The 57,315-nt window shown below is 63.0% G+C and carries 53 protein-coding genes, 2 tRNA genes and 1 other RNA gene (2 of these 56 only partly in view); 34 read left to right on the top strand and 22 right to left on the bottom strand.

Annotated elements, in window-relative coordinates; translation table 11 throughout:
• Positions 1-72 carry the 3' end of a M23 family metallopeptidase gene (locus tag JW929_07505; GenBank protein ID MBN1439236.1) on the top strand. Its footprint begins 987 nt before the window's first position, so 72 of the gene's 1,059 nt are visible here — the last part of the coding sequence; its start codon lies beyond the left edge, outside the window; its stop codon occupies positions 70-72.
• Positions 73-267: 195 nt separating this feature from the next.
• Here the strand turns inward: JW929_07505 and JW929_07500 are convergent, their stop codons facing one another.
• From JW929_07500 to JW929_07480, 5 genes are all read right to left on the bottom strand, one after another.
• Entirely contained in the window at positions 268-1,896 is a 1,629-nt protein-coding gene (locus JW929_07500) for an NAD(P)H-hydrate dehydratase (GenBank protein MBN1439235.1), read from the bottom strand.
• A gap of 630 nt (positions 1,897-2,526) precedes the next feature.
• Positions 2,527-2,599, bottom strand: a tRNA-Arg gene (locus JW929_07495).
• A 374-nt stretch (positions 2,600-2,973) separates the two neighbouring features.
• On the bottom strand, positions 2,974-3,999 hold the full coding sequence (locus JW929_07490) for a hypothetical protein (GenBank protein ID MBN1439234.1): 1,026 nt from the start codon (positions 3,997-3,999) through the stop codon (positions 2,974-2,976).
• Positions 4,000-4,294: 295 nt separating this feature from the next.
• Positions 4,295-4,744, bottom strand: a complete 450-nt coding sequence (locus JW929_07485) for a hypothetical protein (protein MBN1439233.1) — start codon at positions 4,742-4,744, stop codon at positions 4,295-4,297.
• Entirely contained in the window at positions 4,726-6,315 is a 1,590-nt protein-coding gene (locus tag JW929_07480; GenBank protein MBN1439232.1) for a hypothetical protein, read from the bottom strand. Before JW929_07480 ends, JW929_07485 begins: the two co-directional genes overlap by 19 nt.
• Before the next feature lie 176 nt (positions 6,316-6,491).
• On the opposite strand from JW929_07480, the gene JW929_07475 reads away from it, so the two are divergent.
• The 5 genes from JW929_07475 (at position 6,492) to JW929_07455 (ending at position 10,732) form a co-directional block, all read left to right on the top strand.
• The gene (locus JW929_07475; protein MBN1439231.1) at positions 6,492-7,673 is read left to right on the top strand and encodes a hypothetical protein; all 1,182 of its coding nucleotides are present in this window, start codon (positions 6,492-6,494) and stop codon (positions 7,671-7,673) included.
• Between the two features lie 90 nt (positions 7,674-7,763).
• Positions 7,764-8,441, top strand: a complete 678-nt coding sequence (locus tag JW929_07470) for a helix-turn-helix domain-containing protein (GenBank protein MBN1439230.1) — start codon at positions 7,764-7,766, stop codon at positions 8,439-8,441.
• A 203-nt stretch (positions 8,442-8,644) separates the two neighbouring features.
• Positions 8,645-9,304, top strand: coding sequence for a GNAT family N-acetyltransferase (locus JW929_07465; GenBank protein MBN1439229.1), 660 nt, complete (start codon positions 8,645-8,647; stop codon positions 9,302-9,304).
• A gap of 110 nt (positions 9,305-9,414) precedes the next feature.
• Positions 9,415-10,095 (top strand): DsbA family protein, encoded by a 681-nt coding sequence (locus tag JW929_07460; protein ID MBN1439228.1) that lies wholly within the window; start codon positions 9,415-9,417, stop codon positions 10,093-10,095.
• 94 nt (positions 10,096-10,189) lie between these two features.
• The gene (locus JW929_07455; GenBank protein MBN1439227.1) at positions 10,190-10,732 is read left to right on the top strand and encodes a ComEA family DNA-binding protein; all 543 of its coding nucleotides are present in this window, start codon (positions 10,190-10,192) and stop codon (positions 10,730-10,732) included.
• 125 nt (positions 10,733-10,857) lie between these two features.
• On the opposite strand, the gene JW929_07450 is transcribed toward JW929_07455, so the two are convergent.
• From JW929_07450 to JW929_07440, 3 genes are read right to left on the bottom strand one after another with little or no spacing between them, the layout of a single operon-like run.
• Positions 10,858-11,412, bottom strand: a complete 555-nt coding sequence (locus JW929_07450) for a dCTP deaminase (GenBank protein MBN1439226.1) — start codon at positions 11,410-11,412, stop codon at positions 10,858-10,860.
• 16 nt (positions 11,413-11,428) lie between these two features.
• On the bottom strand, positions 11,429-12,223 hold the full coding sequence (locus tag JW929_07445; protein MBN1439225.1) for a fumarylacetoacetate hydrolase family protein: 795 nt from the start codon (positions 12,221-12,223) through the stop codon (positions 11,429-11,431).
• A gap of 2 nt (positions 12,224-12,225) precedes the next feature.
• Positions 12,226-13,938 carry a nucleoside kinase gene (locus JW929_07440; GenBank protein MBN1439224.1) on the bottom strand — a complete coding sequence of 571 codons (1,713 nt, stop codon included), beginning with the start codon at positions 13,936-13,938 and terminating at the stop codon, positions 12,226-12,228.
• Positions 13,939-13,990: 52 nt separating this feature from the next.
• Between JW929_07440 and JW929_07435 the strand changes: the two genes are divergently transcribed.
• Positions 13,991-14,063: transfer RNA gene (locus JW929_07435), tRNA-Asn, on the top strand.
• A 559-nt stretch (positions 14,064-14,622) separates the two neighbouring features.
• Here the strand turns inward: JW929_07435 and crtI are convergent.
• From crtI to rpmB, 9 genes are all read right to left on the bottom strand, one after another.
• Positions 14,623-16,107, bottom strand: a complete 1,485-nt coding sequence (crtI, locus tag JW929_07430; GenBank protein ID MBN1439223.1) for a phytoene desaturase — start codon at positions 16,105-16,107, stop codon at positions 14,623-14,625.
• Complete coding sequence (locus tag JW929_07425) at positions 16,104-17,057, bottom strand: squalene/phytoene synthase family protein (GenBank protein ID MBN1439222.1); 954 nt, start codon at positions 17,055-17,057, stop codon at positions 16,104-16,106. The genes crtI and JW929_07425 overlap by 4 nt, the downstream gene beginning before the upstream one ends.
• 525 nt (positions 17,058-17,582) lie before the next feature.
• A complete protein-coding gene (locus JW929_07420; protein ID MBN1439221.1) occupies positions 17,583-17,942 on the bottom strand; it encodes a hypothetical protein in 360 nt (119 codons plus the stop codon).
• Between the two features lie 162 nt (positions 17,943-18,104).
• Positions 18,105-19,301: an FHA domain-containing protein gene (locus JW929_07415; GenBank protein MBN1439220.1), complete on the bottom strand. Its 1,197-nt coding sequence runs from the start codon at positions 19,299-19,301 to the stop codon at positions 18,105-18,107.
• 51 nt (positions 19,302-19,352) lie between these two features.
• An RNA gene (gene rnpB, locus JW929_07410) (RNase P RNA component class A) lies at positions 19,353-19,737 on the bottom strand.
• A gap of 152 nt (positions 19,738-19,889) precedes the next feature.
• Complete coding sequence (locus JW929_07405; protein ID MBN1439219.1) at positions 19,890-21,473, bottom strand: LysM peptidoglycan-binding domain-containing protein; 1,584 nt, start codon at positions 21,471-21,473, stop codon at positions 19,890-19,892.
• A 34-nt stretch (positions 21,474-21,507) separates the two neighbouring features.
• Complete coding sequence (locus JW929_07400) at positions 21,508-23,064, bottom strand: LysM peptidoglycan-binding domain-containing protein (GenBank protein ID MBN1439218.1); 1,557 nt, start codon at positions 23,062-23,064, stop codon at positions 21,508-21,510.
• Positions 23,061-24,524 (bottom strand): LysM peptidoglycan-binding domain-containing protein, encoded by a 1,464-nt coding sequence (locus JW929_07395; GenBank protein ID MBN1439217.1) that lies wholly within the window; start codon positions 24,522-24,524, stop codon positions 23,061-23,063. Before JW929_07395 ends, JW929_07400 begins: the two co-directional genes overlap by 4 nt.
• Before the next feature lie 265 nt (positions 24,525-24,789).
• Entirely contained in the window at positions 24,790-24,972 is a 183-nt protein-coding gene (gene rpmB, locus JW929_07390; GenBank protein ID MBN1439216.1) for a 50S ribosomal protein L28, read from the bottom strand.
• A 130-nt stretch (positions 24,973-25,102) separates the two neighbouring features.
• On the opposite strand from rpmB, the gene JW929_07385 reads away from it, so the two are divergent.
• The 8 genes from JW929_07385 to JW929_07350 all read left to right on the top strand — a co-directional run bounded on the left by JW929_07385 (position 25,103) and on the right by JW929_07350 (position 33,282).
• Entirely contained in the window at positions 25,103-25,471 is a 369-nt protein-coding gene (locus JW929_07385) for an Asp23/Gls24 family envelope stress response protein (protein MBN1439215.1), read from the top strand.
• A 31-nt stretch (positions 25,472-25,502) separates the two neighbouring features.
• Entirely contained in the window at positions 25,503-27,191 is a 1,689-nt protein-coding gene (locus JW929_07380) for a DAK2 domain-containing protein (protein MBN1439214.1), read from the top strand.
• A gap of 83 nt (positions 27,192-27,274) precedes the next feature.
• Positions 27,275-28,150, top strand: coding sequence for a DegV family protein (locus JW929_07375; protein MBN1439213.1), 876 nt, complete (start codon positions 27,275-27,277; stop codon positions 28,148-28,150).
• An 11-nt stretch (positions 28,151-28,161) separates the two neighbouring features.
• Complete coding sequence (locus JW929_07370) at positions 28,162-29,031, top strand: DegV family protein (protein MBN1439212.1); 870 nt, start codon at positions 28,162-28,164, stop codon at positions 29,029-29,031.
• An 11-nt stretch (positions 29,032-29,042) separates the two neighbouring features.
• The gene (locus JW929_07365) at positions 29,043-29,603 is read left to right on the top strand and encodes a hypothetical protein (protein MBN1439211.1); all 561 of its coding nucleotides are present in this window, start codon (positions 29,043-29,045) and stop codon (positions 29,601-29,603) included.
• 56 nt (positions 29,604-29,659) lie between these two features.
• Positions 29,660-32,095: an ATP-dependent DNA helicase RecG gene (recG, locus tag JW929_07360; GenBank protein MBN1439210.1), complete on the top strand. Its 2,436-nt coding sequence runs from the start codon at positions 29,660-29,662 to the stop codon at positions 32,093-32,095.
• A gap of 79 nt (positions 32,096-32,174) precedes the next feature.
• Positions 32,175-32,702, top strand: a complete 528-nt coding sequence (gene coaD / locus JW929_07355) for a pantetheine-phosphate adenylyltransferase (protein MBN1439209.1) — start codon at positions 32,175-32,177, stop codon at positions 32,700-32,702.
• Between the two features lie 109 nt (positions 32,703-32,811).
• Complete coding sequence (locus JW929_07350) at positions 32,812-33,282, top strand: hypothetical protein (GenBank protein ID MBN1439208.1); 471 nt, start codon at positions 32,812-32,814, stop codon at positions 33,280-33,282.
• Between the two features lie 238 nt (positions 33,283-33,520).
• Here JW929_07350 and JW929_07345 read toward each other — a convergent pair whose 3' ends face one another.
• Positions 33,521-34,171 (bottom strand): TetR/AcrR family transcriptional regulator, encoded by a 651-nt coding sequence (locus JW929_07345; protein MBN1439207.1) that lies wholly within the window; start codon positions 34,169-34,171, stop codon positions 33,521-33,523.
• Between the two features lie 194 nt (positions 34,172-34,365).
• Between JW929_07345 and JW929_07340 the strand changes: the two genes are divergently transcribed.
• Together JW929_07340 and JW929_07335 are read left to right on the top strand one after the other, a co-directional pair.
• Positions 34,366-34,995 carry a hypothetical protein gene (locus tag JW929_07340; protein MBN1439206.1) on the top strand — a complete coding sequence of 210 codons (630 nt, stop codon included), beginning with the start codon at positions 34,366-34,368 and terminating at the stop codon, positions 34,993-34,995.
• Between the two features lie 30 nt (positions 34,996-35,025).
• Entirely contained in the window at positions 35,026-36,357 is a 1,332-nt protein-coding gene (locus tag JW929_07335; GenBank protein ID MBN1439205.1) for a radical SAM protein, read from the top strand.
• 15 nt (positions 36,358-36,372) lie between these two features.
• On the opposite strand, the gene mutL is transcribed toward JW929_07335, so the two are convergent.
• Positions 36,373-38,112 carry a DNA mismatch repair endonuclease MutL gene (gene mutL, locus JW929_07330; protein MBN1439204.1) on the bottom strand — a complete coding sequence of 580 codons (1,740 nt, stop codon included), beginning with the start codon at positions 38,110-38,112 and terminating at the stop codon, positions 36,373-36,375.
• Complete coding sequence (locus tag JW929_07325) at positions 38,109-38,867, bottom strand: segregation/condensation protein A (protein MBN1439203.1); 759 nt, start codon at positions 38,865-38,867, stop codon at positions 38,109-38,111. The genes mutL and JW929_07325 overlap by 4 nt, the downstream gene beginning before the upstream one ends.
• 148 nt (positions 38,868-39,015) lie before the next feature.
• Between JW929_07325 and JW929_07320 the strand changes: the two genes are divergently transcribed.
• The 12 genes from JW929_07320 to JW929_07265 all read left to right on the top strand — a co-directional run bounded on the left by JW929_07320 (position 39,016) and on the right by JW929_07265 (position 49,948).
• Positions 39,016-39,450, top strand: a complete 435-nt coding sequence (locus JW929_07320; protein ID MBN1439202.1) for an OsmC family protein — start codon at positions 39,016-39,018, stop codon at positions 39,448-39,450.
• Positions 39,447-39,878, top strand: a complete 432-nt coding sequence (locus JW929_07315) for an OsmC family protein (GenBank protein ID MBN1439201.1) — start codon at positions 39,447-39,449, stop codon at positions 39,876-39,878. The genes JW929_07320 and JW929_07315 overlap by 4 nt, the downstream gene beginning before the upstream one ends.
• Before the next feature lie 56 nt (positions 39,879-39,934).
• A complete protein-coding gene (trxA, locus tag JW929_07310; protein MBN1439200.1) occupies positions 39,935-40,306 on the top strand; it encodes a thioredoxin in 372 nt (123 codons plus the stop codon).
• A 109-nt stretch (positions 40,307-40,415) separates the two neighbouring features.
• Positions 40,416-42,293: a transcription termination/antitermination protein NusA gene (gene nusA, locus JW929_07305; protein MBN1439199.1), complete on the top strand. Its 1,878-nt coding sequence runs from the start codon at positions 40,416-40,418 to the stop codon at positions 42,291-42,293.
• Positions 42,294-42,342: 49 nt separating this feature from the next.
• Positions 42,343-42,675, top strand: a complete 333-nt coding sequence (locus tag JW929_07300) for a YlxR family protein (GenBank protein ID MBN1439198.1) — start codon at positions 42,343-42,345, stop codon at positions 42,673-42,675.
• A 68-nt stretch (positions 42,676-42,743) separates the two neighbouring features.
• Entirely contained in the window at positions 42,744-44,531 is a 1,788-nt protein-coding gene (gene infB / locus JW929_07295) for a translation initiation factor IF-2 (GenBank protein ID MBN1439197.1), read from the top strand.
• 4 nt (positions 44,532-44,535) lie between these two features.
• Positions 44,536-44,886 carry a 30S ribosome-binding factor RbfA gene (gene rbfA / locus JW929_07290; GenBank protein MBN1439196.1) on the top strand — a complete coding sequence of 117 codons (351 nt, stop codon included), beginning with the start codon at positions 44,536-44,538 and terminating at the stop codon, positions 44,884-44,886.
• 13 nt (positions 44,887-44,899) lie between these two features.
• Complete coding sequence (locus JW929_07285; GenBank protein ID MBN1439195.1) at positions 44,900-45,904, top strand: bifunctional oligoribonuclease/PAP phosphatase NrnA; 1,005 nt, start codon at positions 44,900-44,902, stop codon at positions 45,902-45,904.
• A gap of 130 nt (positions 45,905-46,034) precedes the next feature.
• Positions 46,035-46,916 carry a tRNA pseudouridine(55) synthase TruB gene (gene truB / locus JW929_07280; GenBank protein ID MBN1439194.1) on the top strand — a complete coding sequence of 294 codons (882 nt, stop codon included), beginning with the start codon at positions 46,035-46,037 and terminating at the stop codon, positions 46,914-46,916.
• A gap of 9 nt (positions 46,917-46,925) precedes the next feature.
• Positions 46,926-47,867: a riboflavin biosynthesis protein RibF gene (gene ribF, locus JW929_07275; protein MBN1439193.1), complete on the top strand. Its 942-nt coding sequence runs from the start codon at positions 46,926-46,928 to the stop codon at positions 47,865-47,867.
• The gene (locus JW929_07270) at positions 47,864-49,309 is read left to right on the top strand and encodes an FAD-dependent thymidylate synthase (GenBank protein MBN1439192.1); all 1,446 of its coding nucleotides are present in this window, start codon (positions 47,864-47,866) and stop codon (positions 49,307-49,309) included. Before ribF ends, JW929_07270 begins: the two co-directional genes overlap by 4 nt.
• A 159-nt stretch (positions 49,310-49,468) precedes the next feature.
• On the top strand, positions 49,469-49,948 hold the full coding sequence (locus tag JW929_07265; protein ID MBN1439191.1) for a peptidylprolyl isomerase: 480 nt from the start codon (positions 49,469-49,471) through the stop codon (positions 49,946-49,948).
• Between the two features lie 249 nt (positions 49,949-50,197).
• On the opposite strand, the gene acpP is transcribed toward JW929_07265, so the two are convergent.
• Positions 50,198-50,443, bottom strand: a complete 246-nt coding sequence (acpP, locus tag JW929_07260; GenBank protein MBN1439190.1) for an acyl carrier protein — start codon at positions 50,441-50,443, stop codon at positions 50,198-50,200.
• A gap of 165 nt (positions 50,444-50,608) precedes the next feature.
• On the opposite strand from acpP, the gene JW929_07255 reads away from it, so the two are divergent.
• Both JW929_07255 and JW929_07250 read left to right on the top strand, forming a co-directional pair.
• A complete protein-coding gene (locus tag JW929_07255; GenBank protein ID MBN1439189.1) occupies positions 50,609-51,637 on the top strand; it encodes a type 2 isopentenyl-diphosphate Delta-isomerase in 1,029 nt (342 codons plus the stop codon).
• The gene (locus tag JW929_07250; protein ID MBN1439188.1) at positions 51,634-52,635 is read left to right on the top strand and encodes a polyprenyl synthetase family protein; all 1,002 of its coding nucleotides are present in this window, start codon (positions 51,634-51,636) and stop codon (positions 52,633-52,635) included. The genes JW929_07255 and JW929_07250 overlap by 4 nt, the downstream gene beginning before the upstream one ends.
• 257 nt (positions 52,636-52,892) lie before the next feature.
• On the opposite strand, the gene hemW is transcribed toward JW929_07250, so the two are convergent.
• Positions 52,893-54,092: a radical SAM family heme chaperone HemW gene (hemW, locus tag JW929_07245; GenBank protein ID MBN1439187.1), complete on the bottom strand. Its 1,200-nt coding sequence runs from the start codon at positions 54,090-54,092 to the stop codon at positions 52,893-52,895.
• Positions 54,093-54,371: 279 nt separating this feature from the next.
• Here hemW and JW929_07240 point away from each other — a divergent pair, with 279 nt between their 5' ends.
• The 3 genes in view from JW929_07240 to JW929_07230 are tightly spaced (each overlapping or abutting the next) and all read left to right on the top strand, a layout consistent with a single transcriptional unit that may run on beyond the window.
• Entirely contained in the window at positions 54,372-56,831 is a 2,460-nt protein-coding gene (locus JW929_07240; protein ID MBN1439186.1) for a PAS domain S-box protein, read from the top strand.
• The gene (locus JW929_07235; GenBank protein MBN1439185.1) at positions 56,828-57,217 is read left to right on the top strand and encodes a response regulator; all 390 of its coding nucleotides are present in this window, start codon (positions 56,828-56,830) and stop codon (positions 57,215-57,217) included. Before JW929_07240 ends, JW929_07235 begins: the two co-directional genes overlap by 4 nt.
• Positions 57,214-57,315: the 5' end (the start) of a PAS domain S-box protein gene (locus JW929_07230; protein ID MBN1439184.1), read on the top strand. It continues 3,195 nt past the right edge of the window; 102 of the gene's 3,297 nt are visible here — the first part of the coding sequence; its start codon is at positions 57,214-57,216; its stop codon lies off the right edge, out of view. Before JW929_07235 ends, JW929_07230 begins: the two co-directional genes overlap by 4 nt.

Genomic DNA, 57,315 nt, shown 5'->3' with positions numbered 1-57,315 from the left:
CCCGGTCAAACGACTTTCGTCGTCATTCATTCCGGATTGGACCCGTTGATCAACCCGCCGTTGATAGGGTAGGAAAAGGGGCGGTATTCCCGCCGTTTTTTGACGATCTTGCGGGATGATTAATTCCCCGCGCCTATCCTGAGCGCCTGTCCCGAGTAAAGCGAGGGAAAGCGGGGGAATCGGGCAGCCTGCCCCCACAATGAGGGCAGGCTGCGCAGTTGTTGGGGGTTGCACACCGTGGCGCCGTGCGGCTTGCCACGCGGTTGTTCATTCGGCATGGCGCAATTCGGCGATGGATCGGGAGAGGTACAAAGCCGCGTCGCCTGCCATTACGGAATCCGACGCCCCGGCCTGTTCGGCCGCCAGTTCCCCCGCCCGGCCGTGCAAATAAGCGCCGAGCACCGCCGCCTGCCAGCGTTCCCTCCCCTGGGCTACCAATCCTCCGACCACGCCGGCCAGCACATCCCCCGTCCCGGCCTTGGCCAGGGCCGGTGTTGCGAACGGTTCGACCGCACACCGGCCGTCCGGAGCAGCCGCCACGGTGAACGCCCCCTTCAGAACGACCACCGCGTTCCACGCCTTCGCAAACCGCAATGCGATTTCCGTCCGGTCGCGTTGGATCGCTTCCACCGCCAGTCCGGTCAGGGCCGCCATTTCCCCGGGGTGCGGGGTCAGGATGGATCCCGGCGGAAGCATTTTCCACCATTCCGGAATCGTGGAAAGAACACGCAGGGCGTCGGCGTCCACAATCCACGGCGGACGGCGCACTTCGTCGCCGCCCACCGTTTTTTCCACGGCGCCGAACCCGATGTGCGCCTTTTTCCCCTGCCCCCGGCAAAGCATTTCCTTCAGGAACGCCGCCGTCTGTTTTTCCCTTCCCATCCCGGGTCCGAGGACCAAGGCCTCTGCCGCGGCGGCCTCAGGCAACAGGACTTCCGCCGCTCCCGCCGTGATGACTCCCATATCATCCGGCAGGACGATCCATGTCGCTTCAGGGACGATGGAAACTGCGGCCGGATGCACGGGAACGGGAACCGCCAGGGTGACCAATCCGGCGCCGGTGCGGTAAGCTCCTAAGCCTGCCAGGGCCGGGGCTCCGGGATAGTTGGCCGACCCTCCGACGATGATAACCCGCCCATATGTTCCCTTATGCGAATTTCGCGGACGCGGCGTCAGCCATCCGCCCACCAGACCGGAATCCGCCAATAGCGGTCCCGGCTCCTTGAAGATCTCCAAATCTCCGGGCAAACCGATATCAGCGACCACCAACCGGCCGAGTGATTCCGCCGCCGGAAAGGCTACTAACCCCGGTTTGGCGGCACCCAGGGTGACGGTGAGGTCGGCCGCGATGGCTTGCGGGGCGGTTTCCCCCGAATCGCAATCCACGCCCGAGGGGCAATCGACAGCGGTGATGAAAGGCCTGCGTCGTCTTTGTGCCAGGGCGGCGCCGACGGTTTCCATGAAGCGGAGGATCGGCGGCCTTAGCGGAAGCCGGAACCCGGTCCCCAGAACGGCGTCGATGAGAACATCCGCCTGCTTCACGGATTCCGCCAAAGCCGGATATCCGGCTTCCCTTGCGCACTCTTCCACGGAACAGCCCGCCGCCTGCGCCGCTTTGCGGCGCGGGTCGCCGCTCCGGCGCTCCACGGCGAGGAAAGTCCGCACGGCGGCTCCGGCTTGCGCGAAATGAACGGCAGCCACCAGACCGTCCCCGCCGTTGTTTCCTCCGCCGCAAAGGACCACCACCCGTTTGCCGGACGCCGGCCCGGATTGGCGGACCGTCCAATTGAAGACGGCTTCGCCGGCTCGGTCCATCATCCGATCATAACTTACCCCTTTGCGGTCAGCTTCGGATTCCAGCGCGCGCATCTGTTCGACGTTGACAATGTGGGCCACGTGCCCTCCTTCTCGCGGACGATCCGGATCGAATTATACGACCCTCTGCCGGTAGGTTCTCTTCGGTCTCCATCCGCCGCCGGCCGCCGAGCAATTCAATGAACCGCCGCATGGACCCGGTCTTTTCGCTTCCGCTTTCTAAAAGATCCCTTGTAACCGGTTTGAGGAATGTAATCAAGATGCAATGCTGGGGGGCGGGCATCCGAAGGACCGCCGTAATAGCCGGAATAGCCGGAATAGCCGGAATCGCGCGGCTGTGCGTGACGGTGGGTTGTGGATTTATTACGTGTTAATGGAAATCCGCACCAAGCGGGGATATAGTACGTTTACAAGCCGCCGACCGCCGGCATATGACGTCGAGAGTCAAACAATTCCAGCGGATCGGAGGGGTCTTTGGCAGAGCGGGAGCAAAGCTCACCGCCCCAGCCCCTAAAATGGACAACCGTGAACTCCGCACGCCGCCTCCGGGCGGCGGCTTGATTTTTATGACAAGGCGTTGCGCCGAACGGCGCCGATGCCGGTAAACTTCTTCATTCGGCCGGCGGGCTCCTGGCGCTCCTGACGGGAATCGCTTGCCCCGGCCGACCCTGCGATCCACCCTTCCGGGATCAAAGCGGAGATTAAATCGAGCGCCCCTGGCGGGATTCGAACCCACAACCACCGGATTAGAAGTCCGATGCTCTATCCGTTGAGCTACAGGGGCTTGGACAATATTCTAACAAATTCAGCGGAAGAATTCTCCCATCACCGGTATTGATCGAACTTCAGGATGTGATCGCTGATTACGTCGTTCCGTAATGCCTTGTTTTACGAAATGGATTTTTTCCTATGGATGATTGCCTCTTTTCCAGTGGTTTTTTCAACGCTGGGCTTTAGCCCCGTGGGGGAAGGGTTTCCAGCTATCTTGGAATGCTCCAAGCAACCATAAACCGCCGGTCAGGCCGAGCATCCGCAATCGCCGGGTGGCCATTCCGATGCCCCGTCTTTCGCCTTTTTAAGACGCCGGAGGTTTCGGATTACGTCTGCCGAGCCGTTTCCATGCGCAGGCCCTTGAGTCTTCCTTCGCGGGCCTCCGCTTTATGCGAAAGTCCACAAACTAAGTCTGTCCCCTTTAATGAAATCCACCGCCGTGAGGAATTTGCCGTCCCGGCTGAGATACGGCAAGGCCAGCAGCTTGGGTATGGAGTCAACGGTCCAGGACCGGCCGCCGTCGGTAGTACGGTAAACGGCCATTTGCGATTTGCCTCCGCCCGACAGGCTTGCCGCCACCAGTCCGTGATCCGGATCGGTGAACCGGACAGCGGCCACCCGCAACGGCGCATTAACCATGGAAATCATCGACTGCCCTTCCGACAAGACCAGTTCTTGACTGGTCCACGATGCTCCGGCATCGGCGGTTTGATATAAAAAGCCCTGAAAATCGAGCAGGCAGCCGTTTTCCCGGTCCAGGCAATTCATCGCCGCGATATTCGGCAAATTCTCCGGCAGGGAGAGTGGAACCCAATGCTCACCCCCGTCGGAGGTGGCAGCCAGCTGGGGATGGCTGGAAGCCACCCAACCCGTTTGCGCATCTACAAAACTAATATGGCAAGCCCAACCCGCCCCCCGGTTCGACGCTCCCGCGAAATGCAGCGGACCTTCGCCGTCCAACGGGCTTGTGTTGACCCAGGTCAGTCCGCCGTCGGTACTCACACTGACGGCATGCTTCCATCCGGTCGGAGTCGTGTGGCCGATGCCTTCCCCGGAAGGCGTCCCGCGCCCGCAATTCCACAGGATGTCGCGGTCTACGATATCCACGCCGAAACGGCAATAATCGTCTTCGGTGGTTCCGACGGTCAGCGTCTTTCCGCCGTCGGCGGTGACCCGGATGTCGCTTGTATTCCAAACCTTGTTTTCGGTCAACAACAATACGCCGAAATCTGCATCGTGGAAAGCGGCGAATTTCATGCCCTTGGGAGCGGTGAACTCGCGCACCTTGTTCCACCGCGGCGCGATTGTGGGGGTGCGGGAGGGTTTCGGAGCGGCGGTTTCGGCGGGGGTTGGGGTTTGCGTTATCGCCGGCCTGCACCCCGCCATGCCGCCCGCCGCCAGCGCGAGTTTCAAGAACGTTCTTCGAGTCAAACCCCGTGGATACGGGTTGCGGCAAGCCTGGCCGCATCCCTCGTCCCGCCCGCAGGCACCGCTGCAGGCAGAAGGTTCACTGCAATCTCCGCAATCCCCTGGATCGAACGAGTTTATTCTCTTCATTATTATCATCTTTCCCGTTCTGTTCCGGTGCGTCAAGCGAATTTTGCGAATCGAAGGCCAACCGTGCGGCCTTTACTCATAAAATCGACGCGGACGGATCGGCGCCGCAATAGCCGCATCTACGCGCTGAACAATGCGGGCGGTTGCCTGCCTATCCGTCCGCCGGCCGGAGCCCCTTGTACACGCGGGCTCCGGACAGGGTTCGCAGAATGGTATTCGCCGGGCGTCCGATTTTTTCCGATATTTCGGATACGGTCAACGGCGTGTTCCCATTGGCCAGGAACACGCGGAAGACGGCGTCGACCAACGTGGTCTTCGGGGAGATGTACTCCGGCTGAAGGCTGCAGTGCGTGATCAAAGCGTGCTGGATGCCGTCGATCGAACGCACCTCCGCCGTATGCGGATCGACCCAGTCGATCCGGGAGCCGTCGGCGACGGATTCCAGGGCGCTGCGGTGCTCGGGGCAAAGGTGGCTGAGCAGATAAACCCGCCACTCGCGTTCGTTGCGCCGCCACCAATTGAGGTCGATGTGGAACCGGGTGGAAAGGCTTGGCTTGATCAGGCGTCCAGCGCCGGATTCGCTTAGCGGGTCTCGGTCCATTTGACCTCGTCGAACCGGTAATACAAATCCCCCATGTGGGAATAATACGTCCGCTGCATCAATTCCGCAAACACCGGCAGGGGCGGAAGCCGGCGCACGACATTGACCGCGTTGTAAAGCGTGCGCGCATGGACCGTGCTTTGGGGATTCAACTTTGCCAGTTCGCGAAAAACGTCGGCGATCAGCGATTCCAAGGGCGTTTTCTGCTCGTTCATCCGCAGCCAGAGTTCGTCCACGGCTTGCAGGTCGTCGACGGCGATCACCGCCAATTCGTCATACTCGACGGAAACCGCCTGCTTCTGCATGGTGAAGGTCAGCCGGTGGTTGGGCGAGGCGGTGGCGGTGCGGATCCATTCCCGCGCCGGTCGGCGGGTCGCCGGATCCAATACAACCTCGCCGGGTTGATCCCCCCTGCGGATACGAAGCAACCCGCCGGGGAGCAACCCCTTTTTCGGATACCAATCCGCCAATCCGAACACGAAGCGGAACGGCGTCACCACCCATCCGGGAAACCGTTCCCCGGATTCGGAGTCCACAAAATCGAACCGGATCCGGGTGGCTTGGTGGGCTTGGGGGAACACCGATGCCAGCTTTGGGTTAAGCGGCAGGGTACCAACCCGCCAATGCGGGAAGGTGAGGGTCAGCGAGACTTCTTCGACCTCTCCGGCCGGGCCCGCCGCCGGACTCCACTCATCCTCCAGATCGGCCGCCAGTGCCTGCATCTGTTCGGGGAGTTTGCCGGACGCAGGAGTCTCCGGCGCATAGGCCAGGCGCCGCGGCGGAAAGGTGACTTCCGGCGGTTCCAACCGGCGCAGGAACCAAGCCATCTCGCCGGCGGGGCCGACTTCCTCAAAGCGCTCATCCCGGTACAGCGCGTGCTCCAGGGAAAAGGCGGTCAGGCGCGGATCCACGCTGCTCGGCAGTTCGAGGTGCTCCAACAGCGCACTCGTCGGCAGTGGTCCGCCCCCGGCGACGTCGAGCACCGCCTCCGCCAGGTTCAGGTGGCCGTGAGAGATCTCCACCAGCAGCGAGCGGGGAAACCAGCGGTCGGCGATTTTGGCGATGTCCGCCGTTTCCGTCAGGCGGGCTTCGATCAGCGGCAGGATGACGGTTTCGTGTTCCCGGAGAATTTCTTCGGGCGATTGTTCGCTTCCCCCCATTAGGATTTCCAGCGGGATGGCGTTGAGTTCGTGGTTTTCCAGCCGGGATGCGAATTCGCGCTCTTCGCCGTCCACGTTCACGCGGATGACTTCGAAGGCGCCGGCTTCCGGGTTTTCCCCCGGCCGGATGGACACGACCGTCCCGCGGGAAAAACCCAAGAGGGGAAAAACCAACTGCTGGCCCGCTCGGTACGCGAGGCGGGGAAGGTAGATCACATCCTCCGGACTCAATCGGGCGCGGCGTTTGGCGTCGTTTTGTAGCCTCTCACGGATGACGGCGACGGCCAAGCGCTCCGATTCCATTGGAGCGCCTTCTTCCAGAAGGAGATTATTGACAAACTCGACGTCGGTTTCGGTGAGTGTGAAGGCTTCGCCCCACGGTTGCGAGGGGGCTGCTAGTTTCGATTCCACAAGTTCCTCAGATGCGGCGGATTTCGACCCGCAGACTCGGCCGCGGGCATGGCGATTATACCCCGTGCGCCGCGAGTGTCAACGCGCGGGCTTGCCGATTTTTCCCAGAGCCCGCGGCCTTGCCGAAAAAACTTATCGGTTATATCATCGACCGCAAGCGAGGAGAAAGCTGGCCCATGGTGCCCCCTTCCAAGGCCGTCCGGATGGAATGTCCATATTGCGGCGCCGGGGTCCCGGCAAACCAAACCCATTGCCCGGAATGCAATGTCGATCTGATCCTCTATACCGACCTCTGGATCCGCCTCCACCTGGAAGAAGCGCGGAACACTGCCCCCACCGCGCCGATCAGCATCGAAGAACTCGTCCCCCGGCTGGGGGAAAGCTTGGTTTCGCAGAAGGTCATCACCGCGGATCAGCTGCAACAAGCGCTGCAGACTCAGGCCCGCGACGTCAAAGCCGGGAAACCGCCGCGCCGGATCGGACAGGTTCTGGTGGAGAAGGGCTTTCTGAGCCGCGAGACGCTGGACCAATCGGTGGCCGCCATGGTCCTCCAGCTTCAACGGGCTTTGCAATCGGCCAACCGCCGATTGGAGGAACGGGTCCGGGAGCGGACGGCCGAACTGTCCCGCGCCGTCGACAAGCTTTCAGAACTCAGCCAACTGAAGGCGGATTTCGTCGCCAACATTTCGCATGAATTGCGCACGCCCATGACCCATATCGTGGGGTACATCGACCTGCTTTCCGACGACACCTTCGGACCGCTGTCCGAGCAGCAGCGCTCGGCGGTGGCCACGCTTCGCCAGGCATCTCAGCGTTTGACCGATCTGATCGAAGACCTGATCCAATTCTCCGATTCTTCGCGCGGGGGGATCTCGCTCAACTTGCAGTCCGTTTCCCTGCGGGCCTGCCTGCAGGAGGCGCTGGCGCGCCTTTCGGCGAAAGCCCAGAAAGGAAACGTGCGCATCGAAGTTTTCCTTCCGCCGGAGCTGCCGAACGTGCGGGCCGACAGCCGGAAAATCACCTGGGTGCTTTCCCAACCGCTCGACAACGGAATAAAATTCACGCCTTCGGGAGGGAGGGTGAGCGTCCGGACCGGCACCTCTTCCGATCGGGTCTGGATCACGGTAGAGGACACCGGCATCGGAATCCCCGCCTCCCGGATGGATGAGTTGTTTGAGCCGTTCCATCAATTGGAGCGGTCGTTGACCCGCCGCCACGGCGGAACCGGCATCGGGCTACATCTGAGCCGCCAGATCGTGGATGCGCACGGATCGAAACTCACTATAAAAAGCAAAGAGGGAAGCGGCACCAGCTTGATGTTCGATCTGCCCGTTGATCCTCCCCCTCCGGGCAAGTGATTCTTCCGCCGCCCGCCGAAAGCGCGAAGCGGGCTTTCGGCGGGCGGCGGAAGCGAGCGCGAATAGCCGACGAAAGGACTAGTGAAGACGATGCCAGGACCGAATGCCCCGCAGTTCCTCCGCAATAAAATGCTGGGGGTCTTGTTGAAGGACGCGCGAGAAGCCGCCCATAAATCGGTGCGGCAAGCCGCGGAATTCCTCGGGATGACCTCCTCGATGCTTTCGGCGTTCGAAAGCGGAAGGCGGGCGATCACCCTGCCGGAGTTGGAGGCCTTGGCGTACACCTACGACGTTCCCATCCGGCATTTCCTTTACAACGCCCAATTCCTCACCGAAAACAAGCGCGAGAAAATCGACCTGAACCGGCTGATCCTCCTCCGCCAAAAGATGATCGCCACGAAGCTCCGCCAACTGCGGGCGGAGAAAAATCTGCGTCTCGGCGAGCTCGGCAAGAAATCCGGCCTTACCGTCCGGCGGGTGAAGGCCTACGAGAACGGCGTCCGTCCGATTCCGCTGGCAGATTTAGAATCGTTGGCCACCGGCCTGGGGGTGGAAGTCGGATCCTTCCTTGAATACCACGGTCCGGTGGGCGAATGGGAGATGAACCGTGAATCCGACGACCAGTTCCAAAAACTCCCGTCGGATATCCGCCGGTTCGCCGCCCAGCCGGTGCATGAACCCTACCTCCGGCTGGCGATGAAATTAAGCGAACTTCCCGTGGACCGCCTGCGGGATATCGCCGAATCCCTCTTGGACATCACCCTATAGCCCTCCTTCCCCTGTCCGCATCCTTTCTGGAATCCGCCCAGAAGGATTCTTTCCTGCGCTGGCTTCCCTCCGCGGCGTTTCAGTTTCACCACGTCGGATGGCATCCTTGCGAATTCTGGATCGGCCGGGCTCCCTCGCTGTGCCTGACGGACAACCGCGGATCGAAGGTCGGCGCCCTGCTGGCCTCCCCCGACCGTTTGGGTGTGGCGTGGCTGCACCTCTTCGCCGCGGACGATCCCCCCGGAACGAGCGCCGTGTGGGGCCGGCTCTGGCCGGAAGCGGCGCAGGTCCTTTCGGACATGGGCGTGCCCCGCGCCTGGGCGATGACCACAGAGAGTTGGATGGTCCAACTGCTCCTGCAGAGCGGCTTCGAAAACGTGGGATGTGTGGTTGCCTACGGCGTACGGCCTTACCCTTCGCCGCGGATCGGGGAGGTCGACGCCGGAATATCGGCGATGCAGGAAGCCGACCTCCGGGAAGTGGGGGAATTGGACCGGGCCGCATTTTCTCCGCCTTGGCAGTTGGATCCGGATGCGCTGGGGGAAAACCGACGCCGTTCGGATTTGGCGGTCGTCCTCCGCCGGGAAAGTCGCATCGCCGGATACCTCACGGCGGTCCGCACTTCGGTGGGCGTCCATCTCAGCCGCATCGCCGTCCATCCGCGCCACCAAGGCCGGGGAGCCGGCCGCCGCCTGCTCGCCTATTTGTTGGATTTTTTTCATCGGCAAGGGGCGCCGATCGTCACGGTGAACACGCAGACGGAAAACCTTCGGTCTCAACGCTTGTACCGGGAAATGGGATTCTCCCCCATCGGCGGATCGTTTCCGGTTTTCCGAGCGCAAACGGCGCCCATACGCCGATGAACGCGGCTCGATAACCGCATGCGGATTACCGCTCCTAGACAATTCCCGTCAATCATGGCAAACTACCGCCTTTCCTGCAATTCGCCATCATCCCTTGCCCCGGAGGGGTAATGCCCAAGAAACGCAAGGATTTCACCCGGCAGCGGATTTCCTCGATGAACGTGCAGCGCAACCTGATGATCGCCATCGGCGCCGTCGTCCTGATCGTCGCCGTCGTCGCGATCATCGCCAGCCAAAGCGCCCCGGTCGACGCTTCGTTCCCGGCGCGGGAGATTGGCAACCGCAGCACCGCCCGGGTTTTGGTGGAGGAATATTCGGATTATCAGTGTCCCACGTGCGGTCTCTTCGCCACCACCGCCGAAATCCGCCTGCGGGAGGAATACATCAACACCGGCAAGGTGCTTTTCATTTACCGCAGCCTGCCCGTGCTGGGAGCGGAGTCGACCCTGGCCGCGCTGGGCGCCCTGTGCGCGGGGGATCAGGACATGTTCTGGGAATACCACGACATTCTTTACCGCAACCAAGCCGGAGTGAACCTCGGCAGTTTCACCACCGCCCGCCTGCAGGCCTTCGCCGTGGAGTTGAACCTGGACAGCCTTGCCTTCAACAAATGCCTGAGCAGCCAATCGCGGATGAACGTATTGGAGGCGGACGTCAACCGCGCCAACGTTCTGCGGATCCAGGACATGCCGACCTTCTACGTCAACAACGTGATGGTGGCCGGATCCGATCCCAGTTTCCAATGGCTGTTCGACGCCATCGACCGCGCGCTGCTCTCCGCAGGGGGATGACCGGGGGCATCCGTCGTACCTGTGACCGCTGATATAATTGGACAACCTCGGCCGCTGTTGATCCTCGCGGCCGAATCGGGCTTCGGAGGGGGAGATGAAAACCTGGCAAGCGTTTCTCATCGGTTTATGCTCGGGATTGCTTTCGGCCGCGCTGATTCTCATCGGCCACGGCCGGATGGAAGGGAAGGCGATTCTGCTTTCCACCCCGCTCGACCCGCCCGGGGTCCGCGTATCTGTGCGCGGAGCCGTCGCGGCTCCCGGGGTCTACCGCCTTGCCCCGGGCAGCATCCTGCAGGATGCCTTGGATGCCGCCGGCGGCGTCCTTCCGGAAGGCGACACGTCGCGCCTAAACCTCGCCGCGCCGCTGAGCGAGGGACAGGAGGTCCGCGTTCCGGTGAAGACTCCCACGCCCGGTCCCGGCACCCCCACGGCGCCCTCCTCCGGCGGCAAGATCAACCTCAACACCGCCACGCGCGAGGAACTGGAATCGCTGCCCGGCATCGGCCCCGTCCTCGCGCAGCGGATCATCGAATACCGCGAGGAACACGGCCCGTTCCACTCTGTGGACGATTTGTTGAACGTCGAGGGTGTCGGTCCGGCGCTGCTGGAGAAGATCAGGGATTTGGTGGAAGTCTGAGAAGAATCCGCGTAAAGGGCTCAACCCCGATCCTGCGTCTTTGTCTTCCGGTCCTCCCCGGCCCCGCCCCGGCTCATGCTCCGCGCGATCCGGGGCGGGGCTTTGCGCCCTTCGGGAAGAAATTGCTAAACCTTAGGCAGAACGATGGTTTTCTGCGCCTGGTATTTTCCTTTTTTATCGGCATAGGAGACGAGGCATTCCTCGTCGGCCTCGAAGAAAACCACCTGCGCGATGCCCTCGTTGGCGTAGATCCGCGCGGGCAACGGAGTGGTGTTGGAGATTTCCAGGGTGACGTATCCTTCCCATTCGGGTTCGAAGGGCGTGACGTTGACGATGATCCCGCACCGCGCATAAGAGCTTTTCCCCACGCAAAGGGTCAGCACGCTGCGCGGAATGCGGAAGTATTCCACGGTCCGGGCCAGGGCGAACGAGTTGGGCGGGATCGTGCAGACGTCGCCGCGGAAATCCACCATCGAACGCGTGTCGAACGCCTTCGGATCGACGACGGCGGAGTATACGTCGGTGAAGATCTTAAATTCGTCTGCCACGCGGATGTCGTAGCCGTAGGAAGAGACGCCGTAGGAAATCACGCCCTGCCGGACTTGTCTGTCCGTAAACGGTTCGATCATCCCGTGCTCCTTCGCCATCCGGACAATCCAGCCGTCCGATTTTAATCCCATGGAAATCCTCCTTCGTTCATAGGGATTCGCCGTTTGCCGGCGCCTTCCGCGATCCGAGGACCGGATTCTCTAAGATTCCGATGCCTTCAATCTCCACCTGCACCGTGTCCCGGTCTTCCAAGGGGCCCACGCCCGCCGGCGTCCCGGTCAGGAGGATGTCTCCTGCCTCGAGGGTCATGATTCCGGAAAGGAAGGCGATCAGCTGTGGAACCGAAAAAATCATGTCGCGCGTGGATCCCAGTTGGCGGATCTGCCCGTTGACGCGGCAGGCGATCCGCAAATCGTGCGGATCCACGTCCGTCTCGATCCACGGCCCGAGCGGACAGAACGTGTCGAACCCCTTGGCCCGGGTCCACTGGCCGTCGCGCTGTTGCAGGTCCCGCGCGGTGACGTCGTTGGCGATCGTGTATCCGAAGATCCCGGCCGCCGCTTCCTCGGCCCCGACGCCGCGGATCCTGCGGCCGATGACCACCGCCAGCTCGGCTTCGTGTTCCACCCGTTCGGATTGCGGCGGAAGCAGGACGGCCTCTCCCGGGCCGATGACCGCCGAGGGAGGCTTCATGAACAGCAGCGGCACCTCGGGGACTTCGGCGTTCTGTTCGCGGGCATGTTCGGCGTAGTTCCGTCCGACGCAGAGAATCTTCCCCGGCGGACAGGGAGTCACGATCTGCACCGAAGCCGCCGGAGTTCCGGCGGGCATGCGCCGGTGCGCGCCGAACAGCGGCCCGGCGATCAGCCCGACCCGGTCTTCCTCCATCCAGCCTTGCAGTACGGTTGCCTCCCCTTTGCGCCGAAAACGCAGGTATCGCATGGTCAGGAACCCCAGCTCTGGAATTCTTCGAGGATCGATTCGCCGATGAACTCGCGCAGGATGGAATCATCCGGGATAAACTCCGGCGACAACGGGCGGACCCAGGCCAGCAAAGCCAGCAGGCGTTTGGCCTCGATGTACTCGGGGAGATCCGGCCCGACCTGGCGTAGCAGCGGTTCAGCGATCGGCCGCAGCGCCGAAAGCTCGTAAATCAGCGCCGAGTTGAAGATGCTGTCGGAATTTTCCTGGTAAACGAAAATGTTTTTTCGCTCCCCGCGCCGGACTTTTTCCCACACCGAAATGGTGAAGGCGGGGGAATGCCCCCGCTTCGAAGCGTCGCGGACGATCCGCCGGATGAGGCGCGAATCGGTGGTGGAAATCCGGTTGTGCCGGTCGAGGTTCAACTGGGTGAGGGCGGACGCGTAAATCCGGTACACCTCCCCGGAACGGAACCGCGGAAGCAGGGCCGGGTTAAGTCCGTGGATTCCCTCAATGATGACCACGCCGTTCGAGGGCAGCCGGACCGTTTCTCCGGGAACGCGCTTTCCGGAGGGAAAGTCGAAGCGCGGAAGGGAGACTTCTTCGCCCCGCAGCAACCGCTCCAGGTTTTCGTTGAGCAGGCCGACGTCGACGGCTTCGAAGGCTTCAAAATCCATTTCGCCCTGCTCGTCGCGCGGCGTTAACTCGCGGTCCACGAAAAAATTGTCCATCTCCAGCGGATACGGACGCAGGCCGTGCGAGAGGAGTTGAATCGAAAGCCGCCGCGAAAAGGTCGTCTTGCCGGAGGAGGACGGGCCGGCAATCAGCACCAGCCGGATCGTATCCCGCAGGTCGGCGATGCGGCGGGCGATCTCGGCCGTTTTCTGATCGTGCAGCGCTTCGGCCACCAGAATAACCTCCCGCCCCCGGCCGCGTTCGATGGCCTGATTCAGCATGCCCACATCTTCCAAGTTCAGCCGTTCCTGCCAATGGCCGTACTCCTGGAAGGTCGCCCAGAGTTTTGGATAATCCCCGTTGGGCAGAAGTTCGTTGGGAAGATGGCGCCGCGGAAAGCGAAGGATGAAACCCGCCCCCGTCCGGTGCAGGCGGAACTTTTTTAAATATCCGGTCGAGGGGACCATGTATCCATGGAAGTAGTCCTCGATCCCGCGCAGGCTGTAGAGGGTCAGGTAATCCTTCTCGCGGGTTTTTAACAGGCGGATCTTATCCTGGTAGCCTTCGCGCTCGAAGAGGGCGATCGCCTCCGGGAGCGGCACCTGGCGCTTGCGGATCGGCTCGTCGGAGTGCGCGATCTCCCGCATCCGGGTTTCAATCCGCTGCATCTCTTCTGCGGAAAATGCGCCGCGCCGGTAGGCGGTGCAGTAGAATCCTCCGTCGCTGACCGAGTGATCCACCGCCACGTCGGCGCCCGGAAACAACTCGCGTACGGCGACCACCATCAGGAACACCAGCGACCGGCGGTAGATCCGCGCCCCGTCTCCGGTCCCCGTATTCAGCGGTTCAAGCATCCCGTCCTGAAAAACGGCATGCGTTAATTCGCACAATTCGCCGCCGAACAACGCCGCGACGATCGGCGGTTCGGCATGAACTTCCGCGGCGCGGAGGAACGCCTCGATCGTTGTCCCCGCCGGCCCCTCAAAAGTCCTTCCGTCTGCGAGAGTCACCTGGACCGTCGTCCGTTTGGCGGCCGGACCAATCTTGGATTGCGTCTCCATCCTTCCGCACCTTCTTGACACTCGATGTTCGGCTGGTATAATCTTCGGGTTTTCCTCGGTAGCTCAACCGGCAGAGCAATCGGCTGTTAACCGATTGGTTCCAGGTTCGAATCCTGGCCGAGGAGCCTTTCTTTAAATTGTAACCCACTTCCCCGGTTTTTTCCCGCCCGGCTTCTTTCAAATATCCGCAATGCGCTTCCGCATTGTTGGTCCGTCCACAAGGCGCTGGGAAAAAAAGAAATAGATATCGGCCTCCCTCTCATCCGCCCTGCCCTCGCTTTCCCTCGCTTCGCTCGGGACAGGCGCTCGCCGCCTTCGCCATGACAGAGAACAACGGCACCGGTTTTTTCGCCGGCGCAATCCGTGTTGTTCGGTGGAAATGGATTCGCGTCTCGGCGACTCGTTCCAATCCCTTCAACCCCATCCTCCCTTCCGAGCCCATTGCAAGCGGCCTTCGGATTCTCTATTCCAATGCACGCGGTCGGGAAATCGCCGGCGGGCCTCCGGGAGTGCCGTCGGAACCGCCGGCGGCCTGGACGGATCAACTATTCAGAACAATCGCCGATCGCACACCCCCTTGGCTTTTTTCGGAATCGCCCCATCGGATTCCGAAAAGGAAGACGGCAAAAACCAAACGGCCGAGCGGCCGTTAAGACTCCCGTATGAAGGTCGGCTATCCCCTGCTTAATTCCCTTGCTCGTCCAGGATCCGCTCGGCAACCAGCCTTCCCGAGACCATCGCCGTCGGCATACCCGTGCCGGGATGCGTGCTGGCTCCGACAAAATACAAGTTTTTAAGTCGCGGATGCCGGTTGGCCGGGCGGAAAACAGCCATCTGCGTCAATCGATGGGACAACCCGTGGGTGGATCCATACACCAAGTTGTACCGTCCGGCCCATGAGGGCGGCGTGTACACCGCTTCGGCCTGGATGTGCCTCTCGAGACCGGTGAGGCCGATGGTTTTCAGTCTGCGGAACACATGCCGACGGGCCTCGCCCCGCAGGGCCTCCCAATCCTGTTTTCCGTTGTCGGTCATATGGCCGACCGGAATTGTCGCGACCAGGGTTTCCCGTCCGGGAGGAGCCGCGGCCGGATCGAGCCGTGAGGGAGTGTGGACATATATGGTGGGATTAGCCGGAAGGCCTTTATCGCGGATGATGCTTTCGAAGTTTTCACGGTAATCATCCGCCAGGAAAAGCATATGGGGTTTCAGGTCGGGAAATTGCCGATCCAGCCCCCAGAAGAAATTGATCACCGAGCAGGAGAACTGCTTGCGCAGCAGCGCCTTGGCCGATCCATCTCCAGGAAGCAGGTCGCGGTACACGTACGGCAGATCCGCATTGGCTAGGATCAGGTCCGCTTCCAACCGCGACCCGTCGGCCAGGCGGATTCCACGGGCGCGCGCCCCATTGACCTCGATCCGCTCCACCGCCGCGTTGCAGACGATTTCCGCACCGGCTTCGCGGGCCAGGTCCGCCAGAACCTCCGACACGCGGTACATCCCCCCGCGCGGATACCACACGCCGTGCGCCAACTCCGAGTAGGGCATCATCGAATACGTGGCCGGCGCCTCGAACGGGCTTAACCCCATGTACATATCTTGGAAAGTGAAGGCGTTTTTCAGGCGCGGCGTGTTGAAGTAGGCGGCCATGTTCCGGTAATGGTTCACCAGCGGCTTGATTTGGAAAAGCAGGGGCGCGTTGCGCAGGTTGAAAAAATCGGTCAGGCGTCGGAAATCTCGGTTGACCAGGTTATCCAGCACCAGTTGGTAATGGCGTTCCCCTTCCTTGAGATAGCGCCCCAGCGCCCGGAAGCTTCCCGGTTCGACGGCTTCCATCTGCCCGCGCAGGCAATCCATGTCTGAAGTCAGCGCCAGTCGGGCGCCGTCGTCGAACACAAGATGGTAAGTCGGATCCACGCGCTGCAGGTCGAGCCGGGCGCGCATGTCCGCCCCCAACGCGCGGAATTCCGCCTCGTACAGCAAGGGCATGACGAACAACGTGGGACCGGTATCGAACCGATGGCCTCTCCGCACGAGGCGGTTGCAGCGTCCTCCGGGGGCTTCATTTTTCTCCAGGATGGTGACGGGCATCCCCCGGCGGGCCAGATGGGCGGCGGCGGTCAATCCGCCGATACCGGCGCCGATGATGATCGCGGATTCCGGCTTCATATCTTTCCTTGCCCTTCCGCAACAACCGCACCGACCGTCCCAGCCGCTTCCGGAGCGCTGAACAGGGAAGCGAGCGCAAGCCAAGCCGTTTGAAATCCCGCCCGCGCGCTTTTTCTTTCTTCGTATTGGGAACGCACGCGAAAACCCTCCCGTTCGATCGTATCCAGGAACCATTCAAACCGCGCCATGTAGGCGAACCCCGCCAGTCGATTCCGCAGGCAACGGACCCTTCGAAAATACCGCTTTCCGGCCTTGAAATATCCCCTCGCCAATTGCACCCTGCCCTTCACCCAGGAGCGGTAGGCCGGGCTGTCCAGTTCCTGCGGCCCGATGCCGCTTTCCTCCAGCACCTCGCGCGGGATGTTGTAGTATCCGGCCTTGGCATCATCGCAGGTGTCCCGGATCATGTGTGCGACGTGCGCGCCGGAAACGGCCGCATACCGGGTTTCGTCCCGGGGCGCGTACGAATCGTGTCCGATGAAGTGGTGCATGTTTTCGGTCACTGCCACCGCCAGCCAGCGCGTATACCCGGCCAATTCGGACCGGGTGATCACCCGGCCGCGTCGCTCGACGTCGAACGCCATCACCCGCATCATATTCCGCAGGTATGCCCGCAGGCCGCTGTCCTTCTCGCGGTCGCTCCGGACCAGCGCCACAAGCAGGCCCTCCCGGGGATCGGCGACCTGCGGCGCTTCGCCGCGGCAACAGCGTTCGAGCAGCCGCTCCTGGCGCCGAAGGAATTCCCGGCGGGACGGGGATTTGACGTCGCTGCCTGGCCCCCCCCTCTCCACGGCCGCATCCAACACGTCGTCCACCCACCGGAAGTAGGCATATGAACGATACGCATCGGCGACTCGTCCGCGATCCACCAGGAATCGAACCGTGTAAAACGCCTGTTTGCTTGAGGCTTTGGTGATATCCGAAGCCAGATTGTCATTAACGCAATCCACCCGTCATCCTTTCGACGACCATCCGGATTATCCGGCCTTTTCACCGGCTCCGGAAGCGCCATCCCGGAATAACGCCGCGCTCCGGAATCCGGTTTTTCCGGCCGGCGCATACGCTGCAGCCCATTCCTCCAATGCTCCGATCATCGCCGGGGCTTCACCGACGGTCATAAAGCGGGGGATGGCCGACGCCGTTTTACGCGAAAAAAGCGCGCGAGAAAGCCCGCTTCTTTTATATACGCGCCCTTAGGAAATTCGATCGGTTTCTATGCGGCGTTCTTGGCTTTCACCCGATCGGTATGCTTCATAGCCTTTTTATACAGAACCGCCTGAATCGGGAGGTTCCCGGGGATGGCGTAGGCGCACTTATTAAAAAAGGGATTGCCCACGGGACAGGCAATCTCGTTCACAGTCCGGATGCCTTTGTGTCTGATGGACTGCCTGGCGGACGAACGCCGGCCAGCGACGATGCGAATCCCGATCCGACTTGAGGCCGCTCGCCCGGCACCCTGGCAGGGATCCGGCCCTTCATTTCCTCCGCTTGGGAGGAGGCGGAAAGATCGACGGATCGATCACGTCGTACTTGCCCGGTTTCGGAGGGTTTATCAAGGTGTACACAATGGAAAAGACCGCGGTTCCGAAGAGGAGCACAATCAACGCCGAAACCAGCTTGAGGAACAGATACGGGGATTGCGCCGGACCGGCCAACTGGCCGGGGATCAGAAGCCAACCCTCGGAACTGTTCATCTCGATCAGCCATCCACCCAGCAGATACCCCGCCGTGCTCAGACCCACCACGGTAAAACATCCCACCGCCGCCCATGCGGGATGGAGGTTTTTTTTCCCATCCCGCATGGCTTCGATCTCAAAATGGTGACCGGAACCCATGCCTTCTTCTCCTTAGAAGACCCGCTGGTTTTTCGGAGGCAAGCGAACAGTCATATTGCGGATCGGGTTCCACCCAACGCCCCGATCGCCGAAAATTATACCGCACCTCATCCTTCCTCCGACGCGGCGGACAAACACAAAGTTGCCTGTTCGTTTCGGCTTTCAATCGGGCCGCACCCGCTTCCCCTGCGGATTGGATTGATCCCGGTTTTGCGGCTGGGCGGACTCATCTTGAACCGCGTCCAACAAAAACATATGCGGCCGGGTTCCGTCCTCCGTGGTGTCCATTTCCTCCTGTGCGTCCCCGGTCCGGTGAAATTCGTAGCGGCATTCCTTCTGCGATTGCCCGCGCCCGCCCAGGGAAACCGCCATCCCCTCGCGGAGAACCGCCTTGCCGGTAATCCTGCGGCCGTCGAGGTAGGTTCCGTTGTGGCTGTCCAAATCCTCCAGGATGATTTCATCCGCCTCGCGCCGGATGACGGCATGCACCCGGCTGACCCGGGTGTAGTGCTGCGGCACGACGATCGTGCATTTTAGAGGATCGCGGCCGAGGAAGGTCTCCTCCTCCCAGAGTGAATAGGTCGCCGCCGTCCGCCCCTCGCTGATTTGCCGCAGCTGTCCGTAGCGGTGGACGGGGAGAATCCGCTCAACCGACTTCCATCGCTCCACCGAAAACAGCGCCAAAAGCAGCGGCCGCATCTTCGCCGGCGTCAGCCGGAACGGATAGTAGGGCGGCGAATCCACCTGTTTGACCTCAAACCGCAGGGTGGAAATCCATTCCGGAACTTCATCCGCGGAAATGACCGAGAAGTCGCTTTCCCAGGAGCGCAGCCGCCCGCGGCTCCACTCCGGCGCAACTTTTCGGATTTCCGCGAGGTCCGCCTCCGGATTGGTAAAACAAACGCACGTCTGCAGCCGCAATCCGCGTCGTTTCCCGCGGGTCAATTCGGGATACTGCTCGCGGACAACGGGAAGAAAGCGTTCCATAAACCGCTCACCGTGCCCTTGGACCTGGTCGTGCGGATTTAGGTAGGAAGACGAGGCCGGCCGTTCGCGGCCCGGAAACGGCTTGAAGCCCAACATCTTTTGGCCGTCCGCCAGCCAATGATCCTCGGGATTGATACGGATGGCTCCGCGATGGCCCTTCATTTCCAGCAGGCCGATCCCCCGTTCGGAAATCACCAGCATGTCGATGTTCGGAGAATGGAGATTGAACGCGAGAAGGTACAATTCCGGGGCGGCGTGGAAGGCGCGCCAAGCCTTGCCGATCATCCGAATGGCCGCATGAACCTCGTGCGAAAAATCCGGCTCCCAAATACGGCCTTGCGGATCTTTGCCTGTAAACAATTCGACGGTCATGCGGTGCTCCCGGCCGGAGCGGCGCCCGCCGCGGCGGAAGAGAAGGGGCGGCATCCAAGCCGGCCTATAAGCCGCGTTCTGTGGTGCGGGTTGCCCCGCCCGGCGATCATCTCTCTCGGCGCGCGTGTTGCCACGCGGCTCCAGCGGCCTACCCGAGGTTCCGACGGCCCGGGCCGGACCGTTTCCCCCGCGGGGGGTCACCTCTGTTTGGCCTTGCTCCCGACGGGGGTTGCCTGGCCGTCCGCATTGCGGCGGACGCCGGTGGTCTCTTACACCGCCGTTTCACCCTCGCCCGTTTCCGGGCAATGCGCTTCTCTGTGGCCCTCTTCCGACAGGTTGCCCCGCCCCGGGAATTACCCGGCGTCGCGCCCTGTGGAGCGCGGACTTTCCTCGGCCCCGGACCTGCGTCCGGAGCCGCGATCGCCCGGCCGGCTTGGATACCGCAAATAATATAACATGGAATGCACACCGATCGAGCAGCCGCGCGGCGCATGCTTCGCGGCGGTTCCGCCGGAGCGAAAGCGGGCGGAAGACGCCTGAGAAAACCGCGGAGTGAGGCCGGGCACGGGACTGCCGGCGAGGAACCAATCAGGCGGCGGGCGTCGGGGTTGCCGCGGCCGGAAGCATGATTCGGTTGTCGGGCGTGACTCCCTCGTAGGCATGGAGGACGGCTTCCAGGTAATACGAGAGGGTTCCCTGATACGGCCGGTCCCCGTATCCGACGATCCAATCGCTCAGGTTGAACGCCAACGGGCCGCCGGCCGATATCCATTCGCCGTTGTAGCGCCGGGCGATGTGGATGTGGCTTCCGGTCGCCGTTCCGCCTTCGCAGGAAGGATGCCCGATCCGATCGCCGGCCCGCAAACGCGCGCCGGCGGGAATCCGGCCCGCTTCCGCCACGTGAAAATAAAAAACGATCCATCCGGTATGTTCGTCGCCGTCGAAATCCAAATCCAAAACGACCGTCGCCGGACCACTGCGTGCGACCAGGCCGTCGGCGGCCGCCGTCGCCCACTCGGGGCTTTCCTGACAGCCGTACGTTTCCGACGGCGGGGCGAAATCGACCGCCGCCCACGGCAAATGATGCCCCCAGACCGAATGCGGTCCGCCGGTATAGATCCAAATTTTCCCCGGTTCGAAAGGCAATTGCATCGCCGGCTGAAGCAGACCGCCCGGGATCAATTCCTCGGCGTACCCGAACGGGTCGCCGAACAGCCGCCGGTAGGTTTGGACAAACCCCTCCGGACCTACGGCAAGATCGAACTCGTCCTGCCCGAACCAGTGCGCCAGCAGGTATTGGACCGCCACCGTTCCGGCGTTCTGCCACGGGTCGGGGTGGGAAACCCGGCCGTCGGCCAGCTCCAATTCCCCAAGCCAGCCCGTCCGCCAGCCGTAGTATCCCTCGTTCAGCATCTCCGCAGCCCACGAAAGCTGCATCCCGAGTCCGATATCGGTGATGTCCGTCGAACCGAGCGGATACGCTTTCAAGGCCTCGCTTTGATCGTCGCGGCTCAACGCGCCTGAGCGGTATTCCAAAAGCGCCAGGAGCAGGCGCGGATGCACGGAAAAATCCCTCGCCACGGTTTCCACCACTCCCCAACCGTCCAACCGCATCCCGAATACGAATTCGGCGTAGTCCTTTAAGTATCCGGGCGAATTCTCGACGAACACCGAACCGGAAAAATGCCCCGTCGAAGGTCCGGCCGCCACCTCGCTGTCGGGCAAAATCTGGAACGGCGTCCCGGTGAAGGGAGCCAGGTACACCGGTACGCGGAGGATCTCGCCCGGGATCAGCGTTGTGATCTTGCCGGGCAGATCGGGGTTTTGCCTGCGGATGTCCTCAACGGTGGTGCGGAAATGAGCGGCGACGGCTTCGAGCGTATCGCCGGATTGCGCTTGATAGTCCATGATCTGCCCCGGTTCGGAGAGCAGCCGGGTGGGAAGCGGCGTGGGGGAAAGGACTGAGTAAAGCTCGGCGCTTTCGGCCGTCGCCGTTGCGGGGATCGTGGCCGGCAATTCCTCCGGACCGCAAGCCGAGACACTCAGGAACAAGAAAACCGCCGGCCCCAATAACCGGCCCGCCCGGAAACGCCACCCTGCCGCCAAGCGGCGAGAACCCGGATTCGGCGGCACATCCAGCCACAGCGTAGTATCCGATACCCGTGGATTCATTCGTTCCGAACCGATTCTAATCCGGTCCGAGGCTTCAGCGCCACACGAGGAGTTCCTGCGTCGCCCAAGCCCGGGCGGTGACGACAATCCCATCGCGTTCCAACGTTCCCTCGTAGGGATGTTCCCCCGCATGGGCCACCCAGCGGCTGAGGATAAAGGGAACCGGCCCCCCGGCGAGCATCCACTCGCCGTTGTATTTCCGGGCGATGTGAATGTGAGTCCCGGTGGCGATTCCGCCCTCGCAGGACGGATGGCCGAGCCGGTCGTCCGTCTCCACCCGCATCCCCTTTAAAATGTGATCCTTATCGGCGATGTGCAGGTAGAGCACGTTCCAGCCGGTCTGCTCGTATCCGTCTCCGTCCAGGTCGATCACCACCACGTGGCCGATCGAGCGTACGATCAGCCCCGGGGCGACCGCGGTCGTCCAACTCGGCGAGATGGCGCAATTCGGCGCATCGGTCGGCGCGAAGTCCAACGCCGCCCGCGCGCCGTCGCGCTCCCAGGCCCCGTGCGGGCCGCCGGTGAAAGCCCACTGCTGGCCTTTGTAAAAAGGCAGTTCCATCTCGTAAAGCGGCAGGTCGGCGGTGTACAACGGCTCGATGGCTTCGCTGAACGGATCGCCGAACAGCCGCCGGTACACCTCCAAAAAGTCTGCGACGGCCTGCGCCCATTCCCCGCGTCCACCGGTTGTCCGGGCGAAATAATACAGGATGGCCGCCGTTCCAGCGTTCAGGTCCGGAGCCAGCCTCATGACGCTGCCGTCGTTGAAGGGAAGCTCCAACTGGCTGGCATCGCGCCAACCGTAATAGCCGATGCTTAAAATGTTGGTCGCCCAAACCAACTGCCCCGACAAACCGAAGGAATCCGGGTCCTTGTAGCCGAGCGGATAATGGAGCGTGTCGGCGGAGGGATTCTTTTTGGTGACCCAGCCGCTGGAATACTCCACCAGGGCGATCAGCAATTTCGGGCTGAAGGAATTGTTGAACGCGATCTGCCGGAGAATTTCCGGGCCGTTGGCCATCTCTCCGCTGCCCTGGATGTAGGAAGACAGATACCCATCCTGGTCGCGGAGGTATTGGATGGGATCGAAATTGGCGAAGGCCGGCGAATACACGATCGCGCTGTCGGGAAACAGGTGCGTGGAATCCGACGTGCCTTCCAACGAAACGGGAATGACCAACCGCGTTCCCGGTTCGAGCAGCCTTTCCTGCGGCACCGGATCGCCGTTGACCGCTTGGATGTCGCCCGGCAGAACTCCAAACCGGATGGCGATGGTCCGCAGGGTATCGCCGGCCTGGACGATGTAGCCCGTCGGCAGGGGCGTGGCCTGCGGCCTCCGGGTCGGCGTCGGCGGATAGGTATTGGTCGGCTTGAGGGTCGCGGTCGGGAGCGGGACCGCGGTTGGGGTGGCGGTCGGCGGATCGGTTGGCGTCGGCGTGGGCGGCGGGACCGTGCGCGTGGGAGTGGCAAACAAAGAATCCACTTCCAGCGTCGCGGCGGTCTCCCGCGAACACGCCAAGGCCGGCGCCGCGAGGATGCACAGCAGGAGGGCCAATCCGATTCCGGGGCACCGCCGCTTTTGCCGATTCATCGCCAGATTTCATTCTCCGGAATTCCGCAATCGCAGGCTTCGATGGTCCGGTCGCCCTTGGTGAGATACCCGTCGTATTCGACTCCGGTTGCAATTGCGGTCCAGCCGCTGAGGACAAACGGGATCGGACCGTCGGCCGCGATCCATTCGCCGTTGAAGCGCCGGGCGATGTGGACGTGCGTTCCGTTCGAGTACCCCCCTTCACAGGAAGGATGTCCCAGCCGGTCGGCCAGAAGGACCCGCTTCCCGACCGGGACACGGTCGCGGCTTTCGATGTGCATGTAGAAGATGGTCCAGCCGGTGTGCTCGTTGCCGTCGAAATCCAGATCCAGGACCACGGCTCCTTCCTCGCTGCGGACCACCAATCCGGGGGAGGACGCCACAACCCAAGCTTCCGATTGCACGCATCCGCTGACGATGTCCGACGGCGCGAAATCCAACGCCGCCCACGCCGATCCGCTGTCCCATCCGCCGTGCGGTCCGCCGGTGAAATACCATACCACATCGTCTTCAAAAGGCAGCATCAACATCGGCTGGACCAAGCCTGCGGGGACGACCGGCTCCAGCGACCAAAGAAACGGATAGCCGAACATCGCTTGGAAGGTGGAAAACACCCCCCCCTCGCCCACCGCCGCTTGCCAGGCTTGCTTTCCATAGATCCGCGACATCAGGTATTGCACGCCGGCCGTGCCGGCATTAATCCCGGAACCGATCCGGACCACGCTGTCGTCCTCCAGAACCCAATAATCCGACCCTCCGGCCTTCCAATCATAGTAGCCCTGATTAAGTTGGTCGGCGGCCCACGCCAGCTGGCGGTACAAGCCCTCGCGGCCGGTCTCGACGACGAACGGATAGGTCGCTTCGCCCGCCGAAGGGTACGGATTGCTGATCCACCGCGCGGTGTACTCCAGCACCGATAGCAGCAATCGCGGATTGACGGAGTAGTGTTCCGCAACGAAGGCGACGATCTCCGGACCACTCCGTTCTTTCCGTTCGACGACCTCGAGGTAGCGATGCAGGTAGCCGTTGCCCCCCTTGAGAAATTCCACGGGATCAAATCCGTCGGCGGCCGGCCCGAACACCAATTCCGAATCCGGAATGATTTTAAAATTCGGTCCGGGCTTCTCGGATTCCGGGACCGGGATGGCGAGGGTTTGTCCGACTTGCAGCGCGTCCGGATTCGTCAAGCCGTTGAGGGCGATGATCGCCTCTTCCGTGACCCCGAACTTTTCTGCAATGGAAGCGATGGTGTCGCCCGGTTGGACAACATAGGTGCCCGGTCCGAGCGTCGGAAGCGAGGAAGGGCGGGTCGGATCCAGCGTGGGGGTGGCGAACATGGCGGTCGGAGCGGCGGTGAATTCCGTCGCGGGGAGAAACGGACTGGGGTTTATCGTCCCTGGGATCGCGGCTTGCCCTTGCCCGACGATCGCGGATGGAAATTTGTCGGCAGTCGTTTTCAAATACTGGACCGGAGCTCCGGACCGGGTACATGCCCACCCAAATAGAATGGCGATAATTATTACCCAATTTTTCCTAATAATTCCACTTGCCTCGGATTTCATAGAAAATAATGTAGCATGTTCCCCCCCCTTTTTCCAGAGTCCTGTCAAGCTATTGTTTTTTTTGGGTCCGGACGTTATGATTTGCGGGCATAGACCTCGACGCCGTCTGATGGGGGGAAAAAAAACCGGCGGGGGATCCGCCGGCGCGAAGGAAGGCTAAACCCTACTTCACTTTGACGGACGAGCGCAGGCATCTGGCGCACAGCACCATGGTCTGCTTGCGCTTGCCGCTCCAAACGGCTACCTTCTGGAGGTTGGGGCGGTAGGATCGTCTCGTCGCCCGTTTCGAGAACGAGCGGTTGTGGCCGAAGGTGACCGCCTTGCCGCACTTTTCACATTTTGCCATTTTCCGATTCCTTCCTGGGAATGCTTTTCCGGCGCAAACCGGTCCGCATCTTACCATAGGAAGGGTGGCCGGACAAGATACCGTCCGGACAAGAGTCGCCCGCCGAACGGGCGCCAGCGGATAGGAGGGGATGAACCGAATGAAAAAGGACGCCGAAATCTCCCTGGGCGACGTCCGCATCTCCCTCCATGCCGTCTCCGCGCTGGCCAGTCAGGCCGCGCTGCGGTCGTACGGCGTGGTCGGGATGGCCGCCCGCGGCTGGTTCTCCTCCTGGATCCATCCCACCGCCAAGGATCCCAGCCAGGGCGTGGAAGTCCATGTGCTGGACGACGGCATCAGCCTGGACGTGTACGTCATTTTGGAGTACGGAACCCGGATCTCCACCGTAGCGGACAGCGTCGCCCATGCCGTATGCTATACCGTGGAAAACAATTTCCGCCTGCCCGTGGAAACCGTCAATGTGCATGTCCAGGGCTTGCGCGTGAGCAACCCGGATTGAACACTTCCCTCAGGACGGCAGGACGCCGGAGATGACTTCCCCCCCACAAGCGCCGGAACCATCCCAATCCCCTTCTGTGAACGCCACGATTCCCGCCATCGACGGGCAGCTGCTAAAGCAGCTCGTCTTTGCCGGTCTGACGTGGTTGAACACCAACCAGCAGACGATCAACGCCCTAAACGTGTATCCGGTGCCGGACGGCGACACCGGGACGAACATGTCCCTCACCATGCAGGCGGCGTTCCAGGAGGTGGCCAACAGCGATTCCTCCAGCGCCGGCCAGGTGGCGCACAGCATTGCGCACGGAGCGCTGATGGGAGCCCGCGGCAATTCCGGCGTGATTCTTTCCCAGATCTGGCGCGGGATCGCCCGCAGCGTGGATGCCAAGCCGCTGATCGATCCGGCGGCGTTCGCCCACGCCTGGCAGGAGGCCCGCGAGACGGCCTACAAGGGCGTCGTTCGTCCGGTGGAGGGCACGATCCTCACCGTCGCCACCGACATCGCCCTGGCCGCTGAGGAAGCCCGTTCCGCGGGATGCGCGTTCCCGGAACTGCTCTCCCGCATCGTGTCGGCCGCCGACCGCTCGGTGCAGCGCACGCCGGAGATGCTGCCCGTCCTGCGTCAGGCCGGCGTGGTCGACGCGGGAGGCAAGGGTTTGTTCTTCCTGCTGGAGGGCATGCTCCGGTATTTTGAGGGCAAGCCCCTCGACAAGCCGCTGATGACCGTCGCCCCCCTAAACGCCCTCGACCTCAGCCGGGCCGAGGAGTTCGTCGAGGAGGGGCAGGATTTCGAAGTCGTCGTGGATTTCACCCCCGCCTCCCCGTTGAATCTGGAGCAGTTCTACAAGCATTTGGAGCAGATGGGCACGTCGATCCAAGTCGGCCAGGGCGACGACTTGTACCGCATGCACATCCATGTGCCGTCCGAGAATCGCTACGCACCGATCGACTATATTCTCGAGATCGGCACCGTCACGAAAGTGGCGATCGAAAACCTGCAAGAGCAAACCGGCCTGCACCGCAAAAAGCCGGATGAGGAAATCGCGTTCCGCAAGGTCCAGGCCGAGCAGATCGCGGCGGTCGCCGTTTCGCCGGGAATCGGTCTGACCAAGGTGTTCGCCAGCCTGGGGGTTTCCGCGGTCGTCCCGGGCGGCCAGACGATGAATCCCAGCACCCAGGAGATCCTCGCCGCCTTCGCCGATCTGCCGGCCGAAAAGATCGTCATCCTCCCCAACAACAAGAACATCCTGATGGCCGCCCAGCAGACAGCCCACCTGACCGACAAGCAGATCGCCGTCATTCCCACCCGCAGCATCCCCCAAGGGATCGCCGCCATGCTCGCCTTCCAAAACGACGGCAGCCTTGACGGCGTCCGGCAGGCGATGGCCAACGCCATCGACGGGATCGAAAGTGGAGAATTAACCCTGGCCACCCGCTCCGTCGAGATGAACGGGATTCGGGTGGCGGAAGGACAGTTCATCGGCCTGCGCAACGGACATCTGGTGTCGACCGGGAATTCGCTGGAAGACACGCTGATGGATCTCCTTTTTAAAATGGGAGCCGAATCCCGCGAATTGGTGACTCTGTATTGGGGAGAGCGGCTCACGCCGCAAGCGGCGAACCAGTTGGCGGATAAAATCCGGGCCACCTTCCCCGCCCAGCAGGTGGAGAGTTACGAGGGCGGACAGCCGCATTATTTCTTTATCCTGTCGGTCGAATAAGGGGGGCAACGATGGCTGCCAAGCCGCATCCGGCGGAAACAACCGCCAAGCTCCGCCCAACCGGTCCCGCGCCGAGGAACCGCATGCGGATCCACATCGTCACCGACAGCGCCTCGGCGTTTCCAAATCCGGAGACCGCCCGGCGGCCTGACGTAACGGTCCTGCCCCTGACGATCCACATCGGCACGCACTCCTTTCTGGACGACCAAAACGGCGACACGCTGGAGAAAATCCGCCCTCTGCTGGTGAACCGCGACCCGCTGCCGGTCGTCGCCTCGCCGAGCGTGGAAGCCTTCCTCTGCACATTTCAAAGCATCTCCCGCCACACCCGCAACATTCTCTGCCTGTTGAGTTCCAGCCGCCTGTGCCGGGCGGTGCGGAACGCCAAAGCCGCCGCTGAATCCTTCGCCGGACGGCTGAACATTATCGTGGTGGATTCACAAACCACATCCGCCGGAATCGGCTTCCTGATCGGGGAGACCCTGCGGATCGCCGACCGGGGCGCCTCGCTGGAGGAGGCGGTCCGCCAGCTGCGCTACCTCGTCCCGCGGATGTACGCCGTGTTCTTCATTGAGGACCTGGCCTACCTGCAGCACACCGGCCGGATCAGCCGGGCGCAGGTGATGCTGGGCGATCTTCTGGGGATCAAGCCGTTTCTCTCCTTGGAAGAGGGGGGCTTGGTCCCGCTTGAGAAAGTCCAAACGCCGGAGCAGGCCGTGGAAAAGCTGGTGGAATTCGTCGGCGAGTTCACCCACCTGCACCGTCTGGCCTTGGTATACAATGCCAACGACAACCAGCATCACGGACGGCTCCTGTATCAGCGGGTGCGGGAGGTTTTCCCCGCCTGCCCGGTCTCCACCATGCCCATGGGGGCTTCGGTCGCCTCGATCTTCGGCCCGCGCTCCTCCGGCATCATCGTATTCGACCTGCCTTCCGGAACGCGCGGCTCGGCCCAATAGGAGTGTGCACCATGACAGAAACCATCGGATTTGTAACCGACAGCACCAGCGACGTCCCCCCGGACGACGCGGAACGGTTCGGAGTGGAAATCGTCCCGGCGATGATCATGTTCGGCGGGAAAAGCTACCGCGACGGGGTCGACATTTCGCGCTCGGAACTCTACCGCAAAATGACCGCCCAGCGGATTTTGCCCACCACCTCGACCCCGTCGGTCAACGCATTCGAAGAGGCTTTCGAGAAGGTTCTTTCGCGCGGCGTGCAAAAGATCCTCTCCATCCATCTGGCCTCGAGCCTGAGCGGGATTTTCAACTCGGCCTCGATCGCCGCCCGGCGGTTTCCCGGCCGGGTGGAAGTGATGGAAACCGGCCAGGTATCGTTGGGCACCGGATTTCAGATCCTGGCGGCGGCCGAAGCCGCCGCGGGCGGCGCCCCGCTCGACGCCCTGCGGAAAACCATCCTCGAAGCCAGAAAGCGGGCCCGCCTCGTGGCGCTTATCGAAAGCCTCACGCACCTGTCTCACAGCGGCCGGCTGCCCGCCCTCGTCGCGGGAATCGGCGACTTTCTGCAGATCAAACTGCTGATCTCGCTGTACGAGGGGACGGTCAGCCGCGTGGCTCAGGTCCGGACCCAGACACGCGGCCTCGCTGCGCTCGTCGAACAAGTCCGTTCCTGGGGGCCGGTCGAACGCCTGGCGATCGCCCACGCCAACGCTCGCCAATTGGCGGACGGGCTGATTCCGCAGCTGGCCGGGAGCATTCAAGGACTCGGGCGGGTGCTCAAGGAAACAACCCGCGTGATCGAGGTTACGCCGGCGATCGGGGTGCACATCGGTCCGGGTGCGGTCGGCGTGATCGCCATCCAATCCCCGGCCGGATCCTGACCCGTCCCCCGATGGATACCCGGCAACTTACGAAATACATCGTCGACCGGCTGTCGGCGGCCGCCAACCGGGACGACGTCATCCTCTACGTCTGCCAACGCGGCCGGATGGATTGGAACCGTGCCCAGGCCTTGGTGGCGGACGTAGAGGAAGCCTACGCCGAAGTGATCGACCGGCGGCACCTTCCGATCAACCTAACCTCCTCGGTGATGGCCGTCTTGGCCGGGGCTCTGGCCGCCGGCTACGCGGTCCTGGCAATCTTCGAACCGTTGATCGGCCGCCCGCTTCCGGACTTTCTCTACCTGGCCAACGACTTCGCCATCCATTACGGCCTCCTCCCGGATACGCGCACCGCGCTCGAGACTCTCCAGCGCTACGATGTCCTCCCGGATTTTTGGAGAACGCTGTATACTCTGGGCCAGGACATCGGCGTGAGTCGGGACCTCATCACCGCGGTTTTTGTCCTGGCCAACGGCTACTTCTTTTGGCCCGTGTTGGTGCTGGGCTTGTATTCGTTGATCGCCGGATTGACGGAATTCTTTTCCCACCTCTTCCGGCTTGCCGGACGGTAAATCCCATCCAAAGGCAAATCCACTTGACGGTTTCCATAATCGAGACCTTGATAAAAATGCTTCGCAACGAAGCGGACATGGGGTATTTGGATCAATGCGTTCAGGGCGGCTTCGCCAATTTTTCCCCGACGTGGAACCAGAACGCCCGGAAGGAATCGGTCCCCGACGCCCTGATTGCAAGCGTATCGGATTGGTTGGGCGCTTATCACAGCCGGTCCACAGAGGAAAGAGCCGCCGCCCTGCAAGCCCTGGCGCAGGAATTGGAATCCGCAGGCGGGTCGGCGGATCCAGCCGGCGCCCCCCGGGGCGCGGATCCGGCTCCTGTTCCGGCTTCCCGCGGGATTCCGCCGGTCCAAGATGCGGAGCCTTCCGCCTCCGCCCCGCAGGCCGATCGTTCTTCGCGGACGGCGCCCGGGCCGGCTCCGCTGACGATTCGCGAACTGCAGGCCCCTCTCCGGCGGCTGGTGGGCGTCGGGGAGAAGAACTTGGAATCTTTTCAGCGGCTCGGCCTGAACACGATCGGCGATCTGCTGTGGTACTTCCCCCGGCGATACATGGACTACTCCATGCTGAAGCCGATCAACCGTCTTTGGTACGGCGAGACGGTCACCGTCCTCGCCTCCGTGCGCGATTCCTCCACCCGCCGCACCAAACGCGGCACCGTCACCGAAGTGACCGTCGGCGACGGCAGCGGCTCCCTGCTGGTGACCTTCTTCAACCAGCCGTGGATCGAATCCCGTCTGCGGAAGGGGCAGCTGCTCTCCCTCTCCGGAAAGATCGGCCAGTACCTCGGCCGGCTGACGATGACCATGCCGGAATGGGAATTCCTGGACCGCCAGCAGGTCCGCACCGGCGGGATCGTGCCCGTCTATTCGCTGACGGCCGGGGTTAATCAGAACTTTCTGCGCCGGCACATCCACAACGCCGTGTCGCGGCTGGCCTCGCGCCTGCCCGATCCGCTTCCCGGCGAGATCCTCGATGAAGGGCACTGGATGCCCCTCGGCCAAGCCCTGCATAACATCCATTTCCCGTCTTCGTGGGAGTCGCAAAAAAACGCCAAGGACCGGCTGGGGTTCGAGGAATTGCTTTATCTCCAGTTGGGAATCCTTCAACAGCGGCGGAATTGGATTTCCGGGGAGGCCCGGGTGTATGCCAAGCCGCCGGCGCTGGAGGAATTCCTCTCCTCCCTGCCCTACGCGCTGACCGACGCCCAGCAGAAAGCGGTCCGCGAAGTGCTCGCCGATTTGGAATCCGGAAAGCCGATGAACCGTCTGCTGGAGGGGGATGTGGGCTCCGGGAAGACGATCGTCGCCCTGGCCGCTTGTCTGGTGGTCGCTATCCAGGGCGGGCAGGCCGCAGTCCTCGCACCCACCGGCATCCTCGCCGAGCAGCACCATGCCTTGATCCGGTCGCTCGCGGTGCGGGAGGACAAATTCCTGCGCGAGGAGCAGGTCGGATTGCTGCTCGGCTCGACGCCCGAATCCGAAAAGCGGGAGATCCGCCAAAACCTGGCGTCCGGCCGGATCGGCGTGATCGTGGGAACGCATGCCCTGCTCGAGAGTCCGGTGGAATTCGCGCGGCTCGACTTGGCGGTGATCGACGAACAGCACCGTTTCGGAGTGGATCAGCGGGCCGCCCTGCGCGCCAAAGGGACCAGCCCCCACCTGCTGGTGATGACCGCCACCCCGATTCCCCGGTCGCTGGCGCTGACCATCTACGGCGACCTCGACCTCACGCTTCTCGACGAGATGCCGCCGGGCCGCAAGCCGGTCACCACCCGAATCCTCCTGCCGGGGGAACGGGAACGGGCGTACGCGTTCATCGCCGGACAGCTGCGCCGGGGTCGCCAGGCGTTCGTCATCTGCCCGCGGATCGAAGAGGGCGAGACCGGCGAGGCGGCGGCCGCGGTGGAGGAGCACAAACGCCTGCAGGAAAGCGTCTTCCCGGAATGGAAGCTCGGGCTGCTACACGGTCGGATGCGGAGCGACGATAAGGACGAGGTCATGCGCCGTTTCCGGTTCGGCGAACTGCACATCCTCGTTTCCACCTCGGTGGTGGAAGTCGGGGTCGACATCCCCAACGCCAGCGTGATGATGGTGGAAGGCGCCAACCGCTTCGGGCTGGCCCAGCTGCACCAGTTCCGCGGGCGGGTCGGCCGCAGCCGGCACGCCTCTTATTGCATCCTGGTGGCCGACAGCGAGGACCAGACGGAAAACGAACGGCTGCGGGCGATGGAGGAAACCCAGGACGGATTCGCCCTGGCCGAACGGGATCTGGAACAGCGCGGGCCCGGCGAATTCTTCGGCACCCGGCAATCCGGGTTTGCCGACGTGGATATGGCGCGCCTGCTCGACGTGCGCCTGATCGAACGGGCGCGTGACGCCGCGCAGAAAATTTTCGCGCAGGATCCCGACCTGCAGTCGCCCGAGCACCGCCTGATGGCCGAGCGGCTGGCCGCTCGCTGGAAACCGGATTCGGGGGAAATCTCCTAATGCGGGTTCGGCCGCCCGCGCCGCGGACGAAGCGCAAGCGGAGGCCGGGAAAGCGCCTCCGTAGACGGGAAGGGACGCTATGGTGCGAGCCATTTTTCCGGGAACGTTCGACCCGATCCACTACGGACACATCGACATCGCCCAGCGGGCGGCCCGGCTGTTCCAAGAAGTGGTGATCGCCGTCTACAACCGTCCGCTCAAGAACCTGCTCTTCAGCCCCGAGGAGCGGATCGAACTGGCCAAGCAGACGTTCGAGGGGCGGCCGCAATTCAAGGTGATCGGCTATCAAAGCCTGACCGTCGCGCTGTGCCAAAAAATCGACGCCCAGGTGATCGTCCGCGGCCTGCGCGTGTTTTCCGACTTCGAGCACGAGTTCCGCATGGCGTTGGCCAACCACCGCCTGGCGCCCGAAATCGAAGTGGTGGCCCTGATCACCAGCGAGGAGCACTCGTTCTTGTCGTCCTCCACCGTGCGCGAGATCGCCTCGTTGGGCGGCGACATCGCCAGCATGGTTCCCCGGCACGTGGCGGAGGCGGTGGTGCGCAGATTCAAGGAGCTCGGCGAGGACGGTCCGCGGATGATGCCGATCACCTCATTGCGGGATTAGGAATCCGGCCTGAATTGACGGAAAACACGCTTCGGTGTACCCTCGGTATGGTTTTTGCACCCAATCCCGTCGCCGCCCGGTTCCGGCCCGGCGGTTCACGGAGGCATCGATGGACATCCTTCACCTGGTGGACCGGTTGGAGGAGTTGTTCAACAGCGGGTTCCATATCCCCTTCACCAACGAAACGGCGGTCAATGAGGAGCGATTCCTCGAGCTGATCGACCAATTGCGCATCGCCATCCCCGAGGAAGTGAAAAAAGCGCAGCAGGTGGTGACCCAAAAAGAGCGCTACCTGGCGCAGGCGCAGGAAGAAGCCCAGCGCACGGTTAACATCGCCCGCGAACGGATGGAAAACCTTGTCCAGCACGATTCGATCACCTCGGCCGCCGAAGCCCGTGCCGAGCAAATCGTCCAGCAGGCGCGCGAGGACGCCGCCGGAATCCGCGGCGAAGCCGACGACTACGTTCTGGAATCCCTCTCCCGGCTCGAAGCCGAGATGAGTCGCCTGCTGCAACAGGTGCGGAATGGGATTGTGAAAATGAACGAGGAAAAAGCCGCGCAGCAGCAGGAACAATTATGATTCCGCCGACGCCGACGGAAAATCCCGGGCCGGTGCCCGGGATTTTCTTTTTATGGCACAGCCGGCGGACGCCCGGGAAGTGCATTCGGGCGTCACGGCCCGCCGATACGTGAAACCGCGGAAAAAGGGCGTCAGGCTGAGCGCAGCGAAGCATCTTTGCCCGCCCGTTCAGACCCCGCGCTTGCCCGCCAAGCTCCGCCCCGCGGTCTGGGGTGCTCGGAACGGCTTTTTCCGGCGATTATGGCCGGCTCTCTGTGGCGGATTCTGGGCCGCCGTATTCCGACCATGCCTCCGGAATTCCAACCAAGAACGACCGGCAAGCGAACCGGATGAATCGGCGGACGTCGCCGACCTGCGCGATCAACCCGTCGATCAGCAACATCGAAAGGCCATGCGCTTTCGACCACAGGAGGTATGCCAATTCGACCGTCCGTTCTTGTCCCAGACAGCCCCCCTCCTGTCCCATCCGGATCACGGACACCAACTCCTCAAAGGCCGCGCTCGAGGAAGCCGCCAGCCCGGGATTCTCGATTAGGCTTCTAATTTGTCGGCCGAACATGAGCCTGTATTGGGCGGGTTGCTTCTCGGCAAAATCCACGTAGGCGAGCAGGCATGCCTCAATCGCCCGGACGGGATCGCCGCTTTTTTCAACGCGCACCTTTTTAATGGCGGCGGATAGCTCGAGGAATCCGACCTCGGCCACCGCCGCCAGGAGCTCCGACTTATCGGGAAAATGGCGGTAGGGTGCCGTCCGAGAGACGCCGCAACGCCGGGCCAGATCCCGCAAGGTGAGCGCGCCCGCCCCCTTTTCGGCGATGATCCGGGTCGCCTCGTCGATCAATTTTTTCCGCAAATCGCTGTGATGATATTTTGTTTTCTTCTTCTCCATCCCTCCTCCGGTTTCCGCTATTCAATCTACCAAAGGATGTTGACAAAGTCAACAACCGGGAGTAGAATAAGGAAAAATGTGGACGTTGTCCACATTTAATGAAAATTCTCCGCATAAGAGTTGTCATCCGAGTGAGACTCAGTTACCGGGACTTAAAAGAATCTGGGATGAAAATCGCCATGGGAGAAAAATAAATGACGCCAACGAATAACGGAAATCGCTGCCTGGTCGCCTATGCCACCCACGCCGGTTCGACCGCCGAAATAGCCCGCGTGATCGGGGAGGAACTCGCCCGGGCGGGCTACAAAGCGGATGTCCTCAGCGTGGGTGAGGTGGAAGGCCTGGAGGATTATTCGGCCGCCGTCGTGGGCGGACCGATGATGATCGGCTGGCACAGGGAGGCGATGAATTTCGTCCGCCGGCGAGAACAGGAGTTGGGCCGGATGGCTGTCGCTTATTTCTTTCCGGCAATGTCCCTGACCCAGCCGAAAGAGGAACGCGTCGGCAAGGTTCCGGTGTATATCGACTCCACGCTTCCCAAGCCTCCGCGCGATCCATCCCGTTTGAGCCTCAAGGAGCGCTACGCCACCCTGCCCAACTATCTTGCCCCGGTACTGAAAAAGACGCCCCGGATCCTGCCTGTGAGCGCCGCCTTTTTCACCGGCAAACTCGACTTTTCCGTCCTGGGGCCGATATACGGGCTTTTCGTGCGGCTGATCATCCACGCGGCACCGGGGGATTTCCGCAATTGGAAAGCGATCCGGGAATGGGCCGCGTCGCTCCATCGGAAATTCATCCTTGCTTCGGCGGGGAGCGAAAGATAACCCCCCGACCGCAATCCGTTGGGAGTCTTCATGAAAGTACTTATCGTTTCTTCCAGCACTCCGCCGGCTGCGCCCATCGGTCCGGCGTACGTCGCCGGCGCGTTGCGCGCGGCCGGGCATACGGTGGCCGTCTACGAAAACCTGCTCTCCGGCGATTTGGCGCACGCCCTGCCCGAGGAACTGCTCAGCTTTCGCCCGGATGTGGTCGGCTTATCCATCCGCGTGGTGCATGAGGATGCCTTGGATCCCAGCGCTCCCTGGGGGACCCGGCACCGGGATCTGCGTCCGGACGTCAGACAAATGGTGGACATCGTCCGCCGCAACTCCCGGGCGTTGATCGTTCTGGGCGGGCCGGGTTTCAATTATTATGCCGCAGACTGGCTGGAGTATTTGGATCTGGAGTACGGGATCCGCGGCGAGGGTGAAGAAGCCTTCCCACTGTTCCTGCAGCGGATGGCGGAGGGAGGAGATCCCGCATCCGTTCCGGGTTGCGTGCGGCGCAGCGGCGGCCGGATTGTCTCCGTTCCCCCGCGCCGGGTGGAGGATTGGGAACGCGCGGCGCTCCCCGCCTACGAGTTATTCGACCTTGCCGGGTTCCCGGATCATCACATCGATCCGGCCATCTTCACCAAACGCGGATGCGCCTTCCTCTGCACCTTTTGCCCGTATGGAAAACTCGAAGGCAGAGGATACCGGCTGAAATCCCCGTCGCGGGTCCTGGCGGAGATCCGCCACATCCTCCGCCACGCGCGGAACAACCGGATCCTGTTCTGCGACAACAGCTTCAACGTGCCGCGCCGGCACGCGGAGGCGATCTGCCGCGTCCTCCGCGATGAGCGCCTGAATGTCGCCTGGGGCACCGGCGACCTCAAGCCGCTCGGCGTCAGCGACGATTTCTGTCGCCTGATGGAGGAATCCGGATGCGTGTACGTCAACCTGGCGGTCGAATCGGCGTCGGATTCCATGCTGAAAAGCATGCGGCGCGGCTACTCCGCGCGCCATGTGCGCGAATCGCTGGACGCCCTCTCACGGTCCAAGCTCCCTTTCGGCGTTTCGATCATGATCGGCGCGCCGGGAGAATCCCCGCAAACCGTAGCCGAAACCTTGAAAGTGCTGGACGGCTACGCCATTCCCTGCGGAGTCTGGGTGACGGTCGGCGTGTATTTGTGGACGGATTACCAGGATGTGGTGGGCGATGCGCGCCGGTCCGGATTCTTGCAGGACGAAGGGCAGTTGTTTTCAGGCGCCGTGTTCCTCTCGCCGGATATTTCCAAGCAGTACTTGGAGGAATTGATTCCGATGCTGCGCGCCCGACCGGGTTACAAAGTCCAGGTCAATCAGCCGATCATCAATTGGAACTGACGGGTGCGCACCGCCCTACTTCCTGCCGAACCGCCGCGCGAGCAGGTCCATCGGCAGGTGGATCATCGTCGGGCGGCCGTGCGGACAGGTGCGGGGCGATTGGCACCGCTCCAGGGCTTGGAGAAGAGCCGCCTGTTCTTCCGCGCTGAGGGCCTGCCCCGCCTTCACGGCGGCGCGTTTGCATATCCGCGCGATCAGCCGCGCTTCGGCTTCGGCCGCCAGCGGGGTTTCGTCCTCTTCGAAATCCTCCACCGCCGCCAGCAGGGCTTCGGCCGGTCGCAAGCCTCCCAGCAGTTGCGGGACCGACCGCACGCGGAACGCCGCGCCGCCGAACGGCTCCACGTCGAAGCCGATCCCCCGCAGAAGATCGAGCTGTCCGGAAAGCACCCCGGCCTGGGCCGCGGTAAGCTCGACCACCTCCGGATCGAGCAGCCTTTGCGAAACGTGGTCCCCCGAGGGTTCGTTCCGCATCGCCTCAAACAGCACCCGTTCGTGGGCGGCGTGCTGGTCGATCAGATACAGTCCGTCCGGACCTTCCGCCACCAGGTACGCCGTTCCGATTTGCCCGACCGGACGGAGCAGCGCGACCTCGCCCGGCGCGAGTCCGGGGCCAGCGGCGGCGGCCGTCCCCACGCCGTCCGGCGCTTCGGATTCGGCGCGGTGGTCGAGCCGCCACTCCGGGCCGGGGACGCCGTCGTGTCCCCTTCCCCAATCCCGCGCCGGCCAGGGAGTCGCGGCCGCGGCGCCCATCCCGGATCCGCCCCCCAGCAGGGCTGTTCGGACCGCGCGCTGGACCGCAGAGAAGACCGCGTCCGGGGTGCGGAAACGCACCTCGGCTTTGGCGGGATGGACGTTGACGTCCAGCTCCTCCGGCGGCATTTCCAGGAAGACCGCCGCGATCGGGTAGCGTCCGACCATCAGCAGGGTGTGATACGCCTGGACCACGGCGGTGGTCAAGGCCGGATCGGAGATCGGCCGCCGGTTGACGAACACCAGGATGGCCTTACGGTTGGAGCGCGAGAGGTCGGTCGGGCTGACGTACCCCCCCACCCGCATCGGCCCCTCCGCAACGGGCTCCGGAATTTCGATCATCCTCTGCGCCGCGTCCAGTCCGAACGCCGCGGCCAGGACTTCGCGGCGGTCCCCGTTTCCGCTCACCGCCAGAGTCTCGCGCCCATCCTGAACCAGCCGGAAGCGGACTTCCGGGTACGCCAGCGCGAATTTCGCGATCAACGAATCGATCAGACGCCGTTCGGCGGCTGGGGTTTTCAGAAATTTCCGCCGCGCGGGAACATTGAAGAAGAGGTCCTCGACCGTCACCACCGTTCCCTGCGGCGCACCGACGGGGACCGGCTTTCCGCGCCGCCCGTCCTCCTCCGACAATCGCGCGCCGTGGGTCTGCGAGCGGCCGCGACTCACCAGGGTGATCCGCGACACCGCCGCAATCGAAGCCAGCGCCTCGCCGCGGAATCCCAGCGTATGGATCGAATCCAAGTCCCCGATGTCGGCGAGCTTGCTGGTGGCGTGCCGCTCCAGCGCCAGGGCGATGTCCGCCGGGGGAATCCCATCGCCGTCGTCGGCGACGACGATCTTCCGGCCGCCGCCGTCTTCCGTTTCGATCGATACGGTCCGCGCGTGGGCGTCGAGGGAATTTTCCACCAGCTCCTTCACCACCGACGCCGGGCGTTCCACCACTTCCCCGGCGGCGATTTGCGAAGCGATCTGGGGAGGGAGGACGCGGATTTCCATCGTCACTCGCCAAATTCCAGGTCGAAGTCGGTCTGGTCGGTGAAGGTTTCGGTGGGGACGATTTCGATCTCGCCGAAGAGGTCGGATTGGCGTGCGATCACATGGCGCCTTTTAACCAATTCAAGCATCGCCAGGAATGCCACCACCACCTCGATCCGCGACCGGACCCCCTGCATCAGCCTCTGGAACACCGTGCGCCCTTCGGCGCGGATGTTGTCGACGATGCGCCGGATCTGTTCGCGGATGGTGACCTTCGGCGGCGCGACCATCGTCCCAAGCGGCGGCGGATCCGGCCGCACGGCCAGCACCAATTCGGCGGCCTTCTTCAGCGCGGCAAGCGAGATCCGACTCCAATCCAAGCGCGGGGGAACTTTCGGGGGCGGCGCCAGCCGCAGGAAGGTGCGCAGGTTGTCCGCTTCGCGGCGGTGCAGCAGCAGCGCCACTTCCTTGAATTGCCTGTAAAGCCGCAACTGCCTGGCCAGCTCCTCGCCCGGATCCTCCTCGCCGATTTCCCGCTCCGGCGGACGCGGCAGCAGGGCCTCGCTTTTGATCTGCAGAAGCCTCGAGGCGATGACGATGAACGAAGCCGCCACGTCCATCTTGCGCTCCTCCATCACCCGCAACGCGGCCAGGAACTGATCGGTGACCTGCGAGAGCGCCACGCGGGTGATGTCAAGCTCCGCGCGCTCGATCAGATGCAGCAGCAGATCCAGCGGTCCTTCAAATACGGGAAGTTGTACGGTGTACGCGGAGGCTTGCATTCGGGAATCCGGATGGCCGTGTCGGATTTTCCGGACGGGAACGGCTGTGAATGGATTATACTGCATCCACTGCGCGCGCTTCTCAGATCTTGAAGACCCGACAGGTGTGCTCCCGGGGTGATATACTCTCGGGGGAACGGAGGAGAGGATGCCCGACAATCCGACCGAGATCACGGCCCGCTGGAAGGGCGGACTCAGCTTCGAGGCCGTCAATGCGCAGGGCGTGACGGTGCGGATGGATCCGTCGTCGGCGGCCCCCTTCCTCACCCCGATGGAAACTTTGCTGATGGCTCTCGCCGGTTGCACCGGGATGGACGTTGCCAGCATTCTGGGGAAAAAACGTCAGCAGGTCGAGTCGATCGAAATCCGGGTGCGCGGCGCGCAGGCTGAAGAACATCCCAAGGTGTACACCATGATCGACATGGAATTCGTCCTGTCCGGCGCGGATCTCTCGTCGGAGGCGGCGGAGCGGGCGATCGCGCTCTCTACGGAAAAGTACTGTTCGGTGGGAGCGATGCTCGCGCCTTCCGCGCGCATCCGGACCTCCTTCCGAATTCTAGCGGGGCATGCAGGTTCGGCATGAGCGAAGTCCGGCTGGATTGGCTGCGCGGGAAAACCTTCGTCGGCACCGACAGCACCCGTCACGCGGTCGTCCTTTCCTCCTCGGACGAATCGAACGGCACGGGGATGAAACCCTCTGACCTGCTGCTCTTGGCCGTGGCTTCCTGCGCCTCGGTCGACGTGATCGAGATTTTAAATAAAAAGCGCCAGGCGCCGGATGGGATGGAAGTCCATGTGGAAGGAACTCAGGATCCGGACCCTCCCTGGACGTTCCGCAGTATCCGGATGCGCTTCCTGCTGCGCGGGGAGAACCTGCAGCCTTCGGCGGTCGAGCAAGCCATCCGTTTGGCGGAAGGAAAATACTGTTCCGTGTCGGCGACGATCCGCGCCACGGCCGAGATCTCCACTTCGTTTGAAATCCAACCTCCGGCCCGGCGGGCGGAGGTATGAAACCGCGGCGTTCCCCCCGGGATGCGCACGGATCTACATTTTAGGAGCGTATGTCCATGAGCGAACCGATCCACATCTCCGACGCCGAATTCCAGGAAAAAGTTCTGCAATCCCCCCTGCCGGTGATTGTCGATTTTTGGGCTGCTTGGTGTGTGCCTTGCCATGCCATCGCCCCGGCCTTGGAACGGATCGCCGTGGAGTACGACGGGCGGCTGACGGTCGCAAAAGTGGACGTCGACGCCAATCCCGCACACGCCCAACAGTTCGGGGTTCAGGGAATTCCGACTCTGTTGATGCTTCACCAAGGCAAAGAAATCCGCCGCGTGGTCGGGTCCCTGCCGGAAGTCAAGCTGAAGGAAGCAGTGGCCGATTTTCTCGGGAGAATCCCGGCCGCCGCCACCGGTCTTGCCTCCGGAGAGGCCTCATGATAGAATTAAAGCCGTAAGTTTCGGAGGTACTGTTTTCGGAAAAGTGGGCAACCCCCACTTTTCTTTGTCTCTGGCAGGGCTCGAACCCTCCATGGAGTAGAGTGGCAATATGAGAAACGAGTTTGCACTCGCGTTCAACGAGGTGCTGGAGCACTACGGACTCCCGCGCGAGGCCGTTCTGGAAGTTGTCCAAGCGGCGATGGTCAACGCCTACCGCAAAGCGGTGAACGCCTCCACCGCGCAGCAGGTGGAAGCGAATGTGGACCTGGCCAAAGGCACGATCCAGATCCTCGCGGAAAAGGAAGTGGTCGAGTCCATCACCGACGGGCGCACGGAAGTCTTGCTGGAAGAAGCCCGCGAGGTAAACCCGAAGGCCGCGCTGGGCGACCTGGTTCTGGTCGACAGCACGCCGGAGGATTTCGGGCGGATCGCCACGCAGGCCGCCAAACAGCAGATCCACCAAAAATTGCGCGACGCCGAACGGGAAAAACAGTTTGAGGAATGGTCCGCGCGCAAGGGCGAGATCGTCCACGGCACCGTGCAATCCGTCGGCCCGATGGGGATCACCGTCTCCCTGGGCAGGGCGGAGGCCGCGCTTCCCAAGCGCGAACAGCTCCCGACCGAACGCTATAAACCGCGCGATCGGATCCGCGCGGTTCTGATGGACGTCAGCAAAACCAGCCGCGGTCCGCAGATCATCCTCTCCCGCTCCGACCGCAACATGCTCCGCCGCCTGCTGGAAGCGGAGGTTCCGGAAATCTACCAAGGCATGGTGGAGATCAAGGGCATCGCCCGCGAACCGGGACTGCGCTCCAAAGTGGCCGTGGCGGCCATGCAGCCCAACCTGGATCCGGTTGGCGCGTGCGTGGGGATGCGCGGCGGGCGGATCCAGGCCATCGTCCGCGAGCTTCACGACGAGAAGATCGACGTCATCGAATGGAATCCGGACCCGGCCTCCTTCATCGCCAAGGCGCTCAGCCCGGCGCGCGTTTCGGGCGTGTACCTCGACGACGATCCGGTGCGCGGGCGCACGGCGCTGGTCGTGGTTTCGGAAGACCAATTGAGCCTGGCAATCGGACGCGAGGGGGTCAACGCGCGGCTGGCGGCGAAGCTCACCGGTTGGCGGGTGGATATCAAGAGCGTGGCGGAGGCGGCCGCGGAAGCCGTCCAGAAACTCGGCAAGGAGGAAATCCTTGCGCCTTTCGTGGAAACCCAAGGAACGTTGATCGAGCAGGTGCAGAACGCCTTGGGCCGCAAGGCGGAGGGCAAACCGCTGCCTCCGGAAGATTACAGCATCATGAACCAGTTCGTCACCGGCGTGGAGAAGATCCTCGCCGAACAGCGCGAGGGCCGGCGCAAAGCGCAAACCCGCCGGCTGGCCGAGATCCGCAAGAACCTCCCCGCATCCGCGTACGAGCACGGTTTGGACACGCTCGGGCTGGCGGACGGACTGGACCGGGCGCTGGCCGCCGCGGGTATGGAATCCATCGGCCAATCCTATGAACGCATCATGCTGGATCCGGATTCGGTCTTGTCCCTGCCGGAGATGGGGGTGCGGAATTTCGAGAAGCTGAAGGAATCGCTGGAAAGCATGATCCTCGATTTGCGCGCGGACGAGAAGGCTGAAGCGGAGCAGGCGGCCGCCGAAAAAGCCCAGGAAGCGGCCGTCGCCGAAGCGCCGTCCGCCGAAGCGGTCCTCCCAGCCGCCGGAGAAACCCCGGCCGCCGTCCCGGAAGCCACCGCTGCAGCGGACATCGAGGCGCCCGCCGCGGAAGCCGCGGCGGAGGCGGCCTCGACGCCGGCGGAAACCGAGGAAGAGGAAGAAGAAGAAACCGAAGAGGAAAGCAAGGGGGGAAAGAAGAAAAAGAAAGGCAAGCTCAAGGCGGTCGTGGAATTCGATCCCGAAACCGGCATGACGGTCGCCCGGCGCAAACGCAAGCCCGGCCGGGTGAAGGATCTGCTGGTGGACGGGCTGGAAGAGGATTGAGGATCCCGGGGAGTCCGGTCAGCGTGAAGCGGTTTTCCTGGTTTCTGCGATGAGCCCCAAACAGACGGCTCACGTGAAGCATATCCCTTTGCGGATGTGCGTGGGTTGCCGGCAAGCGCTCGCCAAACGCTCCCTGATCCGGGTGGTGCGCGGCCCGGATGGAATCCGCATCGATCCCGGCGGGAAGGCCGCCGGACGCGGCGCCTATGTCCACGACCGGCGGGAGTGCTGGGAGAAGGCTTTGCAGGGCGCCCTGAGTCAGGCGCTCAAGGCCGAGTTATCCCCCGCCGAGCGGGAAGCCCTGAAAGACCGCATGCTCCGGCTTCCGCCCGACGCGGATGGAGAATCCGATCCCCCGCCCGCGGCCGGAGGGTCATCATGAATTAATCCGGCCGCCAACCCATCCCTGTCGACGTCGCCGGGGAGATCGGCAAGTCTAGGAGGTGCACGATGGGAAACGAAGCACGCAGGATTGTGGAACTCCCCCAGACGCTGACGGTCCGGGCTTTGGCCGAACGGATCCAAGCCAGTCCGATTGACCTGATCAAGCAATTGATGGCCAACGGGGTGATGGCCAACATCAACCAACAGATCGACTTCGAAACCGCCGCCATCATCATCCACGAGATGGGCTTCGACGCCGAACCGGAGAAGCGGGCGGAAGAAGAGCAGAAGCCGGAGGCCGTCGAAGAAGCTCCGGCCTGGCGCCAAGCCCTCGACAAAGAAGACCCCACACTGCTCCGGCCGCGGCCGCCCGTCGTCACCATCCTCGGGCACGTGGACCACGGAAAAACCTCCCTGCTCGACGCCATCCGCTCGACCGACGTGGCCTCCGCCGAGGCCGGCGGGATTACGCAGAAGATCGGGGCCTATCAGATCACCCACAACAACCAGCTGATCACCTTCCTCGACACGCCCGGTCACGCCGCATTCACCGCCATGCGCGCCCGCGGCGCCCAGGTGACCGACATCGTCATCCTGGTCGTCGCCGCCGACGACGGCGTGATGCCCCAAACCCGTGAAGCCTTGGCCCACGCCCGCGCGGCGCGCGTGCCGATCGTCGTTGCGCTCAACAAGATCGACAAACCCAACGCCAACCCCGACAAGGTAAAACATCAACTTTCGGAATTGGAGCTGGTCCCGGACGACTGGGGCGGCGACACGATGGTGGTTCCAGTCTCGGCCAAGAAGCGGGTCGGCGTAGACGATCTGCTGGAAGCCATCACCCTGACCGCCGACAACACTAAGATCCTCGCTAACCCGGCCGGGAAGCTGATCGGAAGCGTGATCGAAGCCCAGCTCGACAAAGCCAAAGGGCCGATCGCGTCGCTGCTGGTGCAAAACGGCACCCTGCGTCTGGGGGACGCGCTCGTGGCCGGGCAGGCCCACGGCAAAATCCGCGCGATGTACGATTTTCACGGCGCGCCGATTGACGAGGCCGGCCCCTCCACCCCGGTCTCGGTTCTCGGCCTGGCGGAACTGCCCCAGGCGGGAGATCTGATCGAAGTCCTGCCGAGCGAGCGGGAAGCGCGCGCCATCGCCGCCGAACGAAAACTCAGCGCCAAAGCCGCCGCCCAGCAGCCGCAGAAGCCCCTCAGCCTGGATCAGGTGTTCGCCCGTTTCCAAGCCGGCGAGATGAAGGAATTAAAGCTGATCGTCAAAGCAGACGGCCAAGGTTCGCTGGAGCCGATCGTCAACTCCCTGAAAGGGCTGGGCGCGGAAGGCCTGAAGGTCAACATCCTGTACGCGGAAACCGGCAACATCACCGAAAACGACGTCATGCTGGCCTCCTCTTCGGGCGCGGTCTTGGTGGGATTCGCAGTCCAGATGGACACCGCCGCCCAGCGCACGGCCGAAACCGAGGGCGTATCGGCCCGGCTGTACGACGTGATCTACCGCCTGACCGAAGATGTCGACAAGGCCCTCAAGGGCATGCTCGAGCCGGAGAAGAAGCAGGTGACGATCGGGCGGGCGGAAGTGCGCGCGGTGTTCAGCATTTCCAAGATCGGAAAAATCGCCGGCTGCATCCAGCGCGAAGGCGAAGGCCGGCGCAACGCCAGAGTGCGCGTTCTCCGCTCCGGAAAAGTCGTCCACGAAGGCGAAATCGGCTCCCTGCGGCACGAAAAGGACGACGTGCGCGAGGTGCGCCAGGGATTCGAATGCGGCGTGGGGATCCGAGATTATCAGGACTTCCAGGTCGGCGACATCCTGGAATTCTTCGTCCTGCAGGAGGCCTGAGGCCGTGCCCAGCGCCGCACGGGCTCTCCGGTTGGGGGAGCGAATCCGCACCGAGCTGGCGGAGATCTTTCTGCGCGAATCCTCCGATCCGCGCCTGCGGATGATCACCGTCACCGAAGTTCGCGTGGACCGCGAATTCGCGGCGGCCAACGTCTTCGTCTCGGCCGCGGATTTCGACGAAGCCCGCCAAGCCGGCGTTTTGCAGGCCCTGGAGGGCGCCAAGGGATTCCTGCGCAGCGCCCTGGCCGGCCGCATTCCGCTGCGGACTTTTCCGGCCCTGCGCTTTCACTGGGACGTCCTCCCCGACCGCGCGGAACACATCGAACATCTGATTGATTCGCTGAAGAAGGACTGAGACCGAGCAGCAGATGGACTTCCGCATTGATCCGGACGACGTCCGCCGGGCCAAGGAACTGCTGGAGAGAAGTTCCAGCGTCCTCTTGCTAACCCACCAACGGCCGGACGGCGACGCGCTGGGTTCGATGCTCGGCCTGTTCCACATGCTGCGCGCGGCGGGGCGGCAATCCCACCCCATCCTGGCGGAAGGGATGAGCTCGGTCTTCCGCTACCTGCCGGGTGCGGGGGAAATCCGCTCGGAACTTCCCGCCGCTTTCGACGCGGCGGTCCTGGTCGATTGCGCCGACCGGGAGCGGATCAGCTTCCCAGCCAAAGCCCCTTCCCCACCCATCAATCTGGCGGTCGACCATCACATCACCAACGGCCGTTTTGCCGGCGTCAATTTGGTGAATCCGTCCGCCGCTGCGACCGCCGAATTCATTGTCGATTTGGCGGACGGCCTGGGATTGACCGTCACGCCCGAGGCGGCCGCTTGCCTTTTGGCGGGCGTGGTAACCGACACCCTCGGGTTCCGCACTCCCAACACCGGGAGGCACACCCTGGAGGTCGTCCAGCGGTTGATGCAGGCCGGCGGATCGCTTCCGGAAACGGTCGAACGCAGCCTTCACCGGCGGTCGTTCGCTGCGGCCCGCTATTGGGGAGCCGGGCTTTCACGCTTGGAACGCGACGGGACCATTGTCTGGACTTCGCTGACCCTGGCGGACCGGAGCCAGGCCGGGTATCCCGGCCGTGACGACGCCGATTTGGTTAACATCCTGTCTTCGATCGACGGGCACGAAGCGGCTTTGATCTTCATCGAACAGGACGGTGGCAAGATCAAAGTGAGTTGGCGGGTCGTCGGCGGCCTGGACGTCACCCCGCTGGCGGCTTCCTTCGGCGGCGGAGGCCATCCCGCCGCCTCGGGCGCGGTGCTTTCCGGAAACCTGGAAGATGTCCGGTGCGCGGTTTTACAGCGTACGAAGCAATGGCTGGATGCCGTCCACAACGGCGATAATCCGGAAACCGCTTGGAAATGAGCCGGACGGACGAAAGAGATATAATCTGCCCTTTGTAACAAAAAGCCCTCAGGCGACAGGGGGCGCACGGGCCGTTTTGTCTGCGGGATCTCTGTGAACGGGGGAAACCTCTTGCTTAGGGAGGATTCTTATGCCTAAACCCGGTCTCCTGGTAATCGACAAACCCACCGGACCGACGTCGCACGATATCGTCAACATCGTCCGGCGCGGAACCCAGATCCGCAAAGTCGGCCATACCGGAACGCTCGATCCGTATGCGTCCGGAGTCCTGCTTGTCCTGTTGGGTGCGGTCACGCGCCTGGCCGAATACCTGCTGGAAGTGGATAAGGAATATCTCGCCACCATCCGGTTCGGCGCGGCCACCTCCACCTTCGACGCCGCCGGCCGGATCACCGCCACGCGTCCGTTCACCTTCCGCGAAGAAACCCTGGAAGCGAAACTGGCCGGCTTTGTCGGCGAACGCCTGCAGGTTCCTCCGATCTATTCGGCGATCAAGGTCGGCGGCCGGAAAGCCTACGACCTCGCCCGGAAGGGCGAGGAAGTGGAAATGACCCCCCGCAAGGTCCACATCTACGAACTTTCCCTGCTGCGCTGGGAAAGCCCCAATGCCGTGGTCCGCGTTCGCTGCTCGCGCGGCACCTACATCCGCTCCATCGCCCACGACATCGGCGAAGCGATGGGATCCCACGCCCACCTCGTATCCCTCCGCCGCATCCGCTTGGGTCCGTTTTCGGTGGAGCGGGCGACGCCGCTGGAGGAACTCAAGCGCCGGTTTCTGGAAGGCACGTGGGAAAAGGCGGCGATGCCGGCCAGCGCGGTGCTCGAGGGCTGGGCGACCGTGGAATTGGACGCCGAGGAGGCGCAAAAAATACGCAACGGAATCGCGATCCCCGCGGCGGCCGGATCCTCCGGACGCGCCCGGGCGATCGCCCCCGGCGGCGAATTGCTGGCGGTCCTGGAGGCGGATTCCGCCGCCGGGACGTGGCAGCCGAAAAAAGTCTTCATCGACTGATCCTTCCTGATGCAATACTTTGAATCGATCGACGGCGCCGCGCTCCAAGGAGCGTACCTCGCCCCGGGATCCTTCGACGGTCTGCACCGCGGCCACCGCCGTCTCCTGGACCGCATGCTGGAAGCCGCCGCCCGGGCTGGAGCTCCGCCGGCGGTTCTAACCTTCTTCCCCCATCCGCGGGCCGTCCTGCGGCCGCCCGGCGAACCGGCCGCGATCCGCTATTTGATGCCGCTGGAAGAGCGGCTCGCCCTGTTGCGCACGCTGCCGCTTGAAGCTCTCATCCTACAGCCTTTTGACGCCGCGTTTTCACGAATCGGAGCGGCGGAATTCCTGCGGATGCTGCAAACCCGGCTCGGACTTCGCGGGCTTTGGTGCGGTCCATCCTTCGCCGTCGGCTGCCGGCGCGAAGGCGATGTCGCCTACCTCACCGGACAAAGCGGCGCCTTCGGCTTTGCGCTGCATGTGGTTCCTCCGCTCGAACACCGCGGCAGGCCGGTCTCCTCCAGCTGGATCCGCGAGGCGCTGGCGCAAGGCGACCTGCGGCTGGCCGCGGACCTGCTCGGCCGGCGCTTCACGCTTTCCGGAACGGTGGTCCACGGCGCGGGGCGCGGGCGCTGCCTGGGCATGCCGACAGCCAACATCGCTCTCCGGCCCGAGATCGTGATTCCCGCCTACGGCGTCTATGCCACCCGAGCCGAAACAGCGGGCGCTCGGCATCCCGCCGTGACCAGCGTCGGACTCCGTCCGACGTTCGTCAACGCATCCGTTCACGCCGCGACGGTGGAGACCCATCTCCTGGATTTCGACGGCGACCTGTACGGATCCGACTTGCGGGTGGAATTCGTGGAACGTCTACGCGAAGAGCGGAAATTCGCGGACGCCGACTCGCTCCGCCGGCAGATGGCCTCCGACGCGGCGCGGGCGCGGGGTTTGCTGCGGGAGGAGACATGAGCGGGAAAATGCGAAGGGTGTATCTCCTGCGGGCGCGGGACCTCGCGCCGGAGACGATTGCGGTGGCATTCGCGAAAACTTCGCGCTCCCCCGAATCCTTCGACCGCACCGCCGCCGAGTTGAGCGACAGCCGCTCGGCCGAATTCCACCAGAAATGGGTGGTCGGATACGGCCATTCCTCCATCGCCGAGCATGCGGTGCTGCATATAGCCGCGGAGAACGTCTCGCGCCTGGCGATCGAATGCATCGAGTCCAACCGGCTGGCGTCCTTTACCGAAAAAAGCACCCGCTATCAGAAGTGGTCGAGCGAAGCATTCGTCGTTCCACCCGAGATCGCCGGAAGCCCGGCCGAGGCGCCCTTTCGGGAAACCTGCGGCCGGCTGCTTGACGCCTACCAGCGTTCACTGCAGGCGGTCGGCGACCAGATCCGGGCTCGTCATCCGCGGCAAGCCGGCGAAAGCGAGGCTCGCTGGGAAGGGCGGATCCGCTCGAGCTACGCCGATATCTGCCGCTACCTCCTCCCGGCCGCCTCCCTGGCCAACGTCGGAATCACGATCAACGCGCGGGCGCTGGAGCACGCGCTGCGGAAAATGCTTTCACACCCTCTGCGGGAGGTGCGGGCGATCGGGTCGGAGATCAGGCAGGCGGCGCTGGAGGAAGTGCCGACCTTGGTGAAATACGCCGAGGAGAACGCCTACCTGCGCGACACCCCGGAGCGGTACCGCCGCGCGTCCGCCGGCTTGGAAACGCCCACCGCGGAAGCGGAGAGCCCGCCGCGCGGCTGGATGAAACTCGTCCACGGCGAAGCGGACTCCGAGGACCGAGTCTTGGCCGCCGCCGGAGTTCGCTTCTGCGGATGGGCGTACGAGGAAAGCCTGGCCCGGATCCGCAGGGCTCCCCCCGAGGAGAAACGCGCCCTCGGCGAGGCGCTGTTGGAACTCCTCGGGGACCATGATTCCCCGGTGCGCGAATTGGAATACGTGCAATACGTGTTTGAAGCCGTGATGGATCAGGGCGCGTATTTCGAAGTCAAACGCCACCGCATCGCCAGCCAGACTCCCAGCCCCCTGACCTGCCGCCTCGGTTACGTCATCCCGCGCGGATTTCAAACGGCCGGGTTCCTGGCAGAATATCAACAGGCGATGAGTCAGGCGGCCGGCGCCTACGAAAACCTGCGCCGGGATTTCGGCCCCGAGGTGGCGGCGTACGCCGTCCCCAACGGTTTTTTGCGGCGGCTGGTGCTGGGCATGAATCTGCGCGAGGCGTTCCACTTCTGCGCTTTGCGGTCCTCGGACCACGCGCACGCCGCCGTTCGGGTGCTGGCTTTGCAGGCGGCGGAACAGATCCAAGCTCTGCACCCGATCCTGGCCGGGAGGATGCAGACCAACGCACTCCGCGATTGGATCGGCTTGGAGCAGGAGTTCTTTCTGACCGATGGATGAAGGATCGAATCAGCTCCGGAAGGAGTCGCCGATCCCTCAAGACGGCATTTGGAGAAGTCATCCCGCGGGGCGTGAAAGCCCCTCGGGATGACTTTTCATTGAACCGATCACCAATTCAAAGGAGACCCCATGGCCAAACAATATTCCGCACCACCGGTAATGATTCTCGACCCGAAGAAACGATACACCGCCGTATTCCAGACCGACATCGGCAATTTCGAAGCGGAGTTGTATGCCGCGCAGGCGCCCAAGACAGTCAACAATTTCGTCTTTCTCGCCCGCGACGGATTCTACGACGGGACTACGTTTCACCGGGTCATCCGCGGCTTCATGGCCCAGGGCGGCGATCCGACGGGAAGCGGCCGCGGCGGTCCGGGATACCGGTTCGCCGATGAATTCCATCCCGCCCTGCGGCACTCCTGCGCCGGCATGCTCTCCATGGCCAACGCCGGACCCGGCACCAACGGCAGTCAATTCTTCATCACCTTCTGCGCCACGCCGCACCTCGACAACCACCATACCGTGTTCGGAAAGGTGGTCTCCGGGATGGACACCGTGCTGAAGATCCCGGAGCGGGAATCCGACCGCTCCTCCCAGCCGGGACTCGTGATCCGCAAATTGGAGATTCGGGAAGGCTGAAGGAAACTTTCACGCCCGGGTGTTCCTGGCCGGCATCCAGGGGGGTTCGGTACGGTGCGCCTCCTTTCCGGATGGGAGCGCATCCTCCGCCAGGCACTCCCGCTGCGACCGGACGGGCCGGGAGCCGGACTTCGCGGTGACAACCGAAAATGACCGAGCCGGTTTGGCGTTCCGGCTCGGTCTTTGCGAAGACATTAACCCCGTAGGGCCGTTCCTTGGAACGGCCCTACGCTGTGGATGGAATAAGAATCAAGCGGCCTTTTTTCGGTCGTCGATGTATTTCACCGCTTCGCCGACGGTGAGGATCTTTTGCGCGTCCTCATCGGAAATTTCGGCGCCGAACTTCTCTTCAAAGGCCATGATGAGTTCGACCAAGTCGAGGGAATCCGCTCCAAGATCCTCCCGGAAACGGGCTTCTTTGGTGACCTTTGCCGGATCGACCGCCAGGAGTTCCACAATAATTCCTTGCACCATATCAAAGGTGGTTTCTGCCATCGAGTATTCCTCCTTAAAATTCATTCTGAGTTGCAGCCCATTTCCTCGCGGACGGGTGGAAGCAGACCAATTGTACGTGGACGCTTCGACACCGTCAAGCCCGGCATTGACACCCCCCAGGCGGACTGGTACCATGCCTGAAATCACCATCATCAACACCGCGGCATGAAAAAAGTTACGCAAAGCGAATCCCGCAAGGCGGATCATATCCGTATTAATCTGGAAAAAAACGTTCAATCCGGGGTGTCGACCGGATTGGGCAAATACCGTTTCGACCATCAAGCGCTTCCGGAAATCAATCTAGCCGACATCGTCACCCAGACATCCTTTTTCCAACGCCGTCTGAGTGCGCCTCTAATGATTTCTTCGATGACCGGCGGCACCGCGCAGGCCCGCCGGCTTAACCGGGCCCTGGCCGGCGCCGCACAATCCGTGGGGGTAGCAATGGGGCTTGGGTCGCTCCGCCCGGCGCTGGAGAACCCCGCCTTGGCCGCCACCTACCGGGTGCGGGACATCGCCCCCGACATCCTGCTGTTTGCGAACCTCGGCGCCATCCAACTCAATTACGGATATTCGGCCGACGAATGCCGCCGGGCGGTCGAACTATCGGATGCCGATGCGCTGATCCTCCACCTGAATCCTCTGCAGGAGGCGCTTCAGCCCGAGGGCGACACCGAATTTGCGGGGCTCCTCGAAAAAATCGAGGCGGTTTGCCGCGCCCTTCCCGTGCCGGTGGTGGTGAAGGAAGTCGGCTGGGGAATCGGCGGGGAGACGGCGCGGCGCCTGGCAATGGCCGGGGTGGCCGCGATCGACATCGCCGGCGCTGGCGGGACATCCTGGTCGCAGGTGGAAAAACACCGGACCCGGACCCGCGATGGCGTTCGGTTGGCGTCCCTGTTCCACGATTGGGGCCTTTCCACCGCCGAATCGCTCGTGGATTGCCGCAAAGCGGTGCCGCATCTGCCGCTGATCGCTTCCGGCGGCCTGCGCAACGGGATGGAGATCGCGAAGTGCATCGCCCTCGGCGCGCATCTGGCGGGCGTCGCCGGTCCGCTTCTGCAAGCGGCCATCCGCGGGGCTTCGGACGTCGAAAAAGAGCTTCAGCGCCTCATCGCGGAATTGCGGGTGACGATGTTCGCCGCGGGTGCCCGCGATCTATCCACACTGCGCGGACTTCCTCTCAGGAAGACATGACTCCCCCCCCCGCATCCGCCGCCGAACCGATGCTGGACGAACTCGATGCCGGTTTGCAGCGCATCACCGGCCGTTTACGGGCGCCGCACGACGGCTTATGGGAAATGGCCTCCTATGCCATGGGATGGTCCGGGGAAGGCGCCGGACCCAAGACGACCGGGAAGCGGATCCGCCCCCTGCTCTGCCTGTTGGTTTGCGGAGGCTGCGGCTCCGACTGGCGGACGGCCCTGCCGCCGGCCTGCGCCGTCGAACTGATACACTCGTTTTCCCTCATTCACGACGACATCCAAGACGACGACGCCACCCGCCGCGGCCGGCCGGCGGTGTGGAAACGCTACGGCGCTCCCCAGGCGATCAACGTCGGCGACGCGATATTCACCCTCGCCTTTGCCGCCTTAGCGGAAGCGAAATCCCCCCGTGCCGCGGATTGGGTGCGGATCCTCTCCGAGACCTGCCGCCGGTTGACCTACGGTCAATTCCTGGATTTAACTTTTGAAAATGCGCGTGAAATATCCCTGGCGGAATACGAAGCGATGATCGAAGGGAAAACCGCGGCTCTGGTCGAATCTGCCTGCCGTTTGGGTGCGGTAAGCGCGGACGCCCCTCCGGAGCGGCAAGCGGCCTTTGCGGATTTCGGCCGATCGCTGGGGCTGGCGTTTCAAATCCAGGACGATTACCTGGGCGTCTGGGGCGATCCGAATCTCACCGGGAAGCCCAACGCCGGCGACCTTCTGGCCCGGAAGAAGAGTCTTCCGATCCTGTATGGGATCGAACATTCCGAAAAATTCCGCGCGCTGATGGCGGAAAAGGTCAGGCTTGAATTGCTCCCGCCGCTGCTCGCCGAGCTCGAAGCTTGCGGCGCGCGCGGGCACGTGACCTCCCTTTCCCGTCAATGGATGAATCGGGCGTTCGAATCCCTCCGCAAAGCCGATCCCCAAGGGGATTACCGCCCGCGGCTTGAAGCCCTCGCCCAAGCTTTGCTTGAACGCCGCAAGTAGGGGCAATTTTCTCCGGTAAGGACTTGACCCGTCTCCCCGGCGACACGCCAATCCACAACATTCCATCTCCTACCCCGCCGCCCCGGTCTGCCCGCGTAGAAACCCCGTGCGGCAAATGGCAAGGCGCATTTGACTGCCGGCTGCGCATCGTGGATCTGACGATCCCCTGAAATTCCAGCCCGCCTTGGATCGGGATCCACGCGTTTGGCGGAGGACGCCCGCCGCGACGGGGACCGGCAACGATCTTTCACTTCGAGCTAAACGAAAGCTTGGAACACCCGGTTTCCCAACAGCCTTGCGCGGGCGGCCAAGCGCAGGGCGCCGCGGTCCGCCGCCCATTCCACCAATTCCTGTCCGAGAAGGGACTCGATTTCCACGCGGAACTTTTCGCAGTAATCCACGCCATACCGCCCGCGGTACTCCGCGCGGTCCACGCCGGCTTCGGTCAATCGCAAACCAAGCCACATCGCCTCGCGCATTTCTGCCTCGCCGTCCCGCGCCGCGCGGATGGAGCACGCGGGGGAATACGGGAACCGCGGGCGGCGCTCCGCGCTCATCCGACCGATGTATTTTTCTATCGACCGGACGTTGGCATACCGCTTTCCGGCCGCGCAGCCGTGCGCTCCGGCCCCGAAGCCCAAATAAGGCAGGTTCAGCCAGTAACGCAGGTTGTGTTGGCAGGCGTATGCGGGAAACCGGGCTCCGCCCGCCTTGTCTTTGTCGCGAGCCCAGTTGGAGATCTCGTAATGCCGGTATCCCGCCTCCGCCAGCAATTCCTGCGCCAATTCATACATCTCCGCAGTTCGGTCCTCGTCCGGGGCGGGAAGCGCTCCGCGCCGGACCGCGCGCGAAAGCGCCGTACCTCGTTCGAGGGTCAGCGCATACAGCGAGAGATGCTCCGGCTCGAGTGCCAGTGCGCGCCGGAGCGTCCCCTCCCAATCCGCCCGGCTCTGCCCCGGTAGGCCGAACATCAAATCCAGGCTGATATTCGTCCATCCGGCGCGGCGAGCGTCCGCGCAGGTCCGCACGGAATCGGCGGCGGTATGGATCCGGCCGAGCATCCGCAGTTCCGCTTCCCCCATGGATTGAACCCCCAGACTCAGCCGATTGATTCCCGCCGATCGGAACTCCGCCAGCCTGCCCTCGTCGAGCGTCCCGGGATTCGCTTCCAGGGTGATTTCCGCATTAGGGTTCAGGTGAAATGCACGCCGGATCGTGTGCAGGATGCGCGCCGCCTGCCGCGGAGCCAACAGCGACGGTGTGCCTCCGCCAAAAAAGACGCTTCCCGCCGAAGGTCTTTTTCCCGCCTCGCCGATTCGTTCCAACTCGCTAACCAGCGCCCGGAGGTAGGCGGGCAGCCGGCGCAATTGTCCCTCCGTCGAGAAAAAATCGCAATACGAACAGCGGCGGACGCAAAAGGGAAGGTGAAGGTACAAACCGAAATCGGCGGCCGGCATGGTTCTCCAATGATACAACCTTCTTCCTATATTCATATTCAGCCGGATCGTCGCCTCTTCCCGCCGGCGGTTAATTCTTCATGAAATCTGCCTGCGTTCGCCGCCGATTCGGCGCTATAGCTAATCGGCACCGTTCGCTCCGCTTGCGTTTTGCGATTTCCTCGTTCACAATAGAAAGACGGTCCCGCCTCTCGAGAGCGGAGGCTTTCGGATTGCCCAATGAAGATGGACCAAGCTTTCCCTGCGGGGTTTCCTCGTCCTCTCTCTGGAATGCGGAGGATGCGATTGTGGGTCCTGACCGGCATCCTTTGTCTGTCTTCGGTTGCGTCCGCCGCCGCTCCGGCGGGCGCCGCCCCGAACGCTTTCCGGGTTGGCCTGTATGAAAACCCGCCCAAGGTATTCACGGACGGGGAGGGAGCTCCGGCGGGGATTTTCGTAGACCTGATCCGGGCGATCGGCGAGCAGGAGGGTTGGGCCCTGACCTTCGTGCCATGCGCCTGGGCCGACTGCCTGGCCATGCTGGAATCGGGCGAGATCGACCTTATGCCGGACGTCGCCTATTCGGACGAGCGCGATCGGAAGTTCGATTTCCATCTTACGCCGATCCTGGAAAGTTGGTCTCAGGTTTACGCCGTATCCGGCCTGGACATCACGGGATACGATGACCTGGCCGGAAAGCGGATCGCGGTTCTGGAAGGCTCCATCCAGCAAACGGTGTTCGATCAATACATGCGGGGATTTGGTTTCGATGTGACGATCGTTCCGGCCGGGAGCTTCACGGAAGCGTTCCAACGAACAGCCGACGGGGACGCCGACGCGGCCATCGCCAATAACTTTTTTGGGGATTATTTCTTCCGGGAATACGGGCTGGCCAAAACCTCGATCGTGTTTAACCCCGTGTCCTTATATTTTGCGACGGCCGAGGGGGGGAACCAAGATATCCTGCAAGCGGTCGACCGGCATTTGGCGGCATGGATCGCCGAGCCCAATTCACCGTATTACCGGACTCTCAGCCGCTGGACGCAATCGGCCCCCGTCTACCACGTGCCGCAAGCCGTGTATTGGGGGATCGGAATCGCCGGAGTCCTCCTCGCCGCCGGGGCCGGCTGGATTTTGCTTTTGGAAGGCCAGGTCCGGTCGCGCACGAAAAATCTTCGGTCGGCCAACCAAGCCCTGCGGGAAAGCGAGGAGCGCTACCGGCTGTTGATCCGTACCAGCACCGACGGCATCCTGCTCACGGCGCCCGACGGCAGGATCTTCTCGGCAAATCCCGCCGCCTGCCGCATCTTCGGGATGACGGAGGAGGAATTGCTCGCCGCCGGAAGGAACGGCGTGGCGGACGATTCGGACCCGCAGCTTGCGCAGGCGCTGGCGGAAAGGCTGAACCAAGGCGAGTTCCACGGCGAGCTCATGCTTCGCAGGAAGGACGGAGCGGCGTTTCCGGCCGAAATATCCACCGCCCTCTTCCGGGACGCGCAGGGGGAAACGCGCACCAGCATGATCATCCGCGACATCACCCGGCGCAAGGATTCCGAGGCGCGGCTGGCCGAAAGCGAACGCAAGTACCGCGAGTTGGTCGAACACGCCAACAGCATCATTCTGCGCTGGTCGCGCGACGGAAAGATCCTTTTCCTGAACGAATTCGGCCTGCGCTTCTTCGGATATTCCTCGGCGGAGATCTTCGGCCGGCCGGTCGTCGGAACGATCGTCCCGGCCGTCGACAGCCACGGCCGCGATCTGGGGGGCCTGATGGAACAGGTGCTAGCGGACCCGTCGGCGTTTGAACAGAACATCAACGAAAACATGCGCCGCAACGGCGAGCGGGTGTGGATCGCATGGACCAACCGGATGGTCAAAGACGAACAAGGCCGGATCTCCGAAATTCTGAGCGTCGGCACCGACATCAGCGAACGGAAAAAGGCGGAGGAAGCCATCCGGGAATTGAACGCCACCCTCGAACAGCGCGTGGCCGAGAGGACGGCCGAATTGGCGGTGGCGAAGGACCGCGCCGAGGCGGCGGACCGCTTGAAATCCGCCTTTCTGGCGACCATGTCGCACGAGCTGCGCACGCCGTTGAATTCGATCATCGGGTTTACCGGGATCCTCCTGCAGGAAATGGCCGGACCTCTGACCGCGGAACAAACCAAACAACTCACCATGGTCCGCGACAGCGCCCGGCATCTCCTGGCGCTGATCAACGACGTGCTCGACATCTCCAAGATCGAAGCCGGCCAGCTGGAGATCCATCCGGAGCCGTTCGATCTGCGCGCTTCGCTGGAAAAGGTCGTCGGCCTCGTCCGGCCGCTGGCGGAGAAGAAGGGCTTGGCGCTGCAGGCCGATCCGGCGCCGGAGATCGGAGTCTTCGTCAGCGATGTCCGGCGGGTCGAGCAGATCCTGATCAACCTGCTGAACAACGCGGTCAAATTCACCGACCGGGGGGTGATATCGCTGACGGCTTCGTTCGCGCCGTTCCCATATCGTGCGCCGCAAACCGCCCTGCAGGTTTCCATCGCCGACACCGGCATCGGAATCCGACCCGGTGACCTGCAGGATTTATTCCAACCCTTCCACCAAATCGACTCCGGCCTGACCCGCCAGCACGAAGGCACCGGTTTGGGCCTGGCCATCTGCCGCCGGCTGGCGGATCTGCTCGGCGGCGAGATCCGCGCCGAGAGCGAGTGGGGCAAAGGCAGCACCTTTACGCTTTTCCTGCCGGCGAAGGAGACGCCGAATCCATGACTCACACGATCCTGCTGATCGAAGACAACGAGCAAAACCGCTACCTGGCCACGTTTCTGCTGGAAAAACACGGGCACCGGGTGCTTTCAGCGGCCGACGGGCCGGCGGGGATCGAACAGGCCGGGCGGCTCCTGCCGCACCTGATCCTGCTCGACATCCAACTGCCCGGGATGGACGGCTACGCCGTCGCCCGGTCCCTGCGGGAAAACCCGGCGCTCAAGGATACGCCGATCGTGGCCGTCACGTCCTACGCCATGACCGGCGACCGTGAGAAAACCATCGCCGCCGGCTGCAACGGCTACATCGAAAAACCCATTCGTCCGGAAACCTTCGCGGAGGAAATCAGCCGATACCTGAAAAACTCCGAAGAGGGCAAATCCGCATGAAAAAAGTGCTGATCGCGGACGACAAGGAAGAAAGCCGCTACCTCCTGCGCACCCTGTTGCAGAGCCAGGGATACGAGGTGGAGGAAGCCGTTCACGGC

Source organism: Anaerolineales bacterium (assembly GCA_016928575.1).
Classification (GTDB): domain Bacteria; phylum Chloroflexota; class Anaerolineae; order Anaerolineales; family RBG-16-64-43; genus JAFGKK01.
The sequence above is the reverse complement of the archived record's forward strand: the minus strand, read 5'-3'. Positions and strand labels throughout refer to the sequence as shown.

What these genes read in the sequence shown, in the direction of transcription:
- recG (MBN1439210.1), top strand. Translation starts at nt 29,660, where the DNA reads ATGCTTCGCAACGAAGCGGACATGGGGTATTTGGATCAATGCGTTCAG.
- JW929_07345 (MBN1439207.1), bottom strand. Translation starts at nt 34,171, where the DNA reads ATGGAGAAGAAGAAAACAAAATATCATCACAGCGATTTGCGGAAAAAA.
- acpP (MBN1439190.1), bottom strand. Translation starts at nt 50,443, where the DNA reads ATGGCAGAAACCACCTTTGATATGGTGCAAGGAATTATTGTGGAACTC.
- JW929_07250 (MBN1439188.1), top strand. Translation starts at nt 51,634, where the DNA reads ATGACTCCCCCCCCCGCATCCGCCGCCGAACCGATGCTGGACGAACTC.
- JW929_07335 (MBN1439205.1), top strand. Translation starts at nt 35,026, where the DNA reads ATGAAAGTACTTATCGTTTCTTCCAGCACTCCGCCGGCTGCGCCCATC.
- infB (MBN1439197.1), top strand. Translation starts at nt 42,744, where the DNA reads ATGGGAAACGAAGCACGCAGGATTGTGGAACTCCCCCAGACGCTGACG.
- JW929_07375 (MBN1439213.1), top strand. Translation starts at nt 27,275, where the DNA reads ATGCGGATCCACATCGTCACCGACAGCGCCTCGGCGTTTCCAAATCCG.
- rpmB (MBN1439216.1), bottom strand. Translation starts at nt 24,972, where the DNA reads ATGGCAAAATGTGAAAAGTGCGGCAAGGCGGTCACCTTCGGCCACAAC.
- JW929_07415 (MBN1439220.1), bottom strand. Translation starts at nt 19,301, where the DNA reads ATGACCGTCGAATTGTTTACAGGCAAAGATCCGCAAGGCCGTATTTGG.
- JW929_07325 (MBN1439203.1), bottom strand. Translation starts at nt 38,867, where the DNA reads ATGCAAGCCTCCGCGTACACCGTACAACTTCCCGTATTTGAAGGACCG.
- JW929_07455 (MBN1439227.1), top strand. Translation starts at nt 10,190, where the DNA reads ATGAAAACCTGGCAAGCGTTTCTCATCGGTTTATGCTCGGGATTGCTT.
- JW929_07450 (MBN1439226.1), bottom strand. Translation starts at nt 11,412, where the DNA reads ATGGGATTAAAATCGGACGGCTGGATTGTCCGGATGGCGAAGGAGCAC.
- crtI (MBN1439223.1), bottom strand. Translation starts at nt 16,107, where the DNA reads ATGAAGCCGGAATCCGCGATCATCATCGGCGCCGGTATCGGCGGATTG.
- JW929_07255 (MBN1439189.1), top strand. Translation starts at nt 50,609, where the DNA reads ATGAAAAAAGTTACGCAAAGCGAATCCCGCAAGGCGGATCATATCCGT.
- JW929_07365 (MBN1439211.1), top strand. Translation starts at nt 29,043, where the DNA reads ATGGATACCCGGCAACTTACGAAATACATCGTCGACCGGCTGTCGGCG.
- JW929_07350 (MBN1439208.1), top strand. Translation starts at nt 32,812, where the DNA reads ATGGACATCCTTCACCTGGTGGACCGGTTGGAGGAGTTGTTCAACAGC.
- JW929_07370 (MBN1439212.1), top strand. Translation starts at nt 28,162, where the DNA reads ATGACAGAAACCATCGGATTTGTAACCGACAGCACCAGCGACGTCCCC.
- JW929_07300 (MBN1439198.1), top strand. Translation starts at nt 42,343, where the DNA reads ATGAGCCCCAAACAGACGGCTCACGTGAAGCATATCCCTTTGCGGATG.
- JW929_07475 (MBN1439231.1), top strand. Translation starts at nt 6,492, where the DNA reads ATGGTGCCCCCTTCCAAGGCCGTCCGGATGGAATGTCCATATTGCGGC.
- JW929_07400 (MBN1439218.1), bottom strand. Translation starts at nt 23,064, where the DNA reads ATGAATCGGCAAAAGCGGCGGTGCCCCGGAATCGGATTGGCCCTCCTG.
- trxA (MBN1439200.1), top strand. Translation starts at nt 39,935, where the DNA reads ATGAGCGAACCGATCCACATCTCCGACGCCGAATTCCAGGAAAAAGTT.
- nusA (MBN1439199.1), top strand. Translation starts at nt 40,416, where the DNA reads ATGAGAAACGAGTTTGCACTCGCGTTCAACGAGGTGCTGGAGCACTAC.
- truB (MBN1439194.1), top strand. Translation starts at nt 46,035, where the DNA reads ATGCCTAAACCCGGTCTCCTGGTAATCGACAAACCCACCGGACCGACG.
- JW929_07380 (MBN1439214.1), top strand. Translation starts at nt 25,503, where the DNA reads ATGACTTCCCCCCCACAAGCGCCGGAACCATCCCAATCCCCTTCTGTG.
- JW929_07460 (MBN1439228.1), top strand. Translation starts at nt 9,415, where the DNA reads ATGCCCAAGAAACGCAAGGATTTCACCCGGCAGCGGATTTCCTCGATG.
- JW929_07445 (MBN1439225.1), bottom strand. Translation starts at nt 12,223, where the DNA reads ATGCGATACCTGCGTTTTCGGCGCAAAGGGGAGGCAACCGTACTGCAA.
- ribF (MBN1439193.1), top strand. Translation starts at nt 46,926, where the DNA reads ATGCAATACTTTGAATCGATCGACGGCGCCGCGCTCCAAGGAGCGTAC.
- JW929_07240 (MBN1439186.1), top strand. Translation starts at nt 54,372, where the DNA reads ATGCGATTGTGGGTCCTGACCGGCATCCTTTGTCTGTCTTCGGTTGCG.
- JW929_07270 (MBN1439192.1), top strand. Translation starts at nt 47,864, where the DNA reads ATGAGCGGGAAAATGCGAAGGGTGTATCTCCTGCGGGCGCGGGACCTC.
- JW929_07285 (MBN1439195.1), top strand. Translation starts at nt 44,900, where the DNA reads ATGGACTTCCGCATTGATCCGGACGACGTCCGCCGGGCCAAGGAACTG.
- JW929_07385 (MBN1439215.1), top strand. Translation starts at nt 25,103, where the DNA reads ATGAACCGAATGAAAAAGGACGCCGAAATCTCCCTGGGCGACGTCCGC.
- JW929_07340 (MBN1439206.1), top strand. Translation starts at nt 34,366, where the DNA reads ATGACGCCAACGAATAACGGAAATCGCTGCCTGGTCGCCTATGCCACC.
- JW929_07440 (MBN1439224.1), bottom strand. Translation starts at nt 13,938, where the DNA reads ATGGAGACGCAATCCAAGATTGGTCCGGCCGCCAAACGGACGACGGTC.
- JW929_07485 (MBN1439233.1), bottom strand. Translation starts at nt 4,744, where the DNA reads ATGGACCGAGACCCGCTAAGCGAATCCGGCGCTGGACGCCTGATCAAG.
- JW929_07420 (MBN1439221.1), bottom strand. Translation starts at nt 17,942, where the DNA reads ATGGGTTCCGGTCACCATTTTGAGATCGAAGCCATGCGGGATGGGAAA.
- JW929_07235 (MBN1439185.1), top strand. Translation starts at nt 56,828, where the DNA reads ATGACTCACACGATCCTGCTGATCGAAGACAACGAGCAAAACCGCTAC.
- hemW (MBN1439187.1), bottom strand. Translation starts at nt 54,092, where the DNA reads ATGCCGGCCGCCGATTTCGGTTTGTACCTTCACCTTCCCTTTTGCGTC.
- JW929_07470 (MBN1439230.1), top strand. Translation starts at nt 7,764, where the DNA reads ATGCCAGGACCGAATGCCCCGCAGTTCCTCCGCAATAAAATGCTGGGG.
- JW929_07320 (MBN1439202.1), top strand. Translation starts at nt 39,016, where the DNA reads ATGCCCGACAATCCGACCGAGATCACGGCCCGCTGGAAGGGCGGACTC.
- JW929_07405 (MBN1439219.1), bottom strand. Translation starts at nt 21,473, where the DNA reads ATGAATCCACGGGTATCGGATACTACGCTGTGGCTGGATGTGCCGCCG.
- JW929_07315 (MBN1439201.1), top strand. Translation starts at nt 39,447, where the DNA reads ATGAGCGAAGTCCGGCTGGATTGGCTGCGCGGGAAAACCTTCGTCGGC.
- coaD (MBN1439209.1), top strand. Translation starts at nt 32,175, where the DNA reads ATGGTGCGAGCCATTTTTCCGGGAACGTTCGACCCGATCCACTACGGA.
- JW929_07265 (MBN1439191.1), top strand. Translation starts at nt 49,469, where the DNA reads ATGATTCTCGACCCGAAGAAACGATACACCGCCGTATTCCAGACCGAC.